The sequence below is a fragment of the Klebsiella ornithinolytica NBRC 105727 = ATCC 31898 genome (assembly GCF_001598295.1).
Classification (GTDB): Bacteria; Pseudomonadota; Gammaproteobacteria; order Enterobacterales; family Enterobacteriaceae; genus Klebsiella; species Klebsiella ornithinolytica.
This window is the reverse complement of the sequence record NZ_BCYR01000002.1, coordinates 57,672-113,953: the sequence shown is the minus strand read 5'-3', so window position 1 is coordinate 113,953 and position 56,282 is coordinate 57,672. Positions and strand designations below refer to the sequence as shown.

56 protein-coding genes and 5 tRNA genes (1 of these 61 only partly in view) are annotated in these 56,282 nt (G+C 56.3%); 31 read left to right on the top strand and 30 right to left on the bottom strand.

Annotated features, from left to right (window positions below; translation table 11 throughout):
- Positions 1 to 232: 232 nt before the first annotated feature.
- Positions 233 to 1,366, bottom strand: coding sequence for an NADH:flavorubredoxin reductase NorW (gene norW, locus ROR01S_RS04550; protein ID WP_004866860.1), 1,134 nt, complete (start codon positions 1,364 to 1,366; stop codon positions 233 to 235).
- Positions 1,363 to 2,811, bottom strand: coding sequence for an anaerobic nitric oxide reductase flavorubredoxin (gene norV / locus ROR01S_RS04545; RefSeq protein WP_064356723.1), 1,449 nt, complete (start codon positions 2,809 to 2,811; stop codon positions 1,363 to 1,365). The genes norW and norV overlap by 4 nt, the downstream gene beginning before the upstream one ends.
- Before the next feature lie 187 nt (positions 2,812 to 2,998).
- Here norV and norR point away from each other — a divergent pair, with 187 nt between their 5' ends.
- Positions 2,999 to 4,543, top strand: a complete 1,545-nt coding sequence (gene norR, locus ROR01S_RS04540; RefSeq protein ID WP_064359151.1) for a nitric oxide reductase transcriptional regulator NorR — start codon at positions 2,999 to 3,001, stop codon at positions 4,541 to 4,543.
- Here the strand turns inward: norR and gutQ are convergent.
- The 7 genes from gutQ to srlA all read right to left on the bottom strand — a co-directional run bounded on the left by gutQ (position 4,506) and on the right by srlA (position 9,443).
- Positions 4,506 to 5,471, bottom strand: a complete 966-nt coding sequence (gutQ, locus tag ROR01S_RS04535) for an arabinose-5-phosphate isomerase GutQ (RefSeq protein ID WP_015585883.1) — start codon at positions 5,469 to 5,471, stop codon at positions 4,506 to 4,508. The genes norR and gutQ overlap by 38 nt on opposite strands.
- A complete protein-coding gene (srlR, locus tag ROR01S_RS04530; RefSeq protein WP_004866853.1) occupies positions 5,464 to 6,237 on the bottom strand; it encodes a glucitol operon DNA-binding transcriptional repressor SrlR in 774 nt (257 codons plus the stop codon). Before srlR ends, gutQ begins: the two co-directional genes overlap by 8 nt.
- Before the next feature lie 71 nt (positions 6,238 to 6,308).
- Positions 6,309 to 6,668, bottom strand: a complete 360-nt coding sequence (gene gutM / locus ROR01S_RS04525; protein ID WP_015585884.1) for a transcriptional regulator GutM — start codon at positions 6,666 to 6,668, stop codon at positions 6,309 to 6,311.
- Between the two features lie 64 nt (positions 6,669 to 6,732).
- On the bottom strand, positions 6,733 to 7,512 hold the full coding sequence (srlD, locus tag ROR01S_RS04520) for a sorbitol-6-phosphate dehydrogenase (RefSeq protein WP_004866849.1): 780 nt from the start codon (positions 7,510 to 7,512) through the stop codon (positions 6,733 to 6,735).
- 17 nt (positions 7,513 to 7,529) lie between these two features.
- Complete coding sequence (gene srlB, locus ROR01S_RS04515; protein WP_004866847.1) at positions 7,530 to 7,892, bottom strand: PTS glucitol/sorbitol transporter subunit IIA; 363 nt, start codon at positions 7,890 to 7,892, stop codon at positions 7,530 to 7,532.
- A gap of 13 nt (positions 7,893 to 7,905) precedes the next feature.
- Complete coding sequence (srlE, locus tag ROR01S_RS04510; RefSeq protein WP_004866845.1) at positions 7,906 to 8,883, bottom strand: PTS glucitol/sorbitol transporter subunit IIB; 978 nt, start codon at positions 8,881 to 8,883, stop codon at positions 7,906 to 7,908.
- Positions 8,880 to 9,443, bottom strand: a complete 564-nt coding sequence (gene srlA / locus ROR01S_RS04505; protein WP_004866844.1) for a PTS glucitol/sorbitol transporter subunit IIC — start codon at positions 9,441 to 9,443, stop codon at positions 8,880 to 8,882. Before srlA ends, srlE begins: the two co-directional genes overlap by 4 nt.
- A 299-nt stretch (positions 9,444 to 9,742) precedes the next feature.
- Here srlA and mltB point away from each other — a divergent pair, with 299 nt between their 5' ends.
- The 20 genes from mltB (at position 9,743) to ROR01S_RS04405 (ending at position 25,682) form a co-directional block, all read left to right on the top strand.
- The gene (gene mltB / locus ROR01S_RS04500) at positions 9,743 to 10,816 is read left to right on the top strand and encodes a lytic murein transglycosylase B (RefSeq protein ID WP_004866842.1); all 1,074 of its coding nucleotides are present in this window, start codon (positions 9,743 to 9,745) and stop codon (positions 10,814 to 10,816) included.
- 201 nt (positions 10,817 to 11,017) lie between these two features.
- On the top strand, positions 11,018 to 11,728 hold the full coding sequence (locus ROR01S_RS04495) for a metal ABC transporter ATP-binding protein (RefSeq protein ID WP_162098167.1): 711 nt from the start codon (positions 11,018 to 11,020) through the stop codon (positions 11,726 to 11,728).
- Positions 11,725 to 12,588, top strand: a complete 864-nt coding sequence (locus ROR01S_RS04490; protein WP_064356725.1) for a metal ABC transporter permease — start codon at positions 11,725 to 11,727, stop codon at positions 12,586 to 12,588. The genes ROR01S_RS04495 and ROR01S_RS04490 overlap by 4 nt, the downstream gene beginning before the upstream one ends.
- Positions 12,589 to 12,597: 9 nt before the next feature.
- Complete coding sequence (locus ROR01S_RS04485; protein ID WP_044350817.1) at positions 12,598 to 13,476, top strand: metal ABC transporter substrate-binding protein; 879 nt, start codon at positions 12,598 to 12,600, stop codon at positions 13,474 to 13,476.
- A gap of 138 nt (positions 13,477 to 13,614) precedes the next feature.
- Positions 13,615 to 14,112 carry a nicotinamide-nucleotide amidase gene (gene pncC / locus ROR01S_RS04480; protein ID WP_004866836.1) on the top strand — a complete coding sequence of 166 codons (498 nt, stop codon included), beginning with the start codon at positions 13,615 to 13,617 and terminating at the stop codon, positions 14,110 to 14,112.
- 80 nt (positions 14,113 to 14,192) lie between these two features.
- The gene (gene recA, locus ROR01S_RS04475; RefSeq protein ID WP_004866835.1) at positions 14,193 to 15,257 is read left to right on the top strand and encodes a recombinase RecA; all 1,065 of its coding nucleotides are present in this window, start codon (positions 14,193 to 14,195) and stop codon (positions 15,255 to 15,257) included.
- Between the two features lie 68 nt (positions 15,258 to 15,325).
- The gene (recX, locus tag ROR01S_RS04470; RefSeq protein ID WP_054829428.1) at positions 15,326 to 15,826 is read left to right on the top strand and encodes a recombination regulator RecX; all 501 of its coding nucleotides are present in this window, start codon (positions 15,326 to 15,328) and stop codon (positions 15,824 to 15,826) included.
- Between the two features lie 254 nt (positions 15,827 to 16,080).
- Positions 16,081 to 18,708: an alanine--tRNA ligase gene (alaS, locus tag ROR01S_RS04465; RefSeq protein WP_004866830.1), complete on the top strand. Its 2,628-nt coding sequence runs from the start codon at positions 16,081 to 16,083 to the stop codon at positions 18,706 to 18,708.
- A 238-nt stretch (positions 18,709 to 18,946) separates the two neighbouring features.
- Positions 18,947 to 19,132, top strand: a complete 186-nt coding sequence (gene csrA, locus ROR01S_RS04460; protein WP_000906486.1) for a carbon storage regulator CsrA — start codon at positions 18,947 to 18,949, stop codon at positions 19,130 to 19,132.
- Positions 19,133 to 19,455: 323 nt separating this feature from the next.
- A tRNA-Ser gene (locus tag ROR01S_RS04455) sits at positions 19,456 to 19,548 on the top strand.
- A 4-nt stretch (positions 19,549 to 19,552) separates the two neighbouring features.
- Positions 19,553 to 19,629 (top strand) — tRNA-Arg (locus tag ROR01S_RS04450).
- Between the two features lie 198 nt (positions 19,630 to 19,827).
- A tRNA-Arg gene (locus ROR01S_RS04445) sits at positions 19,828 to 19,904 on the top strand.
- A 225-nt stretch (positions 19,905 to 20,129) separates the two neighbouring features.
- Positions 20,130 to 20,206 (top strand) — tRNA-Arg (locus ROR01S_RS04440).
- 225 nt (positions 20,207 to 20,431) lie between these two features.
- Positions 20,432 to 20,508 (top strand) — tRNA-Arg (locus ROR01S_RS04435).
- Between the two features lie 473 nt (positions 20,509 to 20,981).
- Entirely contained in the window at positions 20,982 to 21,296 is a 315-nt protein-coding gene (locus tag ROR01S_RS04430; RefSeq protein WP_004866826.1) for a BON domain-containing protein, read from the top strand.
- Positions 21,297 to 21,416: 120 nt separating this feature from the next.
- Positions 21,417 to 21,983, top strand: coding sequence for a fructose-1-phosphate/6-phosphogluconate phosphatase (gene yqaB / locus ROR01S_RS04425; protein WP_004866822.1), 567 nt, complete (start codon positions 21,417 to 21,419; stop codon positions 21,981 to 21,983).
- A complete protein-coding gene (locus ROR01S_RS04420; protein WP_004866820.1) occupies positions 21,980 to 22,408 on the top strand; it encodes a YqaA family protein in 429 nt (142 codons plus the stop codon). The genes yqaB and ROR01S_RS04420 overlap by 4 nt, the downstream gene beginning before the upstream one ends.
- Positions 22,409 to 22,606: 198 nt before the next feature.
- Complete coding sequence (gene gshA, locus ROR01S_RS04415) at positions 22,607 to 24,163, top strand: glutamate--cysteine ligase (RefSeq protein ID WP_015585888.1); 1,557 nt, start codon at positions 22,607 to 22,609, stop codon at positions 24,161 to 24,163.
- A 163-nt stretch (positions 24,164 to 24,326) separates the two neighbouring features.
- Complete coding sequence (gene luxS / locus ROR01S_RS04410) at positions 24,327 to 24,842, top strand: S-ribosylhomocysteine lyase (protein WP_004866815.1); 516 nt, start codon at positions 24,327 to 24,329, stop codon at positions 24,840 to 24,842.
- Between the two features lie 51 nt (positions 24,843 to 24,893).
- On the top strand, positions 24,894 to 25,682 hold the full coding sequence (locus tag ROR01S_RS04405) for an AraC family transcriptional regulator (protein ID WP_004866811.1): 789 nt from the start codon (positions 24,894 to 24,896) through the stop codon (positions 25,680 to 25,682).
- Here ROR01S_RS04405 and leuA read toward each other — a convergent pair.
- The 14 genes from leuA to ROR01S_RS04335 all read right to left on the bottom strand — a co-directional run bounded on the left by leuA (position 25,640) and on the right by ROR01S_RS04335 (position 40,241).
- Positions 25,640 to 27,316, bottom strand: coding sequence for a 2-isopropylmalate synthase (leuA, locus tag ROR01S_RS04400; protein ID WP_064359150.1), 1,677 nt, complete (start codon positions 27,314 to 27,316; stop codon positions 25,640 to 25,642). The two genes, ROR01S_RS04405 and leuA, sit on opposite strands and share 43 nt — an antisense overlap.
- 146 nt (positions 27,317 to 27,462) lie before the next feature.
- Complete coding sequence (emrB, locus tag ROR01S_RS04395) at positions 27,463 to 29,001, bottom strand: multidrug efflux MFS transporter permease subunit EmrB (RefSeq protein ID WP_004866805.1); 1,539 nt, start codon at positions 28,999 to 29,001, stop codon at positions 27,463 to 27,465.
- Between the two features lie 15 nt (positions 29,002 to 29,016).
- Entirely contained in the window at positions 29,017 to 30,189 is a 1,173-nt protein-coding gene (emrA, locus tag ROR01S_RS04390) for a multidrug efflux MFS transporter periplasmic adaptor subunit EmrA (protein WP_004866802.1), read from the bottom strand.
- A gap of 130 nt (positions 30,190 to 30,319) precedes the next feature.
- A complete protein-coding gene (gene mprA, locus ROR01S_RS04385; RefSeq protein ID WP_004866799.1) occupies positions 30,320 to 30,850 on the bottom strand; it encodes a transcriptional repressor MprA in 531 nt (176 codons plus the stop codon).
- Positions 30,851 to 30,934: 84 nt separating this feature from the next.
- Positions 30,935 to 31,276 carry an L-valine transporter subunit YgaH gene (ygaH, locus tag ROR01S_RS04380; RefSeq protein ID WP_004866795.1) on the bottom strand — a complete coding sequence of 114 codons (342 nt, stop codon included), beginning with the start codon at positions 31,274 to 31,276 and terminating at the stop codon, positions 30,935 to 30,937.
- Positions 31,266 to 31,994 (bottom strand): AzlC family ABC transporter permease, encoded by a 729-nt coding sequence (locus ROR01S_RS04375; RefSeq protein ID WP_048025118.1) that lies wholly within the window; start codon positions 31,992 to 31,994, stop codon positions 31,266 to 31,268. Before ROR01S_RS04375 ends, ygaH begins: the two co-directional genes overlap by 11 nt.
- Before the next feature lie 207 nt (positions 31,995 to 32,201).
- Positions 32,202 to 33,200 carry a glycine betaine/L-proline ABC transporter substrate-binding protein ProX gene (gene proX / locus ROR01S_RS04370; RefSeq protein WP_004866790.1) on the bottom strand — a complete coding sequence of 333 codons (999 nt, stop codon included), beginning with the start codon at positions 33,198 to 33,200 and terminating at the stop codon, positions 32,202 to 32,204.
- A 71-nt stretch (positions 33,201 to 33,271) separates the two neighbouring features.
- Complete coding sequence (gene proW / locus ROR01S_RS04365; RefSeq protein ID WP_004866787.1) at positions 33,272 to 34,336, bottom strand: glycine betaine/L-proline ABC transporter permease ProW; 1,065 nt, start codon at positions 34,334 to 34,336, stop codon at positions 33,272 to 33,274.
- Positions 34,329 to 35,531, bottom strand: a complete 1,203-nt coding sequence (gene proV / locus ROR01S_RS04360; protein WP_004866784.1) for a glycine betaine/L-proline ABC transporter ATP-binding protein ProV — start codon at positions 35,529 to 35,531, stop codon at positions 34,329 to 34,331. Before proV ends, proW begins: the two co-directional genes overlap by 8 nt.
- Before the next feature lie 355 nt (positions 35,532 to 35,886).
- Positions 35,887 to 36,849, bottom strand: coding sequence for a class 1b ribonucleoside-diphosphate reductase subunit beta (gene nrdF, locus ROR01S_RS04355; protein WP_004866782.1), 963 nt, complete (start codon positions 36,847 to 36,849; stop codon positions 35,887 to 35,889).
- A 10-nt stretch (positions 36,850 to 36,859) separates the two neighbouring features.
- Positions 36,860 to 39,004, bottom strand: coding sequence for a class 1b ribonucleoside-diphosphate reductase subunit alpha (gene nrdE, locus ROR01S_RS04350; RefSeq protein WP_015585891.1), 2,145 nt, complete (start codon positions 39,002 to 39,004; stop codon positions 36,860 to 36,862).
- Positions 38,977 to 39,387, bottom strand: coding sequence for a class Ib ribonucleoside-diphosphate reductase assembly flavoprotein NrdI (gene nrdI, locus ROR01S_RS04345; protein WP_004866776.1), 411 nt, complete (start codon positions 39,385 to 39,387; stop codon positions 38,977 to 38,979). The genes nrdE and nrdI overlap by 28 nt, the downstream gene beginning before the upstream one ends.
- On the bottom strand, positions 39,384 to 39,626 hold the full coding sequence (gene nrdH, locus ROR01S_RS04340) for a glutaredoxin-like protein NrdH (RefSeq protein WP_004866773.1): 243 nt from the start codon (positions 39,624 to 39,626) through the stop codon (positions 39,384 to 39,386). Before nrdH ends, nrdI begins: the two co-directional genes overlap by 4 nt.
- A gap of 183 nt (positions 39,627 to 39,809) precedes the next feature.
- Positions 39,810 to 40,241 (bottom strand): carboxymuconolactone decarboxylase family protein, encoded by a 432-nt coding sequence (locus tag ROR01S_RS04335; protein ID WP_015585892.1) that lies wholly within the window; start codon positions 40,239 to 40,241, stop codon positions 39,810 to 39,812.
- Positions 40,242 to 40,352: 111 nt separating this feature from the next.
- Here ROR01S_RS04335 and pdxR point away from each other — a divergent pair, with 111 nt between their 5' ends.
- A complete protein-coding gene (pdxR, locus tag ROR01S_RS04330; protein ID WP_015585893.1) occupies positions 40,353 to 41,714 on the top strand; it encodes a MocR-like pyridoxine biosynthesis transcription factor PdxR in 1,362 nt (453 codons plus the stop codon).
- 130 nt (positions 41,715 to 41,844) lie between these two features.
- On the opposite strand, the gene ROR01S_RS04325 is transcribed toward pdxR, so the two are convergent.
- Positions 41,845 to 42,171: a DUF883 family protein gene (locus ROR01S_RS04325; protein ID WP_004866763.1), complete on the bottom strand. Its 327-nt coding sequence runs from the start codon at positions 42,169 to 42,171 to the stop codon at positions 41,845 to 41,847.
- A gap of 150 nt (positions 42,172 to 42,321) precedes the next feature.
- Here ROR01S_RS04325 and ROR01S_RS04320 point away from each other — a divergent pair, with 150 nt between their 5' ends.
- Entirely contained in the window at positions 42,322 to 42,684 is a 363-nt protein-coding gene (locus tag ROR01S_RS04320) for a DUF2002 family protein (RefSeq protein WP_004866760.1), read from the top strand.
- An 88-nt stretch (positions 42,685 to 42,772) separates the two neighbouring features.
- Here ROR01S_RS04320 and alaE read toward each other — a convergent pair whose 3' ends face one another.
- On the bottom strand, positions 42,773 to 43,222 hold the full coding sequence (gene alaE / locus ROR01S_RS04315) for an L-alanine exporter AlaE (RefSeq protein WP_004866758.1): 450 nt from the start codon (positions 43,220 to 43,222) through the stop codon (positions 42,773 to 42,775).
- Positions 43,223 to 43,937: 715 nt separating this feature from the next.
- Between alaE and stpA the strand changes: the two genes are divergently transcribed.
- Positions 43,938 to 44,339, top strand: coding sequence for a DNA-binding protein StpA (gene stpA, locus ROR01S_RS04310; protein WP_004866755.1), 402 nt, complete (start codon positions 43,938 to 43,940; stop codon positions 44,337 to 44,339).
- 84 nt (positions 44,340 to 44,423) lie between these two features.
- Here stpA and ROR01S_RS04305 read toward each other — a convergent pair whose 3' ends face one another.
- The 4 genes from ROR01S_RS04305 to ROR01S_RS04290 all read right to left on the bottom strand — a co-directional run bounded on the left by ROR01S_RS04305 (position 44,424) and on the right by ROR01S_RS04290 (position 46,211).
- Entirely contained in the window at positions 44,424 to 44,603 is a 180-nt protein-coding gene (locus ROR01S_RS04305) for a GDFGVC terminal motif YodC-like protein (RefSeq protein ID WP_015585895.1), read from the bottom strand.
- 93 nt (positions 44,604 to 44,696) lie between these two features.
- Positions 44,697 to 45,218: a rhodanese family protein gene (locus tag ROR01S_RS04300; RefSeq protein WP_064359149.1), complete on the bottom strand. Its 522-nt coding sequence runs from the start codon at positions 45,216 to 45,218 to the stop codon at positions 44,697 to 44,699.
- Between the two features lie 9 nt (positions 45,219 to 45,227).
- On the bottom strand, positions 45,228 to 45,527 hold the full coding sequence (locus tag ROR01S_RS04295; protein ID WP_004866746.1) for an ArsR/SmtB family transcription factor: 300 nt from the start codon (positions 45,525 to 45,527) through the stop codon (positions 45,228 to 45,230).
- Positions 45,528 to 45,605: 78 nt separating this feature from the next.
- Complete coding sequence (locus ROR01S_RS04290; RefSeq protein WP_004866743.1) at positions 45,606 to 46,211, bottom strand: FMN-dependent NADH-azoreductase; 606 nt, start codon at positions 46,209 to 46,211, stop codon at positions 45,606 to 45,608.
- Positions 46,212 to 46,317: 106 nt separating this feature from the next.
- Between ROR01S_RS04290 and ROR01S_RS04285 the strand changes: the two genes are divergently transcribed.
- The gene (locus ROR01S_RS04285) at positions 46,318 to 47,238 is read left to right on the top strand and encodes a LysR family transcriptional regulator (protein ID WP_004866739.1); all 921 of its coding nucleotides are present in this window, start codon (positions 46,318 to 46,320) and stop codon (positions 47,236 to 47,238) included.
- Between the two features lie 88 nt (positions 47,239 to 47,326).
- Positions 47,327 to 47,923, top strand: coding sequence for an undecaprenyl-diphosphatase (locus ROR01S_RS04280; RefSeq protein ID WP_048025127.1), 597 nt, complete (start codon positions 47,327 to 47,329; stop codon positions 47,921 to 47,923).
- A gap of 7 nt (positions 47,924 to 47,930) precedes the next feature.
- Here the strand turns inward: ROR01S_RS04280 and ROR01S_RS04275 are convergent, their stop codons facing one another.
- Positions 47,931 to 49,727, bottom strand: a complete 1,797-nt coding sequence (locus ROR01S_RS04275; protein WP_015585898.1) for a sigma-54-dependent Fis family transcriptional regulator — start codon at positions 49,725 to 49,727, stop codon at positions 47,931 to 47,933.
- Positions 49,728 to 49,977: 250 nt separating this feature from the next.
- Here ROR01S_RS04275 and exaC point away from each other — a divergent pair, with 250 nt between their 5' ends.
- The 5 genes from exaC to ROR01S_RS04250 all read left to right on the top strand — a co-directional run.
- On the top strand, positions 49,978 to 51,498 hold the full coding sequence (gene exaC, locus ROR01S_RS04270; RefSeq protein ID WP_004866732.1) for an acetaldehyde dehydrogenase ExaC: 1,521 nt from the start codon (positions 49,978 to 49,980) through the stop codon (positions 51,496 to 51,498).
- A gap of 756 nt (positions 51,499 to 52,254) precedes the next feature.
- Positions 52,255 to 52,851, top strand: coding sequence for a fimbrial protein (locus ROR01S_RS04265; protein WP_004866728.1), 597 nt, complete (start codon positions 52,255 to 52,257; stop codon positions 52,849 to 52,851).
- Positions 52,852 to 52,947: 96 nt separating this feature from the next.
- Positions 52,948 to 53,616, top strand: a complete 669-nt coding sequence (locus ROR01S_RS04260) for a fimbrial biogenesis chaperone (protein WP_369974012.1) — start codon at positions 52,948 to 52,950, stop codon at positions 53,614 to 53,616.
- A 74-nt stretch (positions 53,617 to 53,690) separates the two neighbouring features.
- The gene (locus tag ROR01S_RS04255; RefSeq protein ID WP_064359148.1) at positions 53,691 to 56,186 is read left to right on the top strand and encodes a fimbria/pilus outer membrane usher protein; all 2,496 of its coding nucleotides are present in this window, start codon (positions 53,691 to 53,693) and stop codon (positions 56,184 to 56,186) included.
- A gap of 16 nt (positions 56,187 to 56,202) precedes the next feature.
- A protein-coding gene (locus tag ROR01S_RS04250; RefSeq protein ID WP_015585901.1) for a fimbrial protein crosses the window boundary here: on the top strand, positions 56,203 to 56,282 show its start. Its footprint extends 1,027 nt past the window's final position; the window shows 80 of its 1,107 coding nt (coding positions 1–80); it begins with the start codon at positions 56,203 to 56,205; its stop codon lies beyond the right edge, outside the window.

Genomic DNA, 56,282 nt, shown 5'->3' with positions numbered 1-56,282 from the left:
CCGGCGGCGCTGCGCTTGCGCGGGCCTACGGGGTGAAGGTCGAGCGGTATGACCACAAAAGCGTACAGCGGGTGTGCTGCCCGGCGGCGCTGCGCTTGCGCGGGCCAACGGGGTGAAGGCCGAAATGTAGGCCGGGTAAGCATCGCGCCACCCGGCAAAATAACGGCGCAGAATCGGTCGCCCGGGTAGGGCGTTTACGCCGCGACCCGGGAATAACGCCCGTTCGGGCCGCTTAACGCACCAATTGTTTGAGCAACGCAAAGGCCTCTTTCATTCGGTCCTCGCTGACCACAAAGGCGCGCAGCTGGTTGGCGGCATCCACCCCTTTCGCCACCACCCCCTCTTTGGCGGCAACCAGATTCCACGTCAGATCGTCCCGCTGTGTCTCACCGGCCAGATGCAGCGGCAGATCCGGCGTTTTAACCTTCACCAGCATCGGCGGCAGCGTCAGTTCGTTCGCCTGCGACAGCAGGTTTTTAGCGAGGCACATCGCGCTCAGTAAAATCGGCTGCAGAAACGGCAGGACGCTGCCATTGATTTCCGCGCAGTCGCCGAGGGCGTAAATTGCCGGATCGCTGGTTTGCAACCGGCTGTTCACCACCACGCCACGACGAATCATCAACCCGGCATGGCGCGCCAGCGCCGTTTCCGGGCGCAGACCGGCGGCGGCGACCACCGCATCGACGGTGACGCTGCGCTGACGGTCGAGGCTGACGCGAATGCCGTCGGCGGTTTGCTCCAGCCCTTCAAGCTGCGTTTTCAGCATCAGGTGTACGCCCATATCGGTGAGCCGATGCTGCAGACGGCTGCTGACCTCCGGCGGCATCAATGCTGAGAGCACGCTGGCGGAGTTATCGACTACCGTCACCGCCTTCCCGGCGCGGCAGAAGTCCATCGCCAGCTCGCAGCCAATCAGGCCGCCGCCGACGATCAGCACGCGTTGCGCATCGTGGAGCTGACTCTGCGCGGCGCCGTACTCGCGCTGGCTGTTGAGGGTCAGCATCAGTTCATGCCCGGGTACCGGCGGGATAAACGGTGCGGCGCCGGTGGCCAGTACCAGCTTGTCGTAGCGCCATTCGCGATCCTGACTTTTCACCACTTTCGCTGCGGCGTCGAGGTCACTGACCCAGGTGTACGGGAACAGACGCAGATGGTACTGCTCGGCGAATTCGCCCGCCGTTTGCAGGGTCAGATCGTCGGCACGTTGGCCGCGGCTGACCACATGGCTGAGGTCCGGTTTGTTGTACTCATCCATGCTGTCGGCGGCGATCAGCGTCAGCGGAATGTGGGTATCCTGCTTGCGGATATTTTTCACCAGCTGACGGGCCGCAAAGCCCGAGCCGATGATGACGATGCCATCACTCATTTTGCCTCCGTCGCCAGTACGTCAAAGACCTCTTTGCCGAGAGAGCATTCCGGGCACAGGAAGTTATCCGGGACCTCGCTCCACGGCGTCCCCGGCTGGACATCCTGGTTCGGTTCGCCTTTCGCCGGATCGTAAACCCACTGGCAGACGCTGCACTGCATCGACGGGCCGAGATCGGCTGCTGCCGCAGCGGCACAGGCGCAGTTTTCTTGTTCCGGCGCGGTTTGTACTGCGGCGACCGGCAGCGGGGAGAGCGCCCACTGGCGGGCAATTTCACGGCCGTGTTCGCGGCACAGCTCCAGCGCGTCGAGGTCCGGGCGCCATTTGGCCTTCAGGCTCAGCGACATTTCAAAACCGGCATCCTGCAAGCGGGTGGACAGGCGATCGACCGCACCGCCGCTCCAGCCGTGAGAGCCGAAGGCGCTGGCGCGCTTATTGCGAAAACGCAGGCCGGTCATCTCTTCAACCAGTCCGGCGATTTTCGGCATCATCACATTATTCATGGTCGAGGTGCCGACCAGCACCCCTTTTGAGCGGAAGACGTTGGTCAGTATTTCGTTTTTATCGCTACGGGCGACGTTGAAGATTTTCACCGCCACGCGCGGGTCCACGTCGGTAATTCCCTGGGCGATAGCATCGGCCATCATGCGGGTATTGTTCGACATGGTGTCATAGAAGAGCGTGATGCGGTCTTCCTGGTAATCGGCGGCCCATTTCAGGTACAGCTCGACGATTTGGGTCGGGTTGTCGCGCCAGACCACGCCGTGGGAGGTGGCTATCATGTCGACCGGCAGGTTGAAGCCGAGAATTTCGGTGATTTTTGGCGTCACCAGGCGGCTGAACGGGGTCAGGATGTTGGCATAGTAGCGCTGGCACTGCTCGAACAGCTCGGTCTGGTCGACTTCGTCATTAAACAGGTGTTCGTCGCAATAGTGCTGGCCGAAGGCGTCGTTGCTGAACAGGACCGCATCGCCGGTCATATAGGTCATCATGCTGTCCGGCCAGTGCAGCATGGGCGTTTCGACGAAGATCAGCTGCTTGCCGTTGCCGATGTCGAGGCTGTCTCCGGTTTTCACCACCTTAAAATTCCACTCCGGGTGATGGTGATGGCCGGTTATGGAGTCAATGGCATTGGCGGTGCAGTAAATCGGCGTATCCGGGATACTGTTCATCAATTCGGTCAGCGCGCCGGCATGGTCTTCTTCCGCGTGGTTAATCACGATGTAGTCAATATCGGCAAGATCGATCTCGCTACGCAGGTTCTGCACGAACTCGCGGCTGAATTTATGATCGACGGTATCAATCAGGACATTTTTCTCTTCCCGGATGAGATAGCTGTTATAGCTGCTGCCGCGCAGCGTTTTGTATTCGGTGCCGTGAAAATCACGCACTTCCCAGTCACGTTGGCCAACCCAATGAATGTTATTTTTAACCAGAATAGACATAGCAACCTCAATTAATTCAGCGTGTTCAAATAAGATGAGTTGCTTATATCAAGTTACGTGCCAACTTTTTAATTGATTGATTTTTAATGTTTTTAATGTTTTTCGCTAAACTAATTGATGTCAAAATGACAATGGTTAAAATAGTCGTTATGACAATTAATGGTGTCAAAATGACAATGAGGCTGCAATGAGCTTTTCCCTGCAGGTACTGGCGAAAATCGCCATTGATTTACAAAGCGATATTGGTCACGCCGACCGATTCTCGCGTCTGATCGCCACCCTACGGCAGGTGCTGGGATGCGATGCCTCGGCGCTGCTGCGCTACGACGCCCATCAGTTTGTGCCGCTGGCGATCGACGGACTGGCGCAGGATGTGCTGGGGCGACGCTTTGCGCTGGCCGGGCACCCGCGGCTGGAGGCGATTGCTCGCGCGGGGGACGTCGTGCGCTTCCCGGCGGACAGCGATCTGCCCGACCCTTATGACGGGCTGATTCCCGGCCAGGAGAGTCTCAAGGTTCACGCCTGCGTTGGGCTGCCGCTGTTTGCCGGACAAACCCTGATAGGCGCATTGACCCTGGACGGTATGGACGCCGACCGTTTCGATAGCTTTAGCGATGAGGAGCTACGGCTGATTGCCGCCCTGGTGGCAGGAGCGCTGAATAACGCGCTGCTCATTGCCCGTCTCGAAAATCAGAACGTGCTGCCGGAGGCGAGCGCGAGCTATACGCCCCCCGACCGTCAGGAGATTATCGGCCTGTCGGCGCCGATACAGCAGCTGAAAAAAGAGATTGATATCGTCGCCGCGTCGGATTTGAACGTGTTGATTAGCGGCGAAACCGGCACCGGCAAAGAACTGGTGGCGAAAGCGGTTCATCAAGGGTCGCCGCGGGCGGCCAATCCGCTGATCTATCTGAACTGTGCGGCGCTGCCGGAGAGCGTGGCGGAAAGCGAGCTGTTCGGGCATGTGAAAGGGGCGTTTACCGGGGCTATCAGCAACCGCAGCGGCAAGTTTGAAATGGCCGATAACGGGACCCTGTTTCTTGATGAGATTGGGGAGCTGTCGCTGGCGCTACAGGCTAAACTGCTGCGTGTATTGCAGTATGGCGATATCCAACGCGTGGGCGACGATCGCAGCCTGCGGGTTGATGTACGGGTACTGGCGGCCACCAACCGCGATCTGCGCCAGGAGGTGATTGCCGGCCGTTTTCGCGCCGATCTCTATCACCGCCTGAGCGTGTTTCCGCTCTCGGTGCCGGCGCTGCGCGATCGCGACGATGACGTGGTGCTGCTGGCGGGATATTTCTGCGAACAGTGCCGCCTGCGGATGGGGCTGGCGCAGGTGGTGCTGAGCGATGCCACGCGGGCAAGTCTGCGCAGCTGGCCGTGGCCTGGCAACGTGCGCGAGCTGGAACATGCGATTTATCGCGCGGTGGTGCTGGCGCGGGCGACGCAGGCTGGCGACGAGGTGCGGCTCGATCCGGCGCATTTTCAGTTTGCCGTCGACGCGCCCGGGCTGCCGGCCACGACACCGGCGCTGCCGATGCCGGCGATCAATCTGCGCGCGGCGACCGAGGCATTCCAGCGCGAGGCGATTTCCCGCGCGTTAGCGGATAACCATCGCAACTGGGCCGCTGCCGCCCGCGCGCTGGAGCTTGATGTCGCCAACCTGCACCGGCTGGCGAAGCGTCTGGGGCTTAAAGAATCCCGGCCTGATAGAAGTTCTGCAGGTTAATTGCCCCAACCAGAAGGCCGTTTTCGTCGACCACCGGGGCGGCGCTGATTTTGTGCTTCATCAGCCGTTCTTTGGCTTCGACCGCGCGGCTTTCCGCCTGCAGGGTGACGCCGTTGCGGGTCATCGCCTGGGCAACGGCATCGTTGAGCGTCCCGCCGCCGACCAGCCAGCGGCGCAGGTCGCCATCGGTGAAGACGCCCTGCACGCGGTTTTGCGCATCGCAGACCGCGACCAGACCCAGCCCGGTACGACTTAACTCCAGCATCGCGTCCATCACGCGGGTATCAAGGTCGACGCGTGGGACATCGTCATCGCGGCGCATCAGATGGTGAACCTTGTTCAGCAGCCGCGCGCCGAGGGCGCCGGCGGGGTGTGAGCGGGCGAAATCTTCTTCATTGAAACCGCGGGCCTGCATCACCGCCATTGCCAGCGCGTCGCCGAGCATCAGGGTATTGACGGTGCTGGAGGTGGGGGCCAGATGCATCGGGCAGGCTTCGCGTTCGACGGCGATATCCAGTACCGCTTTTGCCGCCAGCGCTAGCGGGGATTGCGATTTTCCGGTCATCGCCAGCAGCGGGATCCCTTTCTCTTCCAGGCGCGGGACGATGAGATCCAGCTCTTTGGCGCTGCCGGAGTAGGAGATAAATAACATCACGTCACGACCATCAAGCATCCCGAGATCGCCGTGCAGCGCCTCCGCCGGATGGACGAAAAAGGCCGGGGTGCCGGTACTGGCGAAAGTGGCCGCCAGCTTTTTGCCGATATGGCCTGATTTACCGATACCGGAGACCACCAGTTTCCCTTCGCAGTGGATGATGGTTTCCGCCGCGCGGATGAAGTCGTCGCCCAGGCGTTCAGGCAGGCGGCTGGCCTCCTGTAGCTCCAGCATCAGGGTCTGGCGTCCGGCTTCTAACAGAAAGTTACTCATGTTCTTCTCCAGTAATAATCACTTCGATGCCTTTCTCTTCCAGCGCCCGCTGGAATGTCGGGTCAATACCGGCATCGGTAATCAGCTTATCCACGCGCTCGAGGCCGCAGACGATGTTCGGGCTCTTACGGCCAAATTTTGATGAGTCGGCCATCAGGATCACTTCTCTGGCGGCATTGCACATCGCTTTACTGACGGTATAAACCTCGTTGAAGGTCGTAACGCCGGCGTTCAGGTCGATGCCGTCGGTCCCCATAAACAGTTTGTCGAAGCTGAACTGCTCGAAGGCGTTTTCCGCCAGCTGTCCGTGGAAGGAGGCCGATTTCTTACGGAAGGTGCCGCCGGGCATCAGGATCGTTTGTTCATTATCCAGCTCGGAGAGGGCGTTGACGATATGCAGGCTGTTGGTCATGACCGTGATGTTATTGAAGCGGCTGAGCAGCGGCACCATTTGCAGCACCGTGCTGCCGGCATCGAGGATGATCGAATCGCCATCGTGGATGTAGTGCACCGCGGTTTCGGCGATCAGCGCTTTTTTATGGGTGTTAATGAGCGTCTTATGATCGATAGGCGGGTCGGGCTCATCTTTGTTGAGGACCACGCCACCGTAGGTGCGAATAACGGTGCCGGCATTTTCGAGGATCACCAGATCCTTGCGGATGGTGGTGCCGGTGGTGTCGAAGTGTTGCGCCAGCTCTTCAACCGAGCATTTACCCTGCGCTTGCAGGTGCTCAACAATGGCTGCCTGGCGCTGACGTGGTTTCATAGCGGTAATATCCTATCCTGCGTTAAGTTTCGAAGTGATAATTTCGCAAGATATTTACTTTTACAACGAAATTATACATGTTTCGGTTTAAGCGCTAATGATAGAGCATTCTGACAGAGCGGATCCTGGGGAAAGATCATATCTGGCCGCAATTCCTCACGATATTGCCCTTTTATCGCGGGGATTTTTTGCGGGCGGGCGAAGACGGTCACTCCTCGCATCAGCAGCGTATCGCTGACGCGATCGTGGTCGTCAAAGGCGATGGCGACGATCGCGCGCGGTTTGAAGCGGCCCGATGAACGCCCGACGCCGACGCGGCCCTGCTGACAGAGTTTATCGAACTCGCGGTTAAAGCGGCGGATCTGCCAGCCGCCGAAGGCGAGCTGGGCGATCCAGGCGATGGCGGCGACGGTGATTAATGCGCTAACCATAAAATCTCCTTAAGGCGTGGCGTCGGGAAGAACCCGGATCGCGACGCGACCCGGGAACCGGCGGTTAAAACATCACCTGCCCGCCGGTGACGTTGATGGATTGCCCGGTGCAGTAAGAGGCCTGCGGGCTGGCGTAAAACATCAGTACGTTCAGGACATCCTGATAGTCGCAGCCGCGTTTCAGCGGCACTTTGTCGATGTAGTACTGCTCGACTTCGTCCTCGGCAATGCCCAGCTTGCTGGCATATTGCGGCAGCAGTGACTGGAACATCGGCGATTTCAACAGGTTGCCCAGCATCAATGCGTGAACGGTAATGCCGTATTCCGCCAGATCCAACGCCAGCGACTGGGTCAGCCCGACGCCGCCAAACTTCGCTGCGCTATAGCCGGAATTGTGCTTGCTGCCGACTTTGCCGGATTTGGAATTGATCTGAATAATACGCCCCTTGATCCCATCGCGAATCATCAGCCGTGAAAATTCGCGAGCGCAGAGGAAGTAGCCCACCAGATTCACCTGCAGCGAGCGGTCAAAATCACCGAGCGCGAAATCGCTGATAAAGGCCGCTTTGGCGATCCCGGCGCTATACACCAACAGATCCACCCGCGCGAATATTTCGTCCACGCCGCGGGCGAGGGCCATCACGCTGGCCTCGCTGGTGGCATCGGCGCCAAAACCGTACGCGGTTCCTTCTCCATATTCGTCGTTGATAGCCTGCGCGACGCGCGTGGCTTTATCGCTTTGGATATCCACAACGGCAACCCGATACCCCTGTGCGGCAAGGCCCCGGCTCAGAAACTCGCCTAAGGTTTGTCCACCGCCGATGACAACAGCAACCTGATTCATAGTCTTCTCCTGACAACTCATGCAACAAATTTCAATATACAGCCGGGGGCGATCGCGTCCGGCACGGGGCCAGACACGTGGACCGTCCCCGGAAACTCCGCTTCGCTATGGCCATCAAAGCGCAGCGTGATATGGCCCAGCTCGCGCAGATTTTGCTCGGCAACATCGCCGACGGCGGTCACCGGATAGCGTTGTTCGCCAAGCTGGAGCTCCGCGCCCGGCGCCAGCGCGCCGGAAAATTCGCCGTGGTTATGAATAAAGCAATACTCTTCAATGTCCGCCGGCGCGCCTTCGCGAAAGGTAATCAACATCTGTTCTTCGAGCGCCATCGTCGCGCTGGCGCCGATGCGCGTAATCGTGGTCTGGTAAATCACGGTCATCTTCAGGAACCTCTTATTGGTAAATAAATCCGGACACAAACCAGGCGATCAGCACCGTTGGCGCACCGGTCAGAAAACGTCCTACCAGCACCGAAGGAACGCCGACGCGCACCGTGTCCTGACGGGCTTCGGCAAGCGACAGCCCAACCGGAATAAAATCGCAGGCGGCCTGGGCGTTAATGGCGAACAGCGCCGGGAGCGCAAGGTGCGGGGGAATATTGCCGAGGCCAATCTGCACGCCGATTAGCACGCCAATGACCTGAGCGATAACCGCGCCAGGGCCGAGGAACGGCGACAGCAGCGGGAAGGAGCAGATCAGGGCCAGCGTGACCAGGCCAAGAGGATGGCTGGCGAGCGGGGCCAGACCGTGGGCAATCCAGTCGCCGATGCCGGAGGCCATGATGATGCCGATCAGTGCCGAGACGAAAGCCATAAACGGCAGGATCGTTTTCAGCACCGTGTCGATGGTGTCGCGTCCGGACTGGAACAGCACCGCCACCACGGAGCCCATTCCCATACCGACCTTCGCCAGCAGGCCATCGCTCTGCTCGGTTATTTTTTTGCTGGTATCGTAATCCCGCGGGGCCGACTGGCCCGGCTTGGTTTCGGGCGCCGCTGCGCCATCGTGGGTCAACAGGCGAACGTTCTCCTCTTTCACCCCGGAGACGTAAATATCTTCGACGATATATTGCGCCAGCGGGCCGGATTTGCCGGTGGCGTGGATATTGACGGTCGGGATACGACGTTTTGGGTAGAGGCCGCAGCGCAAGGTGCCGCCGCAGTCGATAATGGCAACGCCGATCTCCTCTTCCGGCGGCTCGCCTTCTTTGAACCCGTCGACGGCCTGCCAGCCGGTCAGACTGGCGATCTTGTCGACGATTGCCGGGCGGGTACCGGCGGTAATGTAGACGATCTTTTTACCGGCAACGGCGTCCAGCTCAAGGGGGCCGCCCCAGCCGCTGGCGCCTTTTTCAATACGAATACGGGTCATGAGGTTGCTCCGGAAAGATGGACTTTTTGCTCAAGCTGGATGCCCATTTTTTTCTCAAAAATCGAGGTGGTCAGATCGGTGACCCAACCGCGGAAGAAGTTGGTGACCAGTCCTACCAGCAGATAGCTCACCGCCAGCGGACCTAACGGCAGGCCAAGCGTGGTCAGGCCGCTGGCAATCCCGAGATAGACAAACAGCTCGCCGGGGTTGATATGGGGAAACAGGCCATTCATAGAGTGGCAGCTGTAAGAGGCTGCCGCGTAGTAGCTGGGCTTGTACTTCTCAGGCATAAAGCGCCCGAGGCTCAGGGTCATAGGGTTACAGAACACAAAGGTGCCGATGCAGGGCAGCAGCAGATAGCGTGAGATCGGATTGCCGGCGCAGCGTTGCGCCAGCTTTTCGATCCGCTGCTGACCGATAAAGTTGATCAGCGCGTTCATGATCACCAGCAGACTGATCAGAAGCGGCAGGATCCCGGTAACCATACCGGTAAATACCTCGCCCCCCTTCTGAAACAGGCCGATAAACCATTCGGCGCCGTGGGTAATGACTTCAATCATTGTTCTCTCCTTCAGAGTGTTATTTTTCTTGCTAACTGGCAGCTCATTTTAATCATTTTGAAAGGTTTAAAAGTGTTAAATTGATCGCAAAATGAAAGGTAAATATTTTATTTTGAAAGTTTGTGCGTGATGAAGGGGAATGCTAACCGAGGCAAAGGGGAGATGAACGGGTAGATAATGAACCGGAAAGGGCGGTGCTGGCGGGACTATTTTGTCCGCAAATACATTGCCGCTTCCTTGTTGACGGCCGCATGCTTTACCATAATTATCCTTTGCCAAATTTGTTAAACGGATGTCCCATGTTGAAGCGTCGCTATCTGGCTTTACTTCCCCTGTGTGTTCTCCTCGCTGCCTGTAGCAGCAAACCTAAAACCACCGCAGAACCCCAGACGGCGGGAGGCGGCGGTTTTTTGCTGGAGCCGCAGCACAATGTGATGGAGATGGGAGGCGATTTCGCTAACAACCCGGCGGCGGAGCAGTTCATCGATAAAATGGTGAGCAAGCATGGCTTCGACAGACAGCAGCTGCATGAGATCCTTTCCCAGGCGAAACGCCTGGATTACGTCCTGCGCCTGATGGACCGCCAGGCGCCGAGCGGACTGCCGCCGTCAGGACCTAACGGCGCCTGGCTGCGTTACAAAAAACAGTTTATTACTCCGGATAACGTGCAGAACGGCGTCGTATTCTGGAACCAGTATCAGGATGCGCTGAACCGCGCCTGGCAGGTGTACGGCGTGCCGCCGGAAATTATTGTCGGCATTATTGGCGTAGAAACCCGCTGGGGTCGCGTGATGGGCAAAACCCGCATTCTCGACGCCCTGGCGACGCTGTCGTTTAGCTACCCGCGTCGCGCCGACTATTTCTCCGGTGAGCTGGAAACCTTCCTGCTGATGGCGCGCAGCGAGCAAGATGACCCGTTAAACCTGAAAGGATCTTTCGCCGGAGCAATGGGTTACGGTCAGTTTATGCCGTCTTCTTATAAACAGTATGCGGTGGACTTTAACGGCGACGGGCACATTAATCTGTGGGATCCGGTGGACGCGATTGGCAGTGTGGCGAACTATTTCAAACAGCACGGCTGGGTGAGTGGCGATCAGGTTGCGGTACAGGCGCTGGGTCAGGCGCCGGGTCTGGAGAATGGCTTCAAAACCAACTACAGCATTTCGCAGCTTACTGCGGCAGGTTTGACGCCGACGCAACCGCTAGGCAACCATCAGCAGGCCAGCCTGCTGCGTCTGGACATCGGAACCGGTTACCAGTACTGGTATGGTCTGCCGAACTTCTACACCATTACCCGCTATAACCACAGTACCCACTACGCGATGGCCGTCTGGCAGCTGGGTCTGGCCGTTTCTCAGGCCCGCGGACAGTAACCCTTCCCTGATACTCCCCTCGTCGTGAGGGGAGTTCTGTTACATTTTGCAGCATTTCCCGCCGTTGACGCTGATTTACATTTTTCCGTCAATCCAATATTGTTACGTTATAACATATTAATTGGATAAGGCTGTGACTTCTCTTTTTATGACATCCGCAGCGGTACGCGTAGGAATAGCCTGTGTGCTGCTGGCGCTCCTGTGGCTGGCGACCTGGTGGGCGGTAACCCTGCCATGATTGAACTGGATCATCTGGTAGCCGGTTACGAAGAACTGGCTATTACGCCGGCCCTGAGCGGCGTTATTGCGGCAGGCAGCATGACGGCCATTGTCGGCCTGAACGGCTGCGGTAAATCAACGCTGTTGAAAACGCTGGCCGGCTTTATTCCTCCGGTCAGCGGCAGGCTGCGCTGGACGGTTTCGCGTCCGGTAATTGGCTGGCTGGCGCAGCGCCATGCCCTCGAATCGCAGTTTCCGCTGACGGTACAGGACGTGGTGAGTCAGGGGGCCTGGCCGCATGTCTCTTTACTGGGGGGGATCCGCAGCGAGTTCCGGCGGCGTATCGGCGCCGCGCTGGAGCGCGTGGGGCTGACATCAATGGCGAAAACGCCGATTGAGGCGCTCTCCGGCGGGCAGTTCCAGCGCATGCTGTTCGCCAGAGTTATCGTGCAGCAGGCGCCGCTGGTTATGCTGGATGAACCCTTTACCGGGATTGATGAAGCAACCAGCCGCGAGCTAATGGGGCTGATCCTTGAGATGCATCAACAGGGGCAGACGGTACTGGCGGTGCTGCATGATAACCAGCGCGTCGCTGAATATTTCCCGGAAACGCTGCTGCTGGAACCGCAGCGCGCTCGCTGGGGTAACACCGACGATGTGCTGCCCGCCTTCGGCTCTGCGAGGCTGGCATGATCTGGCATACCTTTTTTCAGCCCTTCATTGAATTCGGCTTTATGCGCCGCGCGCTGCTGGTGTGCCTCGCGCTCTCTCTGAGCACGACCATGCTTGGCGTCTTCTTACTGCTGCGACGAATGAGTCTGATGGGCGACGCGCTGTCGCACGCAATTTTACCCGGCGTGGCGGTGGGCTACCTGGTGAGCGGCATGTCGCTGCTGGCAATGACTATCGGCGGGTTTATCGCCGGAATTGCCGTGGCGCTGGTGGCGGGCTGGGTCAGCCGACGCACGCCGTTGAAAGAGGATGCCAGTTTTGCCGGGTTTTACCTCGGGTCACTGGCACTGGGAGTGACGCTGGTGTCGCTTCGCGGCTCCAGCGTTGATCTGCTGCATCTACTGTTTGGCTCGATTCTGGCGGTGGATAACGACGCTGCGCTGTTTGTCAGCGGGGTGGCCAGCCTGACGCTGCTCTGCATCGCGCTGCTTTATCGTGGACTGGTCAGCGAAGCCTTTGATAGCGCCTGGCTGCAGGTTAACCACCCGCGGCTCCCGGCGCTGCTGCACGGTCTGTTCCTGGCGCTGCTGGTGCTCAATCTGGTCGCCGGGTTCCAGGTGCTGGGGACGCTGATGGCGGTTGGCGTGATGATGCTGCCGGCGGTAGCGGCGTGCTGCTGGGTGCGAACCTTGCCCGGAACCTTGCTGCTGGCGGCGCTGATAGGCGGCTTTTGTGCCTGGATGGGGTTAAGCCTGTCGTGGACCGCGAATTTACCGGCCGGGCCGTCCATCGTACTGACCGCCAGCGGGATCTTTTTTATTTCGGTGTTTTTTGGCACGCGCAGCCGACTGGTCGTCAGCTGGCGTAAATTAATGGGGTAAGGAAATATGATGAAACGTACCGCAGTCATTCTGGCGCTGGCGTTAGGCCTCGCAACGCAGGGGGCGATGGCAAAAACGCTCAACGTGGTGAGTAGTTTTTCAGTGCTGGGCGATATGGTGCAGCAGGTGGGGGGCGAACATGTGCATGTTGATACGCTGGTGGGACCGGACGGCGATCCGCATACCTTTGAACCTTCGCCGCAGGATAGCGCTTTGCTGAGCAAAGCCGATGTGGTGGTGGTTAATGGTCTGGGACTGGAAGGCTGGGTCGACAGATTAATCAAAGCTTCGGGTTTTAAAGGTGAGCTGGTGGTGGCCTCTACCGGGGTAAAAACGCACACGCTCAATGAGGAGGGGAAAACGGTTACTGACCCTCATGCGTGGAACAGCGCCGCTAACGGCGCGATTTATGCGCAAAATATTCTCAACGGCCTGATCAAAGCCGATCCGCAGGATAAGGCTGCGCTGGAGGCATCCGGGCAGCGCTACATCGGCCAACTGACGGAGATCGACGGTTGGGCAAAAAAACAGTTTACGGCAATTCCGCTGGCAAAACGCAAAGTGCTCACCAGCCATGATGCGTTTGGCTACTTTGGCCGCGCCTATGGCGTGACCTTCCTGGCACCACAGGGGCTGTCGTCAGAAAGCGAAGCCAGCGCGGCGCAGGTGGCGGCACTGATTCAACAAATTAAGGCCGACGGCATCCACACCTGGTTTATGGAAAACCAGCTCGATCCGCGTCTGGTGAAACAAATTGCGGCCGCGACTGGCGCACAGCCGGGCGGGGAGCTCTATCCGGAAGCGCTCTCGAAACCGGGCGGCGTGGCGGATAGCTACGTGAAAATGTTACGCCATAACGTCGAGCTGATCGCCGCCAGCATGAAGTAACGCGCGCGTTAACGGTCCCGACGCCGTCGGGGCCGCTCATTTTCGGAAGCCCCCTCGTAAATTGATGACCTCATCCCCATATCTGTGCTGAAAGTGCTATCTTTGATGGCCTCTTTATCTGGCTTAAACGGGGCGCTAATGACAGATTCTGAATTAAAGCAACTGAGTGAGCAGGTCGGGCTGGCATTAAAAGCTCGCGGTGCGACGGTGACCACGGCAGAGTCCTGTACCGGCGGTTGGGTCGCGAAAGTGCTCACCGACATCGCCGGCAGTTCAGCATGGTTTGAACGCGGGTTCGTGACCTACAGCAATGAAGCCAAATCGCAGATGATCGGCGTCAGCGAGGTTACGCTCCTCGGCCATGGCGCGGTGAGCGAGCCGGTGGTGGTTGAGATGGCCGTTGGCGCGCTGCGCGCTGCGCGCGCCACCTATGCTATTTCGGTGAGCGGCATCGCCGGACCGGATGGCGGCAGCGAGGAAAAACCTGTCGGAACGGTGTGGTTTGGCGTGGCCTGTGCGAACGGGCAGGGCGTGACCCGGCGTGAATGTTTTGCCGGAGACCGGGAGGCGGTGCGTCGTCAGGCAACGGCTTATGCGCTAAATCTCCTCTGGCAACAATTTCTACAAAATACTTGATACTGTATGACTATACAGTATAATTGCCTCAACAGAACAGAATTCACCACCCGGTTTCACCCGGCATGACAGGAGTAAAAATGGCTATCGACGAAAACAAACAGAAAGCGTTGGCGGCAGCACTAGGCCAGATTGAAAAACAGTTCGGCAAAGGCTCCATCATGCGCCTGGGTGAAGACCGTTCCATGGATGTGGAAACTATCTCCACCGGTTCGCTTTCCCTGGATATCGCCCTGGGCGCCGGCGGTTTGCCGATGGGCCGTATCGTCGAAATCTACGGGCCTGAATCGTCCGGTAAAACGACACTGACCCTGCAGGTTATCGCCGCCGCGCAGCGTGAAGGTAAAACCTGTGCATTTATCGATGCAGAGCACGCGCTGGATCCTGTTTATGCGCGTAAGCTGGGCGTCGACATCGACAACCTGCTGTGCTCTCAGCCGGACACCGGCGAACAGGCGCTGGAAATCTGTGACGCGCTGGCGCGCTCGGGTGCCGTAGACGTTATCGTTGTCGACTCCGTGGCGGCGCTGACGCCGAAAGCGGAAATCGAAGGCGAAATCGGCGACTCTCACATGGGCCTCGCGGCGCGTATGATGAGCCAGGCGATGCGTAAGCTGGCCGGTAACCTGAAGCAGTCCAATACGCTGCTGATCTTCATTAACCAGATTCGTATGAAAATTGGCGTGATGTTCGGTAACCCGGAAACCACCACTGGCGGTAACGCGCTGAAATTCTACGCCTCTGTGCGTCTCGATATCCGTCGTATCGGTGCGGTAAAAGATGGCGATAACGTCATCGGCAGCGAAACCCGCGTCAAAGTCGTGAAAAACAAAATCGCCGCGCCGTTCAAACAGGCTGAGTTCCAGATTCTTTACGGCGAAGGTATTAACTTCTACGGCGAACTGGTTGACCTGGGCGTGAAAGAGAAGCTGATCGAGAAAGCGGGCGCATGGTACAGCTACAACGGCGATAAGATTGGCCAGGGTAAAGCAAATGCTATCTCCTGGCTGAAAGATAACCCGGCTGCGGCAAAAGAGATTGAGAAAAAAGTGCGTGAGCTGCTGCTGAATAACCAGGATTCCACACCGGACTTCGTGGTTGACGGTAACGGTGCGGGTGCAGAAGAAACCCACGAAGATTTCTGATAATCTCATCGAAAGATAACGAAGGGCTGCGAATGCGGCCCTTTTGCTTTTTGATTGTCGAGGTGCCCGTGACTGAACCTTCATCCCGCCGTTCCGGCTATGCCCGCCTGCTGGACCGCGCAATCCGTATCCTGGCGATGCGCGACCATAGCGAACAGGAGCTGCGGCGTAAACTCGCTGCTCCGGTACTGGGAAAAAATGGCCCGGAGACGCTGGACGTCACGCCGGAAGAGGTAGACACCGTTGTCGCCTGGTGCATTGAGAACCGCTACCTTGACGACGGTCGCTTTGTTCGCCAGTTTATTGGCAGCCGTAGCCGCAAAGGATATGGCCCGGCGCGTATCCGCCAGGAGCTCAATCAGAAAGGTATTCCCCGCGACGTTAGCGAAAGCGCGATGCGCGAGTGCAATATTGACTGGGCCGCGCTGGCGAAAGAGCAGGCGCAGCGTAAGTATGGCGAACCGCTCCCGACGACATTTGCCGATAAAGTCAAAATCCAGCGGTTTTTGCTGTACCGTGGCTACCTGATGGAAGATATTCAGGAAATCTGGCGAAATTTTGCAGATTGACCCATCGGGTATTTTACTTCCCAGTAAAGAAAACTTATCTTATTCCCACTTTATTCCGTCCGGTCGCTGGCTGTTAACAGGCAATCAGCGCCCACGACGATTATTCCTTATACACAAAATCATTCGCGCTGCGTCAAGGCGGCAGGAGAGTGAGTCACCTGGAGCGTACAGAGGTACGTGGTCGGGGTGAACGAGCGCAGCCCGCGTAGAGGCGGCGTGAAAGGTGAAGTGTATAGCTTGATTTCAGGATAATTATGAGCAAGAGCACTGCTGAGATCCGTCAGGCGTTTCTCGATTTTTTCCATAGCAAGGGACACCAGGTCGTTGCGAGCAGCTCCCTGGTGCCGCATAACGACCCGACCCTGCTGTTTACCAACGCCGGGATGAACCAGTTCAAGGATGTTTTCCTGGGTCTCGACAAACGCCATTATTCTCGCGCGACGACCGCGCAGCGTTGCGTTCGTGCGGGTGGTAAACACAACGATCTGGAAAACGTCGGTTACACCGCGCGTCACCACACTTTCTTTGAAATGCTGGGTAACTTCAGCTTCGGCGACTACTTCAAGCAGGATGCCATCAAATACGCATGGGAACTGCTGACCGGGGAAAACTGGTTCGCGCTGCCGAAAGATAAACTGTGGGTGACCGTTTACGAAACCGATGACGAAGCTTTCGATATCTGGGCGAATGAGGTCGGCGTTCCACGTGAGCGTATTATCCGCATTGGCGATAATAAAGGCGCGGCGTTCGCTTCTGACAACTTCTGGCAGATGGGCGATACCGGGCCGTGCGGTCCGTGTACCGAAATCTTCTTCGACCACGGTGACCACATCTGGGGCGGTCCTCCGGGAAGCCCGGAAGAAGACGGCGATCGCTACATTGAGATCTGGAACATCGTCTTCATGCAGTTTAACCGTCAGGCCGACGGCACCATGGAGCCGCTGCCGAAGCCGTCTGTCGACACCGGTATGGGCCTGGAGCGTATTGCTGCCGTTCTGCAGCACGTCAACTCCAACTATGATATCGACCTGTTCCGCACTCTGATTGAGAACGTCGCGAGAGTCACCGGCGCAACCGACCTGACGAACAAATCGCTGCGCGTTATCGCTGACCATATTCGTTCCTGCGCATTCCTGATTGCCGACGGCGTAATCCCGTCGAATGAAAACCGTGGCTACGTGCTGCGTCGTATCATTCGTCGTGCCGTGCGTCATGGCAACATGCTGGGTGCGAAGGAGACCTTCTTCTGGAAACTGGTTGCTCCGCTGATTGATGTCATGGGCGCCGCCGGTGAAGAGCTGAAGCAGCAGCAGGCTCAGGTTGAGCATGTGCTGAAAACCGAAGAAGAGCAGTTCGCTCGTACGCTGGAGCGCGGTCTGGCGCTGCTGGATGAAGAGCTGAGCAAGCTGAAGGGCGATACGCTGGATGGCGAAACCGCTTTCCGTCTGTATGACACCTATGGTTTCCCGGTTGACCTGACCGCCGACGTTTGCCGCGAGCGCAATATTAAAGTCGACGAAGCAGGCTTTGAGGCCGCAATGGAAGAGCAGCGTCGTCGTGCGCGTGAGTCCAGCGGCTTTGGCGCAGACTACAATGCGATGATTCGCGTTGACGGCGCTTCTGAATTTAAAGGCTACGACCACCTGGAGCTGAATGCGAAAGTGACCGCACTGTTCATCGATGGCAAAGCCGTTGATGCCGTGACTGCGGGCCAGGAAGCGGTTGTCATTCTGGATCAAACGCCGTTCTACGCAGAATCCGGTGGCCAGGTGGGCGATAAAGGCGAACTGAAAGGCGCCGGTTTCTCCTTCGCGGTCAGCGATACGCAGAAATACGGCCAGGCCATTGGTCATATTGGTAAACTGAGCCACGGCACGCTGAAAGTGGGCGATGCGCTGGAGGCTGATGTCGATCGGGCTCGCCGTCAGCGTATTCGTCTGAACCACTCGGCAACTCACCTGATGCATGCGGCATTACGTCAGGTTCTGGGTACGCATGTGGCGCAGAAAGGCTCGCTGGTGAATGACAAAGCGCTGCGTTTTGACTTCTCTCACTTCGAAGCCATGAAGCCGGAAGAGATTCGCGCGGTGGAAGATCTGGTCAATGCTCAGATCCGTCGCAACCTGCCGGTTGAAACCAACATCATGGATATCGATGCGGCGCGAGAGTCTGGTGCGATGGCGCTGTTCGGCGAGAAATATGACGATCGCGTTCGCGTACTGAGCATGGGCGATTTCTCCACCGAGCTGTGCGGCGGTACTCACGCTTCACGTACCGGTGATATTGGCCTGTTCCGTATTACCTCTGAATCCGGTACCGCTGCGGGCGTTCGCCGTATCGAGGCAGTGACCGGCGAAGGCGCAATTGCGTATCTGCATGCGCAGAGCGATCTGCTGGGCGATATCGCACAGTTGCTGAAGGGCGACAGCCATAACCTTGGCGATAAAGTGCGTGCCGCGCTGGAACGTACTCGCGTACTGGAAAAAGAGCTGCAGCAGCTGAAAGAGCAGGCGGCGGCACAGGAGAGCGCAAACCTCTCCAGCAAAGCAGAAGAGATTAACGGCGTCAAATTGCTGGTCAGCGAGCTGGCCGGCGTTGAGCCGAAAATGCTGCGTACCATGGTTGATGACCTGAAAAACCAACTCGGTTCTACGGTCGTTGTGTTAGCCACGGTGGCGGATGGTAAGGTTTCTCTGATTGCCGGTGTGTCTAAGGATGTGACAGATCGCGTGAAAGCAGGGGAGCTGGTTGGAATGGTCGCCCAGCAGGTGGGTGGCAAAGGGGGCGGTCGTCCGGATATGGCTCAGGCCGGCGGTACCGACGCGTCTGCTCTCCCTGCAGCGTTAGCCAGTGTGAAAGGCTGGGTCAGCGCAAAACTGTAATAACTATAAATGCATAGCTACCGTTATCCCTGGATAACGGTAGCTTGCGAGAGAAGCACTGATAACGATAAAGTCGGGTTGAAGTTGTGTATATCGGCTAAACTTAGGTTTAACAGAATGTGATGCCGTGACTGCTTACACCGTAAGGTGTTTGTCATCGCTTACTTTTTGGCGTTATATGATGGATAATGCCGGGATACGAGAGACCCGACTCTTTTAATCTTTCAAGGAGCAAAGAATGCTGATTCTGACTCGTCGAGTTGGTGAGACCCTCATGATTGGAGATGAGGTCACTGTGACAGTTTTAGGGGTTAAGGGTAACCAGGTACGTATTGGCGTTAATGCCCCTAAAGAAGTCTCCGTGCATCGTGAAGAGATCTACCAGCGTATCCAGGCTGAAAAATCCCAGCAGTCCAGTTACTAAGGTTTTCGCGCCTCGCGATTCCGTGAGGCGCATCCCCGCTCCCGTCCTTCTTTCTGACTTTTCTTCTTCTGCTCTCTCCCATTTTTGTTTATTGCCTATCGATCGCGACATTTATCTTTTGCCTGCCGCTGGCCGAAAGCCCTGAATTCCTGTTGATAAAACACTCTTTTTGCCGTTTTTGCAGGCTAATTGCGCGGTAAGTGTGCAAACGGAAAAAGGTATCGAAAAATTGTTTGACTTATAAGTACCAGAAAGTAATATGTGCGCCATCGCAGCGACGAAGAGCAGAAACAAGTTCTTCGAAGCACTCGTAAGAGGCGTGTGGTGAGGTGGCCGAGAGGCTGAAGGCGCTCCCCTGCTAAGGGAGTATGCGGTCAAAAGCTGCATCCGGGGTTCGAATCCCCGCCTCACCGCCATTTTGCATCCGTAGCTCAGCTGGATAGAGTACTCGGCTACGAACCGAGCGGTCGGAGGTTCGAATCCTCCCGGATGCACCATATTTTCCCATTTCTTCAGCAATGAAGAGGTGGTTGGGGTAGCGGTAATAACCGCAAGCACCAGGAAGGATAACGTTGCATTAGCAACGGCCCGCAGGGCGAGGCGAAAGCCGAGTCATCCTCCCGGATGCACCATCTTACTCAGTGTGGCAAGTGTTAGATGTGACACTGACGCGTAGTAAAGTAGTTCTCCCTGATGCATCCGTAGCTCAGCTGGATAGAGTACTCGGCTACGAACCGAGCGGTCGGAGGTTCGAATCCTCCCGGATGCACCATCTTCTCCGAAATGACAGCGGAACTGTTATTTCACGGTCTGCGAGATAATCGCCAGTACCAGGGAGGATAACGTTGCGTAAGCAACGGCCCATAGGGCGAGCGAAGTAAGTCATCCTCCCGGATGCACCATCTTCTCCGAGATAACAACGAAAGTGTTATTTCATGGTCTGCGAGATAATCGTCAGCACCAGGGAAGACAATGTAGTAAAGCAGTTCTCCCTGATGCATCCGTAGCTCAGCTGGATAGAGTACTCGGCTACGAACCGAGCGGTCGGAGGTTCGAATCCTCCCGGATGCACCATCTTCTCCGAAATGACAGCGGAACTGTTATTTCATGGTCTGCGAAATAATCGCCAGTACCAGGGAGGATAACGTTGCGTAAGCAACGGCCCACAGGGCGAGCGAAGTGAGTCATCCTCCTGGATGCACCATCTTCTCCGAGATAACAGCGAAAGTGTTATTTCACGGTCTGCGAGATAATCGTCAGCACCAGGCAAGACAATGTAGTAAAGCAGTTCTCCCTGATGCATCCGTAGCTCAGCTGGATAGAGTACTCGGCTACGAACCGAGCGGTCGGAGGTTCGAATCCTCCCGGATGCACCATCTTCTCCAGATTTACATCAAATTTATCGCTTCATGGTCTGCGAAATCATCGCCAGCACCAGGGAGGATAACGTTGCGTGAGCAACGGCCCGTAGGGTGAGTAAAACGAGTCATCCTCCCGGATGCACCATCTTCTCCAGATTCACATTAAATTTATCGCTTCATGGTCTGCGAAATTATCGCCAGTACCAGGGAGGATAACGTTGCGTGAGCAACGGCCCGTAGGGTGAGTAAAACGAGTCATCCTCCTGGATGCACCATCTTCTTCAGTTTCTCCTTTTTCTTAAAACCCCAAACCGTTTATCCGTTCTGTGCCTGCCTTTTCTGGCAAAAGCGGCCTGGACCATTCAGGCGGCGGATCTCTTTCAACGATGCTGAGCGATCTTTTTTTATTGGCAAGTGACTCTTTCCACTATAATTTACCCGTATGTATCGGCCTGATTTGGGTGAGATGAGTGCAAGGAGAGAAATCCATGAAATGGTTCAAAGCAATACCTGCGTTTTGTGCGACGCTTCTGGTAGCCGTATCGTTAGCTGGCTGTGCGGGATCGCCCACAAAGGAAAGTACCGGTGGCTATATTGACGATACCGTCGTCACCACGAAGGTTAAAACGGCGCTGTTTAACGAAAAAGATATTAAGTCTTCTGAAATTAGCGTACAGACCTTTAAAGGACGTGTTCAGTTGAGTGGTTTTGTCTCATCAGCGAAGGACGCCAGCCGCGCGGTGGAAGTCACCCGCAGAGTGCAGGGCGTTCGTTTGGTTGAGAACGATTTAAAAATCAAATAAATCATGATATGAGTCACATAAAGGCGCCCGAAGGCGCCTTTATTGCCTGAGGCGCTGGCCGCGACAACATGCGCCTTTTGCGATAAAGTAACGTTTTCTTACCCGGTTTGTGAGAACACGATGTACGAACGTTACGCAGGACTGATCTTTGATATGGATGGCACCATCCTTGATACCGAACCGACGCATCGTAAAGCGTGGCACGAGGTTCTGGGCCGTTACGGAATGCGTTTCGACGAGCAGGCGATGGTCGCGCTCAATGGTTCTCCGACCTGGCGTATAGCCCAGGCGATTATCGAACTGAATCACGCTGATTTAGATCCTCACCGTCTGGCGGAGGAAAAAACCGTGGCCGTGAAGGCCATGCTGCTGGACAGCGTGCGTCCCTTACCGTTGATAGACGTTGTGAAGGCATGGCACGGGCGTCGTCCGATGTCGGTCGGGACCGGCAGCGAAAGCGCCGTCGCTGAGGCGCTGCTGGCGCACCTCGGCCTGCGTCACTACTTTGCGGCGGTGATTGCCGCCGATCATGTCCAGAATCATAAACCCGCGCCCGATACCTTCCTGCTGTGCGCGGAGCGCATGGGCGTCGCGCCGGAAACATGCGTCGTCTTTGAAGATGCTGATTTTGGTCTGCAGGCGGCGAAGCGTGCGGGGATGGATGCCGTGGACGTTCGGTTGCTGTGAGCGACGCACTGTCGCTGATATCGCTGTTTGCCAGTAGTTTTTTGAGCGCCACATTACTTCCCGGCAATTCGGAAGTTGTGCTGGTTGCTATGCTACTTACGGGGGCAAGCCAACCGTGGGCCCTGGTATTAATAGCAACAATCGGCAATAGCCTTGGAGGGGTAACTAACGTTATTCTGGGGCGCCTGTTTCCGCTGCGCAAAACATCGCGCTGGCAGGAAAAAGCAACCGGCTGGTTAAAGCGCTACGGCGCGGTCACATTATTATTAAGCTGGGCGCCGGTCATCGGCGATTTACTGTGTCTGCTGGCGGGATGGATGCGCATCTCCTGGGGGCCGGTACTTTTTTTCTTATGCCTTGGTAAAGCGTTACGCTATATCGTCATTGCGGTGGTAACGCTTCAGGGCATGACGTGGTGGCACTAATTGTGGAACTAAGACTATCCCGACAGGCCGTGTTACCGGTTATTTTACACCTCGGCTGTGCCCGAAATCCGCACGTACTGCCAGTGCGATCCGGTTTTCGCGCGCGGAACCGGCAACAGTAACGTCTTCTGGGATAACCTGTATGGTCACCATTACAATTATGCTTATTCAAACGATTTCGACAGGCGGGAGGTCAAATTGATCCCGGATGTATCACAGGCGCTGGCCTGGCTGGAAAAAAATCCACAGGCTCTTCAGGGTATCCAACGTGGTCTTGAGCGTGAAACGCTGCGCGTCAATGCCGATGGCTCACTGGCGACGACCGGTCACCCTCAGGCCCTTGGCTCGGCGCTGACCCATAAATGGATTACTACCGACTTTGCTGAAGCGCTGCTGGAGTTTATTACGCCGGTTGATGGCGACATTCAGCATATGCTCACCTTTATGCGCGATGTTCATCGCTATACCGCTCGTCAACTGGGCGATGAGCGGATGTGGCCACTGAGCATGCCTTGCTATATTGCTCCTGGTCAGGATATCGAACTGGCGCAGTATGGCACCTCGAATATTGGCCGTCTGAAAACGCTGTACCGCGAGGGGTTGAAGAACCGCTATGGCGCGCTGATGCAAACTATCTCCGGCGTGCACTATAACTTCTCGCTGCCGATGGCTTTCTGGCAGGCGAAGTGCGGCGTTGACGATGCGGAAAGCGGCAAAGAGGCGATTTCCGCCGGCTATTTCCGTTCAATTCGTAACTATTACCGCTTCGGTTGGGTGATCCCATACCTGTTCGGCGCCTCTCCGGCTATCTGCTCTTCGTTCCTGCAGGGCAAACCGACGACGCTGCCGTTTGAGAAAGCGGAAAATGGTATGTACTACCTGCCTTATGCGACCTCGCTGCGCCTGAGCGATCTGGGTTATACCAATAAGTCGCAAAGCAATCTCGGGATTACGTTTAACGATCTCCACGAGTATGTGGCAGGATTGAAGCGGGCGATTAAAACGCCGTCGGAAGAGTATGCCCGGATTGGCCTCGAGAAAGATGGCAAGCATCTGCAAATCAACAGCAATATTCTGCAGATTGAGAACGAACTCTACGCGCCAATTCGGCCGAAGCGTGTGACCCGCAGCGGTGAGACGCCTTCCGACGCGCTGCTGCGCGGCGGTATTGAATATATCGAAGTCCGCTCGCTGGATATCAACCCGTTCTCGCCGATTGGCGTTGACGAGCAGCAGGTGCGTTTCCTCGACCTGTTTATGGTCTGGTGCGTGCTGGCCGATGCGCCGGAAATGAGCAGCGATGAGCTGCTGTGTACGCGCACCAACTGGAATCGCGTGATTCTGGAAGGCCGTAAGCCGGGGCTGACGCTGGGTATCGGCTGCGAAAGCGCGCAGTTCCCGCTGGCTCAAGTGGGTAAAGATCTGTTCCGTGATTTGCGCCGCGTGGCGCAGACGTTAGATAGCATCCACGGTGGCGAAGCCTACCAGCAGGTTTGTGATGAGCTGGTTGCCAGCTTCGACGATCCGGAATTAACTTTCTCAGCCCGCATTCTGCGTTCTATGCTTGAAGAAGGGATTGGCGGCACCGGTAGGGAGCTGGCCGATCGATATCGTACGATGCTGCGGGAAGAGCCTCTGGAAATTTTGCGTGAAGATGATTTTATCGCTGAACGTGAAGCTTCAGTGATGCGCCAGCAGAAGGTGGAAGCGGAAGATAGCGAGCCGTTTGAAGCCCTGTTAGCAAGACACGCGTAGCAAAAAGCGGTACAAAAGAAAAAGGCCACATCAATGTGGCCAAACTTTCATCTCTGATTCAGGGATGATGATGATAATAAATGCGCGTCTTTCATATACTCAGACTCGCGGGTGTAAGAAGAGTTCATTTTATTTTAAAAAAAATCACTATCGGAGGTGAAGAATGCCGTTGTTAGATAGTTTCACAGTCGACCATACCCGCATGGAAGCACCGGCGGTGCGCGTTGCGAAGAAAATGAACACGCCGCACGGCGATGAAATTACCGTTTTCGATCTGCGTTTTTGCGTACCAAACCAGGAAGTGATGCCGGAAAGAGGGATTCATACTCTTGAGCACCTGTTCGCGGGCTTTATGCGCGACCACCTGAACGGCAATGGTGTGGAAATTATCGACATCTCTCCGATGGGCTGCCGTACGGGCTTCTATATGAGCCTGATTGGTACGCCGGATGAGCAGCGTGTAGCCGACGCCTGGAAAGCGGCGATGGCCGATGTGCTGAAAGTGAAAGATCAGAAGCAGATCCCGGAACTGAACGTCTACCAGTGCGGTACCTATACCATGCACTCGCTGGAAGAAGCTCAGGAGATCGCACGCCATATCATCGAGCGCGATGTGCGCATCAACAGCAACGATGAGCTGGCCCTGCCGAAAGAAACCCTGCAAGAACTGCACATCTAGTGCTTATTGTCGGTCCGGCGATTTCCGCCGGGCCGCTATTCCTGCGCCGCTATGTCGACGACCCTCACCTTCTCGTTTCAACACCGCGCCCTGGTGCCATTTGCCCATGATTACGCTCACGGTGATAGCGAACCGTGGCATCAGCATGACTGCGCCCAGCTGCTGCATATTCTCAGCGGCGTGGTGCGGGTTGACACGCCGGTGGGCTACTGGGTTGTCCCACCCGGACGCGGCGTCTGGCTGCCGGCAGGTACGCCCCACGCGCTACGTGTCACCGGACAGGTCGCGGCCCGCACGCTGTTTATCGATCCGCTCGCCCGGGCCGATCTGCCGTCTTCGTGCCAGATCGTGCAGATCACTCCGCTGCTGCGTGAGCTGATCGTCACCTCGCTGGCCCTGGCGGAGCGCTATCAACCCGGCAGTCGCGATGAGCGCATTTATGAACTCATTCTCGATGAGATTCGCGGTATGGCGGTGCTGCCATTTGGCCTGCTGGAGCCCCGGAGCGAGGCGCTGCGCCGTTTATGTCACAAGGTGCGGGAAATGCCGGGACAAGCCTGGAGCAGCCAGCAGGCGGCGAAAGAGAGCAATATGAGCGAACGTACGCTCAACCGCCATTTTCAGCAGCAGACCACGCTCACCTGGAGTGAATGGGTGCGCCGGGCGAAGCTGATGGAAGCGCTGGTTCGCCTGGCGCAGGGACAATCGGTGCTGCGGGTGGCGCTCGATCTGGGCTATGGCAGCCATAGCGCCTTCAGCGCGATGTTTCGCCGGGTGATGGGCGTCGCCCCCAGCGATTACTTCCGTCCGCCGGCTTGCGCGTCTGCGCCGACCGCATGACACAGCGCCTGCAATGAGGCGCGCGCCACGTCATTATCGATTCCAACGCCCCAGCGGCTGTCGCCATTGGGGAAAATACAGCGAATATAGGCCACTGAACGGCTGTCGCTACGTTCACCGAGAGTATGTTCGTGGTAGTCCTTAATGACGAACGCTTGCTTCAGCAGCGCGCTGAGGCCGCTGGCGGCCGCGGAGAGCAGGCCATTACCGTGGCCCTGAAGGCGACGCGTCTCACCGTTGACCCGCAGCGTACCCCGCAACACAAGCTGGCCGTCCTGTCGGCTGTCAGTTTTATATTCCAGCAGCGCCAGCGGTGGCTGAGTAACCAGCCCGTAACGGGAACGGAACAGCTGCCAGAGGGCATTCTGCGTCATCTCTTTGCCATGCGTATCGGTCTCTTGCTGAACGTGCAGGCTGAAATCTTGCTGCAGCGCACGGGGCAGCTTCAGTCCGTGATTCTGTTCGATTAACCAGGCGCTGCCGCTCTTACCGGACTGGCTGTTGACGCGGATAACCGCTTCATAGCTACAGCCGATGTCCTGCGGGTCGACGGGCAGGTAGGGCATCTCCCAACGATCGCCGGGCTGACGGGCATCGAATCCCTTCTTAATGGCATCCTGATGAGAACCGGAAAAGGCGGTGTAGGCGAGGCTGCCGGCCCACGGATGGCGAGGATGAACCGGCAGCTGATTGCAATTCTCCACCACTTCCACGACCCGTTTCATCTCCGGGAAGCTGAGCCGCGGCGTAATCCCCTGGCTGTAGAGGTTCATGGCCAGGGTGACCAGACAGACGTTACCGGTACGCTCACCGTTGCCGAACAGACAGCCTTCTACGCGGTCGGCGCCGGCCATCACCGCCAGCTCCGCGCTGGCAACGCCGGTCCCCCGGTCATTATGCGGATGAACGCTAATGCAGACATCGGCCCGGCGGGAGAAATGGCGGCAGAAAAACTCAATCTGGTCAGCGTAAACGTTCGGGGTACTGACCTCGACGGTGGCTGGCAGGTTGATAATCATCGGTCGTTGTGCGCAGGGCTGCCAGATATCCGCTACCGCTTCGCAGATAGCCTGGGCAAATTCCGGTTCGGTAAAGCAGAAGGTTTCCGGGGAGTATTCATACTGCCAGCGGGTCTGCGGCTGCTCTTCACACTGCTGGCGAATCAGGCGAGTGGCGCGGGTTGCCAGCTCAATGACCTGCGCTTTATCCATCCCGAAAACCAGCTTGCGGAACAGCGGGGCGGTGGCGTTGTACAGATGGACGGTGGCGCGATGGGCGCCGCGCAGCGATTCAAAGGTTCGCAGGATAAGATCTTCTCGCGCCTGGGTCAGCACCTGGATGGTGACATCTTCTGGAATGCGCCGTTCCTCAATCAGCTGGCGGACGAAGTTGAAGTCGGTCTGAGATGCCGAGGGGAAGGCGACTTCAATCTCTTTAAATCCGCACTCCAGCAGCAGATCCCAGAACTGCAGCTTACGTGCGCCGTCCATCGGTTCGGCCAGCGCCTGGTTGCCATCGCGCAGGTCGGTTGAGAGCCAGCGCGGCGCGTGGGTTATCGGGTTGTCCGGCCAGCGGCGGTCGGGCAGGGAAATGGGCGGCCAGGGGCGATATTTTTCACCGGGATTTGTCAGCATAGTTCTCTCCTTGTGTCGGATCTTTATCCTGCCGAAGCGCAGAGCGGGCTGCTTTAGCAAACTGGACAGAAACTAGCGAGAACTGGACAAGGTTGGCGTAGCGCCGGCAATAAAAAAGGGATCCGCAGATCCCTTCAGGTCAAACCTTAGTGCGCACCGCCGCCGCCGCCCCCGGCGCTAAACGGCGGTCTGGCAAACCACACCAGCCCCAGCAGCAGGATAAAGATCGCCGCCGAGAACCAGAAGATTTCGTTGGCGGAGATAATCAGCCCCTGGTTAGTTATCTGCTGCGCTATCCAGCCGGACGCCTGCTGTTGAGTCATCCCTAATCCCTGCAGCTGGTCATACATCTGCTGGGCGTTGGGATTATAGGGCGTCACCGACTCGGTGAGCTGCGCATGGTGCAGCGCCTCGCGGTTAGTCCACATGGTGGTGGTAATCGAGGTGCCTATTGACCCTGCCAGCGTACGGGTGAAGTTCGACAGGCTTGATGCCGCCGCCAGCCGTTCCGGCGGCAGGCCGGACAGGGTGATGGTGGTCAGCGGCATAAAGAAGCAGGCCACCGCGAAGCCCTGGATAAACTGCGGCCACGCCGAGGCGCCGAAGTCCATGCCGGGCTCGAAAGTCCAGGCGCGCCAGTAGAAGCACACCGCGTACATGATAAAGCTGAAGGTCACCAGCCGGCGCATATCGAGCTTATGGGCAAAGCGGCCGATAATTGGCGACAGGATAACCGGGATTACCCCCACCGGTGCGGAAGCCAGACCGGCCCAGGTGGCGGTATAACCATACACCTCCTGCAGCAGCTGCGGCAGCAGCACGATAGCACCGAAGTAGAGCATGTAGGCGAGACTGATGCACAGACAGCCAATGGTGAAGTTTCGCGATTTAAAGAGCGAGAGGTCGACGATCGGGTTGTCGTCGGTCAGCTCCCAGACGATCAGGAAACTGATGGCGATCACCGCGACGATTGTCAGCACGATAATCTCGTTGGAGGCGAACCAGTCCAGCTCTTTACCGCGGTCAAGCATCACCTGCAGGCTGCCGATACCGATCACCAGCAGCGCCAGGCCGACGCCGTCAATCCGCCGCTGTTCGGTACGGGTTTCGCGACTGCGCAGGGTTTGCAGCGTCATCACCACCACCGCGATGCCAATCGGTACGTTGATGAAGAAGATCCAGCCCCAGTGGTAGTTGTCGCTGATATAGCCGCCGAGAATAGGGCCGCAAATCGGCGCGACGATCACCGTCATCGACCACAGCGCCAGCGCGATAGAACGTTTGGCGGGCGGATAGTTGCTGAGCAGCAGACTTTGCGACAGCGGAATCAACGGACCGGCGACGATCCCCTGAATCACGCGGAAGAAAATCAGCATCGTCAGGCTGTTGGACATCCCGCAGGCCCAGGAGGCGATGGCAAACGCCACCGTCGACCACAGGAACAGCTTCACTTCCCCGACGCGTTTTGCCAGCCAGCCGGTGATCGGTATAGAGATAGCATTCGCCACCCCGAAGGAGGTGATAACCCAGGTCCCCTGGCTCAACGATGAGCCAAGGTTACCGGCAATGGTCGGAATGGCCACGTTGGCGATAGTGGAGTCCAGCACCTGCATGAAGGTCGCAAGCGACAGCGCAATGGTCATGATGACCAGCTGCGCGCCTTCCAGCGGTTTTTGCGGTTGCATTACGCTCACTCCGAATTATCCCGCGTTAGCCTGGATGATACCGTCGATCAGTTTGTTCACCGGCTCAAGGGCGATTTCGCGGGCATTGCTTTCATAAACCGGGGATTTGCGCGTCTGGTTAGCCAGCATTTCGCCGTCGCGGTTGGTGGTGTTCACTTCAACCAGCGTTGAAAGACCAATACGCAGCGGATGTTCAGCCAGCTGTTTGGCATCGAGCTCAATACGTACCGGCAGACGCTGGACCACTTTGATCCAGTTACCGGTGGCGTTTTGTGCCGGCAGCAGTGAGAACGCGCTGCCGGTCCCCATGTCCAGCCCGACGACCTTGCCGGTGTACTTCACATCATCGCCGTAAATATCGCTGATGACGGTCGCTTCCTGGCCGATGCGCATATGCGCCAGCTGAGTCTCTTTAAAGTTGGCGTCGATCCACAGGTTGGTGGCCGGTACGACCGCCATCAGCGGCGTGGTGGGGCTAATCTGGGCGCCGGGCTGCACGGCACGACGGGAAACGTAGCCGCTAATCGGGCTGACGATTTGCGTACGCTGCAGCGCAAGCCAGGCGTTGCGGACATCCGTCGCCGCCTGCAGAACCGCCGGCTGTTGTTCCAGGCGGGTATTCAGCACGATAGCCTGGTTAGCGTTGAATTGCTGAATGGCGACATCCAGTTCGGCCTGGGCGCTGGCGACGGTATCGCGAGCGTGCTGCAGCTCTTCGCGGCCAATCAGGTTGGCGGCGCCCAGCGGGATACGACGATTGAGATCGGTCTGTGCCTGAGAGAGCGCCGTTTTCTTGACGTCGATATTCGCCTGCAGCTGTTTGCTGTTGATCATCTGCTGACGCGTCTGGCGAACGCTGGCGGCCAGCTGGGTTTTCGCTTTTTCAAATGCCTGCTGGGCATCGGTCTGGTCCAGGGTGACCAGCGGGTCGCCTTGCTGCACGAAATCGGTGTTGTCGGCCCAGACTTTCGTCACGCTGCCGGACACCTGCGCCATGATTTGCACCTGGTTCCCTGCCACGTAAGCGTCATCGGTCTCTTCATAATGACGCAGTACCAAAAACCAATAAACTCCGTATGCCACGGCAATAATAATAAAGAGCAATGTCAGTAGCAGAAGGGCGCCTTTGCGTTTGCCCTTCTTGCTGTCCGGTTGCTGCGGGGTTTGGCTCTCCGCATTTGCGCTCATGTTATTCTCCACGATCTTATTATTTCACATCGGCTGAGCCGACCTGTTTATCAGAAAGGCCAGCAGATGATCTGCTGGCCTGTCTGTTTTTCCTTGTCAATCCAGAAAAAGTTTTGAGCAGTTCCCGCGCTTAACGCAGCGACTCCGCCAGTACGCCATCCTCTTCCATCTGGTCAAGGCGGCTAAGCAGTTTGCGGGTGATGTGCTCGAGCTGGTCTTTCTCGCTGGTGCTCAGAGAAGACCAGAGCTGATGCAGGCAGTTGTGCTGCGGCGGTAAAACTTCGCGCAAAAACTGATGACCTTTGTCGGTGAGTTGCAGATGCAGGCAGCGGCGATCGTTGTCGCTTTCGCGACGCTCAATCCAGCCGCGTTTTTCCAGTTCATCGGCAATACGGGTTGCGTTGGTCCGTGACGATCCCAGCGCGCAGCTCAGCTCAGAAGGCTGAATACTGTGGTTTTCCTGAGACTCCAGCGTGATCAGCGCCATAAATAATGTCTCGTTAATCCCCTGCGCTTTCAGCATCTTATTGCGGTTTTCCAGTAGCTTACCTTGCATGTGCATACAGAGGCGGGTGAGCAGAATCTCCTGGAAAGGGAAATCTTCGTGACGGCTGGCGCGGAACTTGAGCATTTGCTCAATGGGAGTAAACGAACTATCCATTTGGGTATGACCTCATTAATTACAGCCGATATAATAACTATTGTGACAAATAAATCAAATCAATTATTGACTAAAATTGATACTTTAAAAGTATAAAAAAGTTGTGATTTTCCATGCTATTCCATAGGCCAACGCGCTCAGCAGCGTGGGCATAATAATGCTGCGCGTCTTCCAGAACGCCAGTCCCAACACCGTGAATCCAACCAACGTAGGCAGCAGCCGTCTGGAATCGCTGAGGATTTCCGGCACGCTGGAGACGATAAGCAGGGCGCAGATGGAGGCGATGCCGATGGTATCGAGCAGCACGCTGAGCGGACCGCGTCGCGTCGGGCGCGCGTTTCCTGCGCGCAGGCGCAGAGGCAGATAGCGAAACAGATAGTTCACGCAGCCGACCACTATCCCGATAATCAGCACGTTATTGTTCATCGGGCATCCCCTGAATGCTGGCCTGAATCAGCGCGGCCAGACAGCCGCAGACAATCCCGGCGAGAATGGCCGCTGGAATAGAAAACAGAATAATGCCGCCCAGGGCACCGGCCAGGGCGGCCGTCACGCTGAGAGACTGTTTCCGCTGGAACGAGGCCAGTAAGAAGCTCATAAACAGCGCGGGTAGCATAAAGCTCAGCGCGGCTTCCACCGCCGGAAAACCGACCAGCAGGCCGCTACCGGAGTAGGCGCCGATCAGCGTGCCGAACACCCATGATATCCAGGAGGTGAAGGCGATACCGAGCATCCAGTTTTCGCTCCAGCGGCGGTTGTCGCGAACCAGCTTTGCGGTGGCCGCCGCGAAAACTTCGTCGGTCAGGCCAAAAGCCCAGAGCGCGGTTTTTCGTTTATCCAGCGCGCGATGAATGCGGCTACGTAGCGAAGGGCCGTACAGAACGTGACGCACATCCATCGCCATCACGGTGAGGGCCGCCACCCACAGCGAGCTGCCTGCGGCGAGCATCGCGGTAATGACGAACTGGCTGGCGCCGGCGTAGATGATGCAGGAAAAGAACAGGCTTTCCAGCGGCGTGAAGCCGAGTCGGGTGGCGTTCAGGCCAAAAGCGAAGGCCACGGGAATGTAGCTAATCACAATCGGCAGGCTGTCTTTAATCCCTTCAGGCAGCGTGGCCTCACTGGCAGGGGCAGGTTTTTCCATAGCGCGTTATTTATTGATAACTCACGTGAATATCACATGATTGAACAGGTGAGATTACCTTAGCAGAGAGCGGGGCGCTTTGACACCTTGTTAAGCGGCGCTGGCGGGTGAGTGGGACCGTCTGAACGTTACCCCGGCCGCGCCGGGGTAGCGGAGTGGCGCGCTCAGGTACCCGGACTGCGCGCTGCCTCCGGGCCTGAGGGCAGGTTACTTCTGCGCGGCCAGCGCTTCTTTCACCCAGCCGTCAAACTGCTGCTGATGGGCTTTGATCCAGCCATCAACGTGACCCTGAATATCCGCTTCTGAGGCATGACCTTCATGCATCATGGCGTTTTCGGCGTTAATGTCGGCAATCGGTAGTTTCATGATGCTAAACAGTTTTGCCGCCGCCGGGTTTTTCTCTGCCCAGGCTTTGTTGGCCACGATGTGCATCGTGCTTACCGGGAAGCCATAGTTCGCGCCGTTAGCCAGTTTGGTATCGATATTTTTCTGCACTCCCGGCAGGGAGGAGAACGGAACCTGCAGCCAGACGACATCTTTGCCCGGCTTCAGCACGTCGCTGACCCAGTACGGCGTCCATGTGTAGTAGATAACCGGCTTACCTTCTTTAAAGCGGGCAATGGTATCGGCCATCATCGCCGCATAATTCCCCTGGTTGTGCACCACCGTTTTGCTCAGGCCATAGGCATCAATCTGATGATTAATGACCGCTTCGCAGCCCCAGCCCGGCGTACAACCGGTCAGATCGGCTTTACCGTCGCCGTTGGTGTCGAACAGTTTGGCAATTTTCGGGTCTTTCAGCTGATCGATGGATTTGATGTGATACTGTTCGGCGGTTTTTTTGTCAATCAGGTAGCCCTGTGCCGCGCCGTTAACAAAAACGCCTTCGCGATAGAAGCTTTTATCGCCACCGGCGGCAGCGTACATATCGTCATGCAGCGGCTGCCAGTTGACGGCGGTGAAGGTCGCGTCGCCGGAGGCAAGCGAGGTATAGCCAACGTTGTAGTCCACTTCGCTGGGCTTATCGACGGTGTAGCCCAGTTTTTCCAGCGCGCGGCTCACCAGCAGGGTCTGGAAGGTCTCTTCCGTAATGGTGCTTTGAATCGGTTTGACGGTAATGCCTTTTCCCGGTAGGTCGGCTGCCCAGGCAGCGCTGGTGGCGAGCAGAGTGGCAAACGTTGTGGCAATAATCGTGTTATGTCGCATCGTTATTCCTTATGAATGAGAAGGGAGAGCTGCGGGCCCGGCAGGTGCAGTGCCGCCGGGCGATGAGAAGACTATTTACAGAACGGGCGGGTAATCAGCCCCAGAGGACCGGTTGCGTACCAGCGACGGTTGCCGCGGCTGCGGGAATCGCGGCCGACGGCCTGGGTCAGGCGGTCGAGAATAATCGCCAGAATGACGATCCCGACGCCGCCGACGCTCGCCAGCCCCATATCGAGGCGGCCGATCCCGCGCAGCACCATCTGGCCAAGACCGCCCACGGCGATCATCGAGGCGATCACCACCATTGACAGCGCCAGCATCAGCGTCTGGTTAACCCCGGCCATGATGGTCGGCATTGCCAGCGGAAGCTGCACTTTAAAGAGCAGCTGACGCGGGCTGGCGCCGAACGAGCGCGAAGCCTCAATCAGGTCTGCGGGCACCTGGTTAATCCCGAGGATGGTCAAACGGACGATAGGCGGCAGGGCGAAGATAATAGTCACCACCACGCCTGGAACGTTACCAATCCCGAACAGCATGACAATCGGTACCAGGTAGACGAACGCCGGCGTTGTCTGCATGGCATCCAGCAGCGGGCGAATAATTTTCGCCGCTCGTGGGCTACGCGCCAGCCAGATCCCCAGCGGCAGGCCGATCAGCATACAGAACAGCAGTGCGGTCAGAACCAGCGCCAGAGTCACCATCGCCTGCGACCAGGCGCCGATGGCACCGATCGCAACCAGAGAGATCAGCGTCGCTACGCCCATCCCCACGCTGGAGATTTGCCAGGCGATAAGCGCGAACAGCACAATGGCGACCGGTGCCGGCATGCCTAATAACAGCTGCTGGAAAGCGCTGAGGATGTAGTCCACCGGCACACGGATGCCCTGGAACAGCGGGCGGAAGTGCACCACGATCCAGTCGATACCGTGCGTCACCCAGCTGTCGAGCGGGATCAGCGTTTTATGGAACGGATCCATGATGTTGAAATGTTCCGGCTGCGGCGCCGGCGCGCTGTTTAGCCAGTCGGCACCGCCGCCATCGGTCGGTGCGGATGCCGGGGTGCCCCAGGCATCGGCAGATTGTGCGGCGCTATCCGCCGCCGGTGCGGTATCCCACGGGTTAGATTGATCAGCCATTGTTTGCCCCCTCGCGATCTAAAGCCTTCAGCAGCATTCCTTTAGAAATAATGCCGATGTACTGGTGCCCTTCATCCACAACCGGAACCGCGCACGGTGCCTGGCCGACGTGGGAGAGCAGGTCGCTGAGCGACGTTTGCGCATCTACCGCCTGCGGGGATGCGAGTAACGCCGCATCAATTCCCTGACCTTCGCTCAAGGCGGATTTCAGTGAATCAATAGAGACAATACCGACAAACTTATTACCACGTTCAATCACATAACCATATTCACGGTCTTCGTCCTGCAATAATTTCAATGCTGAACGCGGACCGAAACCTGGCGTTTTACGAATTAAGCCTACCGGGCTTCGTCGGGCAATATCTTTAGCGCTGAACACCTGGCTAATATCGACACCGCGGAAGAAGGTTTTGACATAATCATTGGCGGGATTATTCAGTATTTCATCCGGGGTACCGACCTGAATGACTTCGCCATTTTGCATGATGGCGATGCGATCGCCAATGCGCATGGCTTCATCAAGATCGTGGGAAATAAATACCACGGTACGCTGATGTTTCGCCTGTAATTTTGTCAGCTCATCCTGCATTTCTGTACGAATTAATGGGTCAAGGGCCGAGAAGGCTTCGTCCATTAATAAGATATCAGGGTTGATGGCCAGCGCGCGGGCGAGGCCGACGCGCTGGCGCATTCCGCCGGAGAGCTCATCCGGGTAAGCATGCGCGTAATTCTCCAGGCCGACCTGACGCAGCGCCTCCAGGGCTTTCTGCTGGCGCTCCTGGGTCGACATGCCCGCCAGCTCCATACCAAAGGCGGCATTGTCGAGCACGGTCATATGCGGCATCAGCGCAAATGACTGAAATACCATAGCGATCTTTTTTCTGCGCACCTCACGCAGCTCGGCTTCTGAGATTTTGGCGATATCGACGCCATCTATCAGCACCTGCCCGCGGGTGGGTTCAATCAGGCGATTGAGAAGGCGAACCATGGTGGATTTTCCTGAGCCGGAAAGCCCCATGATGACGAATATCTCGCCTTCTTCAATGGTCAGACTGGCGTCTTTTACGCCAAGCGAAAGTCCCGTTTTTTCCAGTAGTTGTTCTTTAGTAAATCCTTTTTCAATATATTTGAACGCTCGCTGTGGATGCTCGCCAAATATCTTATAGAGATTCTTAATTTCTAATTTAATTGCCATGCAATAGAGAGTTTCCTGTTATTTGTATTATGTCAATATAGTACCTGGTGGAGATAATTACCTTTTTACACCCTAACATACTCAGATTCTGTGACAACCCTCAATGTCCCATCGGCGGCGAAATGAGAGGGCCGCACTTCGGCGTATTCCCCATGATAGAAGGGCTGAGCGTTGATTATTGGCAGGTGATATTTTTTACAGATGACAGGGGAATAACTGGTGAACCACGCGATTCTTGCTGAATATTACGGCAATATGTCAGGAAAATATCGCGTGGTTTTTTTGTGTGATAAAAGTTAATTATGTGAAATAGATCACCAGGAAACCGGACAATATATTCCTGGTGAAAGTAAGGTTAAAAATCCCAATCGTCGTCGGCGGTTTCTTCCGTTTTGCCCATCACATACGAGGAACCGGAGCCGGAGAAAAAGTCATGATTTTCATCGGCATTTGGCGAAAGCGCCGCCAGAATCGCCGGGTTGACCGCCGCCATCTCTGCCGGAAACAGCGCCTCGTAGCCCAGGTTCATCAGCGCTTTGTTGGCGTTGTAACACAGGAAGGCGTTCACCTCCTCAATCCAGCCGCTGTCGGCGTACAGATCCCGGGTGTAGGCCAGTTCGTTATCGTATAAATCCATCAGCAGATCGAGGGCAAAATTCTTCAGCTGCTCCCGCTCGTCGGCCGCGATGTTTTCCAGCCCCTTTTGGTACTTATAGCCGATGTAATAGCCGTGCACCGCTTCATCGCGGATAATCAAGCGAATCAGGTCGGCGGTATTGGTCATTTTGCCGCGGCTTGAAAAATACATCGGCAGCCAGAATCCGGAATAGAAGAGGAAGGATTCGAGAAACACGCTGGCGATTTTCTTCTTCAGCGGATTATCCGCCTGATAATACTCCAGCATCAGCCGGGCTTTGTGCTGGAGCGGCGCATTCTCTTCGCTCCAGGCGTAGGCGGCATCGACATCTTTGGTCTGGCACAAGGTGGAGAAAATCGAACTGTAGGAGCGGGCATGCACCGCCTCCATAAAGCTGATGTTGGAGAGCACCGCCTCTTCGTGCGCGGTCAGCGCATCCGCCATCAGCGCCGGCGCGCCGATGGTGTTCTGAATCGTATCGAGCAGCGTCAGTCCGGTGAACACGCGAATAGTAAGCTGCTGTTCCACTGGCGTCAGCGTCTGCCAGGCGGGAATGTCGTTAGACAGCGGCACTTTCTCCGGCAGCCAGAAGTTGCTGGTCAGACGGTTCCAGACCTCCAGATCCTTATCGTCCTCAATGTTGTTCCAGTTAATAGCGCGAATACGCGTTAAATGGGTCATCCTGTTCTCCTTACAGCGCGCAGGACACGCAGCCTTCGATTTCGGTACCTTCCAGCGCCAGCTGGCGCAGACGGATGTAATACAGCGTTTTGATTCCCTTCTTCCACGCGTAGATTTGCGCCTTGTTGATATCGCGGGTGGTGGCGGTATCGGGGAAAAAGAGCGTCAACGACAGCCCCTGATCGACGTGCCGCGTGGCTTCGGCATAGGTGTCGATAATTTTTTGCGGGCCGATTTCCCAGGCATCCTGATAGAGCGCCAGGTTGTCATTGGTCATAAATGGCGCGGGGTAGTAAACCCGCCCGGTTTTCCCCTCTTTGCGGATCTCTATCTTTGAGACAATCGGGTGGATACTCGAGGTCGCATGGTTGATATAGGAGATCGATCCGGTTGGCGGGATGGCCTGCAAGTTACGGTTATAGATACCGTGGCGCATGACGTCATCGCGTAGCTTCAGCCACATATCGCGGTCGGGCAGGCGGATTCCGGCGCGGGCGAATAGCGCGCGCACTGTTGCCGTTTTCGGCTGCCAGTCGCCCTGCAGATAGCGTTCGAAGTATTCGCCGCTGGCATAGCGCGATTGTTCAAATCCGGCAAAATGCTCACCGCGCTCGCGGGCTATCTGCATCGACGTATGCAGCGCGTGCCAGGTGACGGTATAAAAATAGAAGTTGGTAAAGTCCAGCCCTTCCGGGCTACCGTAGGCGATACCTTCCCGGGCCAGATAGCCGTGCAGGTTCATCTGGCCAAGACCGATGGCATGGGAGGCGGCATTGCCCGCCGCCACCGATGGCACCGAGCGTATATCACTCATGTCGGAAACCGCCGTCAGGCCGCGCACCGCCACGGCGATCGTGCGGGCAAAATCCGGCGAATCCATGGTATGCGCAATATTCAGCGACCCAAGGTTGCAGGAGATATCCTGGCCTACGCTGGCATAATCCAGATTTTCATCAAAGGTCGACGGGGTGTTGACCTGCAAAATTTCCGAGCACAGGTTACTCATGTTAATTCGCCCGGCAATCGGATTGGCGCGGTTGACGGTATCTTCAAACATGATGTAGGGATAGCCGGACTCGAACTGAATTTCTGCCAGCCGCTGGAACAGTTCCCGGGCGCGGATCCAACGTTTGCGGACCCGCTCGTCGGCGACCAGCTGCGTATACATCTCGCTGATGGCGATATCGCCAAACGGCTTGCCGTACAGGCGCTCGACGTCATAGGGTGAGAACAGCGCCATCTGCGCGTCGTCTTTTGCCAGCTGGAAGGTAATGTCCGGGATCACGACCCCAAGCGACAGGGTTTTGATGCGGATTTTCTCATCGGCGTTTTCCCGCTTGGTGTCCAGAAAACGCAGAATGTCCGGATGATGGGCGTGCAGGTAGACCGCCCCGGCTCCCTGGCGGGCGCCGAGCTGGTTGGCGTAGGAGAAGGCATCCTCGAGCATTTTCATCACCGGCACTACGCCGGAAGATTGATTTTCAATGCGCTTAATCGGTGCCCCGAACTCGCGCAAATTGGACAATAAAAACGCCACGCCGCCGCCGCGCTTAGACAGCTGCAGCGCCGAGTTCACCGCCCGGCCAATCGACTCCATATTGTCTTCAATGCGCAACAGGAAACAGGAAACCAGCTCGCCCCGCTGCTGTTTACCGGCGTTGAGGAAGGTGGGCGTCGCCGGCTGAAAGCGCCCGCTGAGGATCTCATCGGTCAACTGCCGGGCCAGAGTCTCATCTCCCTGCGCGAGGGTGAGGGCGACCATGCAGGTGCGATCGGCAAAATGCTCAAGGTAGCGTTTGCCGTCAAAGGTCTTCAGGGTATAGCTGGTATAGAATTTCCAGGCGCCGAGAAAGGTCCGAAAGCGGAACGGGTAGCCGTGCGCGTGGTCAAACAGCGTCAGCACAAAACGGCGATCGTAGCGTGCCAGCACGCTGGCATCGTAATAGCCTTCGGCGATCAGCCATTCCAGTTTTTCATTCTGCGTCGTGAAAGAGACGGTATGGGTCAGCACGTGCGTCGCCATAAAGGCGTCTACCGCCTGGTGGTCTTTTTCAAACGGAATACGGCCATTACTGTCATACAAATTCAGCATCGCATTGAGGGCGTGGAAATCCGCCGCCCCGGTGGTTAGACGTTCTGCGGTTGTCGTTGCCAAAATTCGTTTACTCCTTTACGCACGTTATCGACATCGGTTGGGGTGCCCATCAGCTCAAAGCGATACAGATACGGTACGCCACACTTTTGCGCGATGACGTCGCCGGCCCGGCCATAGGCGTCGCCGAAGTTACGGTTACCGGCAGCAATCACGCCGCGTATCCGCTGGCGGTTATGCGGGTCGTTTAAAAAGCGGATCGCCTGCCGGGGCACCGCGCCAGCCGTGCCGCCGCCGCCGTAGCTGGGGACAATGAGAATGTAGGGGGCGTCTACCTGGATGCGTTCCCGCTCGTTAAGCGGAATGCGCACCGCGGGCAGCCCCAGACGCTGGACGAACCGATGCGTATTTTCGGAACTGCTGGAGAAGTAGACGATCAGGCTCATGCGTTGGCCACCGGTTCGGGGCGCAGGCGGTTAATCATATCCGGGCGAAAACCGGACCAGCGGGTTTCACCGGCTATCACGACCGGCAGCTGACGAAAGCCCTGTTCGCGCAGCATGTCAGCGGCATCCGGATGATGCTCAACATTCACCATCTCGAAGGCAAATCCGCGGCTTTCCATGGCCCGCTTAGTGGCATGGCACTGGACGCAGTCATTTTTAGTGTAAATAGTAATGCGCATGATTCGTATTTCCATTTAAGATAACAGAACGGCGCAAAAAAGTGCGACGTCCGCTATCGGTTAACTGTTCAGGAAATACTAGATGTAGTTATCTAAAAGTTCAACCACGCAATATATAGCGTTTTTAGATAAGGGGAACCCTCACGGAAGCACGCCATGAGGGCCGGACGGGTACGCCTGAAATTACAGGCGCATGCTGACCGCAAGGCGGTTAAACGCGTTCATCAGGCTGATGGCGAAGGTCAGGTCGCTGATCTGGCGTGCGCTGAAATGCTCCAGCAGCGGCAGGTAAACATCATCTTCTGCATGGGTGCTGGCAATATGCGTCACCGATTCCGCCCACGCCAGCGCCGCCTGTTCTGCGGCGCTGAAATGCCCGCTTACCCGCCAGCCGGCCAGCGCATCCAGTTTAGTCTGCGCCACGCCGGATTTACGCAGCGCTTTACTGTGCATTTCCAGACAGAAGGCGCAGCCATTAATCTGTGATACCCGCAGGTAAACCAGTTCCAGCAGGGCGCCGTCCAGTTCGCTTTTTTCCAGCGCAATCTTGGCCTGTACCAGCGCGTTATAGACTTCCGGGCTCAGTTCGTTATAGGGCTGACGGAGTGTGCTCATGATGTTTTCCTCAATGTTGAACCGCGGGGAATGGGTTCTAAGACCGCAGCAAAATAGCACTATAATGGACTGCAAAAGATAGCCATATTTTAATGAAAAAAGCAGACCATAATGGAAATCAAAAAAGTCCCGCACTATCAGCGCATTGCCAGACAGCTCAAATCTGCGATTGAACACGGCGAACTCGCGCCGGGCAGCCGCCTGCCCGCCAGTCGGGTTTATGCGCAGGAGCTGGGCGTCTCCCGCGCAACCGTGGAGAATGCCTGGGGCGAGCTGGTGGCCCAGGGCTGGCTGGAGCGACGAGGGCAGGCGGGCACCTTTGTCAGCGAGCGTCTGAGTCCGCTGCGGGAGGAACCGGCGCGTCTGCCGTCGGGCATTGAACCGACGACGCTGCAGCCGTTTCAACTGGGTCTGCCGGCGCTGGATCTTTTCCCCCGCGGCCTGTGGGCGCGGGTGATGGGGCGGCGACTGCGAACGCAAACGCGTTTTGACCTGGCGCCCGGCGATCCGTGCGGTGAGATGATCCTGCAGCGGGCCATTGTCGATTATCTGCGGCTTTCCCGCAGTATTGAATGCCTGCCCGAACAGGTGCTGGTGACCGGCAACTATGCCGCTTCCATGAGGCTGCTCCTCCGCACTCTGGCGCAGCCAGGTCAGCATATGTGGATGGAGGATCCGGGGTTTCCGCTGATTCGACCGGTGATAACCGGGGAAGGGGTGGTCATCGATCCGGTTCCTGTCGATGAAGAGGGGATGGATGTGGCGTGGGCGCAACGCCATTACCCCGATGCGCATTTTGCACTTCTCACTCCCGCGCACCAGAGTCCGCTGGGGGTTGCGCTGTCGCTGGCCCGACGCAGGCAGCTGCTGGCATGGGCGGCCCGGCGCGACGCCTGGATTATTGAAGATGATTACGATAGCGAATTTCGCTACCGGGGTAAGCCGCTGCCGCCGCTGAAAAGTCTTGATGCCCCGCAGCGGGTAATTTACGCCGGCACCTTCAGTAAATCGCTTTTTCCGGCATTACGCGCCGCCTGGCTGGTGGTGCCCCTCCCGCAGGTGGCCGCCTTTCGCCAGCAGGCCGAATGGATGAGCTGTAGCGTACCGACGCTGTGGCAGCAGACGCTGGCTGACTTTATCCACGAAGGTCATTTCTGGCGTCATCTGAAGAAAATGCGTACCTGCTATGCGCAGCGCCGACAGTGGCTGGAGTCCGCGCTGTTGGCGCAGGGGTTCAGCGTCGTCCCTCAGTTAGGGGGGATTCAGCTGGTTATTACGGTGAACGGTGACGATCGGGCGCTGGCTCTGAAAGCCCGGCAGGCCGGCCTGTCGGTACAGGCGCTGAGCGACTGGCGGATACAAAGCCGCGGCGAAGGGGGGCTGCTGGTGAGCTTTACTAATCTGACATCGATGGCGATGGCAACGGAGGCGGTGCGTCAACTCAAAGTCGCGCTGTTTTCTGCTGATAAGTAAAGTCGCTGATTGAGGATTCGGGGGATTGAGCTTCCTGAAGTAGCGATCGTGCGTTGAGGCAACAAAAAGCCCCCGGGCCAGAGGCTCACAGGGGCAGACGCGTATTTGTTATCTTCATGTATCGTTTATATTATCGACGTAAATTCAATAATACGCCAATAAATAGTCCAACTGCGGCAGCGGCTCCGACGCTCTGCCACGGTTTATCCCGCACGTAGCTATCGGCACAGCCTGCGGCATCGCGAGCGGCCTGCTGCACACGGTTGTTCCCGTTCAGACGGGCTCGCGTCTCTTTCAGCAGCGCCTGGGCTTTTTTCCGTGCGGCATCAGCTTCATCTTTCGCATCGCTGCCCCATGATTTCAGCACCTCTTCTAGCGTATCCGCTAATTGGCTGACATCGTTATGAATATCTTCAGCGCTTTCATCGACATTGTTGCGGTTCAGACGGTTAGCCATCGATTTCTCCCTTAATTCCATTGAGTCATTAAGTGTAGAACAAGATTTTGAATTATGCTTTTGCAGTGCCGTTTCTGGAATTTTCCGAAAGCACTATCAATGATGAATAAGGTAAGGTAAAGGTGCGGTAAAAGATAAAGAGGAATGAGTATGTATTTAAGACCCGATGAGGTGGCGCGTGTTCTTGAAAAAGCCGGCTTCACCATGGATGTTGTGACGCAAAAAGCGTACGGCTATCGCCGTGGCGATAATTATGTTTATGTGAACCGCGAAGCGCGCATGGGGCGGACCGCTTTAATTATTCATCCGGCGTTAAAAGAGCGCAGTAATTCGCTGGCGGAACCCGCCTCGGATATCAAAACCTGCGATCATTATGAACAGTTTCCGCTGTATTTAGCCGGAGATGTACAGCAGCATTATGGTATTCCGCATGGCTTCAGTTCACGCATGGCGCTTGAGCGTTTTTTGCGGGGATTATATGGCGAAGCGCAGCCGAGCCTGTCTCATAACTAATCGTATGAAGACCCGTGCCTGGATGTGAAGTAGGGGAAAGCAGACGAGCAGGCGACTGACGGTGGTCAGTCGCAGGTTGCATCGGGACTCAGGCTTTAGCCTGCTGGTAAGCGCTGACGCGGAACAGACGGCGGCAGTAGTCAAGGAAATAGCCGTAAACCGCTCCCATCATCATCGATACCGCAATATTTGAGCTCACCGCCGCGGCAATTTGATGCCAGTCGGCACCGACGGAAAATAAGATAGCAACATACACCGGCGACTGGAATGTCACATAAGCCACAACATCGGCAATACTCTTCATCCAGGCGGAAGGGCTAATGTGACGTGCCAGGCGCATGGCGCGGTCGCGGTAAAATCCGTAAGGCACGGCAATAATAATGTTCACCGGAATCGCCACCAGGCGCGAGGATAACGACTGCTCAAAGGTCATTCCGGAGAGGAAAATTTCGATCAACATGTTCACAACGGTGCAGTAAACCACCATCGCAAAGGTGTCTGCTACCGCATGACGCAAGCGGGACTGCGCAGAGAACATCGGTGTGCTCCTCGAAAATGAAGTCTGATACGCCACAAAATGCGCTCTTTTACAGCGTTTTGGGTTGCCTGTTTTGATGTGCGTAGATTATCTCTCTGCGCTGAAAGAGACAACTAGCTGTAAATTTTTATTTAATGGCTTTTTGTCGATAAAATACTCTGCGAAAGGTGGTTTTGTCTTCGCTGCGCTACTTTTGTCCTGACTCTTAATTTTTTATTTATTTATCAATTGGTTATGTTTTTGGTGAGCAGGAAGGGAGGCTCACGCGAAGCCACGATTGTGCCGACTACCGCCTGAAGTCACGTTCCAATGTGATTTCTGTCACTTTTAGAATAATTTATGCCATAAATGCGATTTAAATAGCATTAGATTCTTTTTTTGTTCGTTGGTGTGTATTCGATTTTCATGCATGTTCATTCACTGGCAGAGCGTTGTGACCTTATCCTTCCGTCGGACATATCCCGCTAACCTGCTGACCATGCAGGTAATATACTGAGTGATGATATTTTTGCGGTTTTTTTACTCTATTCAGATTGTCGCTGAATTAATTTCGGGGATTAACTGGATAACCGCTGTGGTTATTTTAAATAAAATATGGACGTCGTGGTCTGAATATATTTATCACTCGCCATTAAAGGTGGTAATATATGGCTTCATATATTAAAGTACCCCGGTAGTATTGTCTTATATGTAATTTGGGAACGTTTAATAATTTATGTCTTTAATGTTACAGAAGTTGAATAATATCCGTTCACTGCGGGCGATGTCGCGTGAATTCTCCATTGACGTACTTGAAGAAATGCTGGAAAAACTCAGGGTCGTCACTGAAGAAAAACGGTCAGAGCAGCAGTCTGCCCTGCAACAGCAGGCGGAATACCAGGAAAAAATTAATACCTGGCTGGAATTGATGATTGCCGACGGTATTACACCTGATGAGCTGGTCACGCAGAATGCAGGCCCGTCGAAGGAGGCGAAAAAACGCCAGCCGCGTCCGGCAAAATACCGGTTTACCGATTTTTCCGGTGCGCAAAAAACCTGGACCGGCCAGGGACGTATGCCGAAGCCGATCGCTCGTGCGATTGAAGCCGGCGCGACGCTGGAAAGTTTTCTGATTTAAGCGTTAGTGAAAATGATATTCGGCAGGAGTTAAGGCTGCTGTCGGATAGCGAAAAAATAACGGTGGGGAATCCCACCGTGTGTATTAGCAAACGCCAAAATCACCTTCTTCTTTATAAGGTGTGACGTCTGCAGGCTTCAGAGTATATTTCTCACCCTGTTCATTACTGGCCTGTACGGCGACAATATGATCTTCACCGACGGCCACAATCTTGAGTTTTGGTCCGCCCATACGAGGCTGAACCAGATCACCTACTGAATACATCGTTTTTCTCCTCTGGCATGGATTAATGCCGCTGTTCGCCTTCACTTTAGCGTAGCTGAATATCAGCATACAACAGGCCTGATGCCGCAGGCGTCAGCGTCGGTTCCAGGGCATGATGGCCAACAGGCGCGCCATCCCGCAAAAACCGCTGATGCCGGCGAAGGTTAAGCCGGCGCCGACAAAAGCGCTCAGCAGGAAAAAGCCGCTACTGACGCCATAGCCCAGCGCCACGCCCAGCAGAATGAGCACTCCCGCGGCGATTTGCACCTGGCGCATTAACGGCAGCGGCTGGGTTTTATCCTCTTTGACGGGCAATCCTGCTGCTTTCCAGGCCTGAATACCGCCGGCCAGCAGTTTCACCTGTGCCGGAGCTGCCGCAGCCAGCAGACGAATGGCATTATTTTGTGTACGCGATCCCGCCTGACAATGAAAAATGACCGTTTCATCCGCGGCAGTGCGCAGCATTGCGCCGTTATTCAGGGCAGCCAGCGGCACCAGCTCGGCATCGAGGATGTGTTCGCGGGCGTATTCATCGGCATCGCGAATATCGATTAATCTGGCCCCTTGCGCGATTTGCGCCCGGGCCTCTTCAGGAGAAAGGGTGACGATAGTCATGACGGCTCCTTATGGGCAATAAATGGTCTTCAGCGTGGTAATGATTTGCTGAACCGCAGGGTGGGTGATGAAGTAGTGGATACGTTGCGCCTCGCGCTCACTGCCGATCAGGCCTTCATCGCGCATGCGCGCCAGATGCTGAGAGGTGGCCGAAGGGCTCAGGCCGGTGATCTGCGCCAGTTCGCCTGCGCTGGCGCGCGGCGTCTCGCACAGCATGCACAGAATCATCAGCCGGTTCGGATTGCTCATGGCTTTCAACAGGGCGGCGGCTTCCCCGGCGCTGGACTGCAGCTGTTCTGGTGTATTCATGTATTTTAGTCTTTTCTAAATTTAGATAAGTCTAAAATAAAAAACGGCGCGGTACCAGCGCAGAAAATGCCGTCGCGGTCAGGACGCTTGCGTCAGTCGGATAAGCTGTTCTGTGGCCTGGGCGATGCCAGCATCGCGGCCGTGAGGCTGGATATCCAGACCTTCGGCATAGATAAATGTCACTTCGCTGATGCCCATCAGACCCAGTACCGAACGGAGATAAGGGGTTACGGCATCGGTATCCTGCCCGCAATGTACGCCTCCGCGGGAGCTGATCACCACCGCGCGTACACCCTCGACCAACCCCTGAGGCCAGCTGTCGGTGTAGCGGAAGGTTTCGCGGGCCCTGGCGACCAGATCAAACCATTTTTTCAGATCGGTAGGGACGTTGAGATTATACATGGGGGCGCCGATCACCAGCAGATCGCTGGTTTTCAGCTCATCAATCAGCCTATCCGATAGCGCGACGCCCCGCTGGATCGCCGGAGTCGGATCCTGGGCGCCGCGCAGGGCGGCAAACAGCGGCCGATCGAGGGCCGGCAGCGCCATGGTCGTCAGATCGCGTTCTGTCACGCTATCCTGCTGGCCAGACGCTTTGCGCATCTGCATATAGTCATCTATTAACCGGTTGGTCAGCGATGCCTGACCGTTGATGCTGGATTTCAAAAGTAAAACCTGACTCATGGGACGTGGCCTCTGGTTATCGTGGTTACGCAAAGGCTAACACTGTCTTTTTGGCGCCAGTAGTGACATTATTTTTCTCAATTGTATCCTTTCAGGAACCAATCTTATGAACACCGACCTGAGCGGTATTCCGGTTTTTGTCGCCGTCGTGGAGTGCGGTAACTTTGCTAAGGCGGCGGAGAGGCTGCACGTGACCCGCTCGGCGGTCGGTAAAACGGTCGCTCGTCTCGAGGCGCGGTTGGGGGCGGCGCTTTTCCAGCGAACGACCCGCAGTCAGACCCTGACGGAAGAGGGGGAGCTGTTCTACCTGCAATGTCGTCAGGCGCTGGACAGTATTCGCGAGGCGGAGGATGAAATCCATCGCGGCAAAATGCGGGTGCAAGGGCGGCTGCGGATCAGCCTGCCGGTGCTGTTTGGCCAACGCTGCGTATCCCCGATTCTCTTTTCTCTCAGCCAGCGCTATCCGCAGCTAAAACTCGCGCTCTCTTTCAGCGACCGCCAGGTTAATCTTTTTGAAGAGGGATTCGATCTGGCGATTCGTATTGGCACGCTGGCAGATTCCACCTTCCTGAAAGCTCGTCACCTCGGCCACCATGGCATGGTACTTTGCGCCTCGCCCGCCTATTTACAGGCGCATCCGCAACCATCGACTCTCCCTGAACTGGCCGGACACCAGACCATCGGTTACCTGCGCGGCGGGCAGCTTCAGAAATGGCGGCTGCACGATCCACAAAGCGGTCCCGTGGCCTGGCAGCCGCAGGCGCATCTGGTGATGGATGATTTTACGGCGATAGCGGCGGCGGCGGTGAGCGGGCTGGGTATTGCCTGGATTCCGGACTGGCTGGCTGCCCAGGAGGTTGAACAGGGGCGGCTGCGCTGTATTCTGCCGCAAAGCGCCAGCGTCACCTTCGCGATCTCCGCCGTCTGGCCCGAGGCGCCGTGGGTGCCGCAGAAGATCCGGGTCACCATCGATGCGCTGCTCGCCGGATTGCCCCAGGCGATCCGCCAGACCGGAGGCCACCCATAAAACGCGTCATCTCTTCGGCGTGGGGTTAAGCGTAACTTAAGAGAGAATTGCGATAATGACAGTAATATGACTGGCATGGACCCTCGCAATGAATGTACTCGAAACGGTTAACCAAAGCGCTTTTCTGGCGCTGAATGCTCAGCCGGGAACGTCGGAGAGCCTTCTGGCGCTAGCCCGCTTCTGCGCAAGCGGAATGATCTTTATCGTTCCGGCTATTCTGATCGGTCTGTGGTTTTTAGGCGGCCGCCAGGGGCACCGGCAGGCGCTGTTTTGCACGCTGAATATTCTGATGGCGCTTGCGTTGGGCTATCTCTGCGGCTCGCTGTGGTTCCACCCCCGGCCGTTTATGATGCCGCTGGGCCATACCTGGATCAGCCATCCGGCGGATAATGGCTTCCCGAGCGATCACGGCCTGGTGATGTTCAGCGCGGCATTTGCGCTGCTTTCGCTGCGTCTACGCAGCCTCGGGCTGTTTGTCCTGCTCGCATCGCTGCCGGTGGCCTGGTCACGCATTTTCCTCGGGGTCCATTTTCCGCTGGATATGGCCGGCGCAGCGGCGGTGGCGGCGGTTGCCGTCTGGGTGAGCAAAGGGGTCTGGCAGGCCTTTGGGCCGGCAATGGTGCGGATTTGTGAAGCCATCAGCCAGCGCATGTTTTCCTGGCTGCCGGCCCGTTTTACGCCGTAGCTAAGGTTTAGTTTCTTGTCCGCGCGGCGCGCCGGTAGAGCGTGCTGCGCGCGACTCCCAGAGCCTGCGCCGCTTTACTGACATTACCGTTATACGTCGACAGCGTGTCGGCAATCAGCTGGGCATCGTGCTGCTGCAATCCGCGCGACGGAGCCGGAGCCGGGGCCGACCGGTACTCCGCCGGTAAATCCTCCACCTCCAGTTGCTCTCCTTCATCAGCCAGCGCCAGCAGCACCTTCAGCAGGCTTTGTAGCTGGCGCACGTTGCCCGGCCAGGGAAGGGTGGCGAGATGGGTCAGGAGCGCAGGCGAGAGCTCTACGTGTCGCGCTTCGGCACCGAGGGTTTGCCATAGCTGCTGAAGAAACGCCGGCAGCTGTGGCCACTCCCGCAGCGGCGGAATAGTGAGGGCGAATTCGCGCAGGCGATAGAGCAGGTCCTCGCGAAACGTACCGTCGGCAACATGCTGCATCAGGTTACGGTGGGTGGCGCAAATAAGCGCAAAGCTGACCGGAGCGCTCTGACTGGCGCCGAGCGGCGTAACCTCTTTTTCCTGTAGCACCCGCAGCAGCCGGGTCTGAAGCAGCATCGGCATATCGCCAATCTCATCGAGAAACAGCACGCCGCCATCCGCCTCGCGAATTTTACCGATATAGCCATTCTTACTGGCGCCGGTAAAGGCGCCAGGCTGGTAGCCAAACAGCTCCGATTCAATCAGCGATTCGGGGATCGCCGCGCAGTTGATAGCCACGAATTTACCGTGGCGCCAGCGGCTGTGCTGGTGAAGCGTGCGGCTGACAAACTCTTTGCCGCATCCGGTTTCGCCTTCAATACACAGGGCAATGCCGGCATTCAGCAGACGCACCATCTTCTCCCCCTCACGCTGACTGGCGAAAGGCAGCTCGATGGCCGGCAGCGTCGGCGCGGGGGCCGGAGCCGGTACCGCAACGTGGGTTCGGGTTGGCGCGCGCAGGCGGTAGTAATAGGTTTGTCGCTGGTGGGTCAGCGGCAGCGGAACATTCACCGCCGTTTGCGCCAGCTGAGGAAACAGCTGCTGAAAGGTGATATGGCCGAGTTGTCCGCTATCCAGACCCAGATCGCGCATCGCCAGGCGGTTGCCGGCGGTCAGCACGTTATCGGAAAAGACCAGAAGCAGCTCTTCAACGCTGTCGAGTTTGTGGGGGTGAAGGTGCAGGCTCATCAGCCACTGCTGCGGATGGAGACTCTGTTTTACCCACAGATATTCAATCTGCTTCGCGGCCTCTTTTACCCACGCCAGCGTGTGGGGGTGCGGGAAGTGGGCCGGGCCGGAAATATCCAGCACCCCGGCAATTTTTCCGTCCGGACTCTGAACCGGCATCGCGGCGCAATAGAGATCCTGATTGCGGGTAAGGAAGTGCTGGCGGCCGTCGATTTCACAGCTGTCGTCAATGGCCAGCGCGGTACCGATGGCGTTGGTACCGCGCCCGCTCTCGCTCCACAGATTTCCCGGAGCCAGCGCGAAGCTTTGTGCTTTCTGCATGGCGTGCATGTTACCGAAGGTTTGCAGCACCAGACCGCTGGCGTCAGAGAGGATCACCACCGACTGGAGATCGCTCACTTTTCGCGACAGGGTGTTCACCACCGGCTGGGTCAGCTGCTGTAACCGGGCATGGCTGGCCAGCGCATCCGCCAGTTCGCCGGAACCCAGGCGCGGGAAATCATCCGTCGCGGGATCCAGGCCGTACTGCTGGCTACGAAACCAGGAATCGCTGAGCAACGGGCTGGTTTTTACCTCGGGATCGAGAGTAAACGAATTACCTTGCACGGAGCACCTCGGGGTCGGATGGATGATGTTGCAATATTGTAGCTTTATGGTTTCTCATGTGTTGCGATTTGCGACACATAAGCAAAATTACGTCTCCATGCGATACAGGATTACATCTTATGGCATTGAATTGTTTAGCTATTTATTCCTTCAATAAATCTGGCATAACCTCTGCATAAGCTTCTGTGCAGCAGGCAACAGCAAAAAACCAATACGCCGCTGCGCCTCAACCCTACAGAAGGAGATTGCAATGCGTTATGCACATCCTGGCACCCCGGGCGCCTTAGTTTCATTCAAGTCCGCATACGGTAACTATATTGACGGTCAATTTGTCGAACCGCTCGGCGGCGAATACTTTATGAATACCTCCCCCGTGGACGGGAGTGACATTGCACAATTTCCCCGCTCCGATGCCAAAGATATCGACTTTGCTCTTGATGCCGCACACCGCGCCGCGGAAGCCTGGGGGAAAACATCGGTACAGCATCGTTCCAACCTGCTGCTTCAGGTCGCCGATCGGATTCAGGAGAACCTGGAATATCTGGCGATTGCTGAAAGCTGGGACAATGGTAAACCGGTGCGCGAAACGCTGAATGCCGATCTGCCGTTGGCGGTCGATCACTTCCGCTATTTTGCCGGCTGTCTGCGGGCACAGGAGGGGAGTACTGCGGAAATTGATGAAACTACCGTGGCCTATCACTTCCATGAACCGCTGGGCGTAGTCGGGCAAATTATTCCGTGGAACTTTCCGCTGCTGATGGCGGCCTGGAAGCTGGCGCCGGCGCTGGCGGCCGGGAACTGTGTGGTGCTCAAGCCGGCAGAGCAGACGCCGCTGAGCATCACGCTGCTGCTGGAAATTATTGGCGACCTCTTCCCGCCGGGCGTCCTGAACGTGGTGCAGGGCTTCGGTAAAGAGGCCGGTGAAGCGCTGGCAACCAGCAAGCGTATTGCCAAAATTGCCTTTACCGGCTCAACGCCCGTCGGACGGCATATTCTGGCCTGCGCGGCGGAGAACATTATTCCCGCCACCGTTGAGCTGGGCGGCAAGTCGCCAAATATCTATTTTGCCGATGTGATGGACGGAGAAGAAGAGTTTATCGAGAAGGCGGTGGAGGGGCTGGTGCTGGGCTTCTTCAACCAGGGCGAAGTATGTACCTGCCCATCGCGCGCCCTGATCCATGAATCCATCTACGAGCCGTTTATGGAGCGAGTGATGGCGAAGGTGGCCCAGATTCGCCGCGGCGATCCCTTTGATACCGACACCATGATCGGGGCACAGGCATCACGCCAGCAGTTCGATAAGATCCTGTCGTACATTAAGATTGCCCGCGAAGAGGGGGGGCAGATCCTGACCGGCGGAGAACGCGCCAGTATTACGGCTGAACTGGATAATGGTTACTACATTCAGCCAACCCTGATTAAGGGGCGCAATGATATGCGCAGCTTCCAGGAAGAGATTTTTGGCCCGGTCATCGGCGTCACGACCTTCAAAGATGAGGCAGAAGCGCTGGAAATAGCCAACCAGACTCAGTTTGGGCTCGGCGCCGGCGTCTGGACCCGCGACAGCAATCTGGCGTACCGAATGGGGCGTGGGATTAAAGCCGGTCGTGTCTGGACCAACTGTTATCACGTCTACCCGGCCCATGCCGCGTTTGGCGGCTATAAACAGTCAGGCGTCGGTCGTGAAACTCATAAAATGGCCCTTGATGCCTATCAACAGACGAAAAACCTGCTGGTGAGCTACGGTACCGCGCCGTTAGGACTGTTTTAATTGCCGGTCTGAATATCTGACCTGCTGCGGGGGGCTCAAACCCGTCACCGGTCTCTGAGGTGACGGGTTTTTTTATGCCGTCGGCTGTCCCACTGGTCGGCAATCCTTGTCACGTCTTTTAAAAACGGCGATCCGCGCCTTTGCATGATGTTTATTAAATCGATAAATATGAAATTTATTCAACTTATTCTTTCATTTGAAATATGCCACCGTGAGAAAACAAGGACAGGTATTTATTAGTGTTATTATGATTTCGGGGGTGACAAAATAAATAACATGACCCCGACTAAGAATATTCCTAATTCTGGGTTTATGCCTTGCGCCTGCACAGAAAAAATCTCACCAGAATAGCGCGGTTTTTATTAAATTTGTTAATTAATAAGTGGCGTTGTTGTGCGTTATTGTTATGATGTTTGGTTTTTTGGGTTTGATAATTAACAATTCAGGCAAAAATGATGAATTACATTTTAAATGTAAAATAAAACGTTATTTCATTAACATAACAAATTATTGTTTTTTATTTTTATCAGGAATAACATTTCTTCCAGTGTTAAATGTTTTGCTATGTCCCTCCGTTTAAAAATTATTTCACGAACGTGTTGAAATAAATTAAATGGAAGGTCCTGCTGTGCATTTAATATCCTGCAGAGGGAACGCGATTATTTTTAACATGGACAATCTGCAAGCAGAACCACTCAGGTCATCACCGCCCTGTGCGCGATCTGTTATAAATATATGTTAGAAATGAGATAAATAATGAAGACACAATTTCGTATTATGGCAATGATTGTCGGTGCTCTGGTGTCCGGCGTAGTATTAGCATCACCGTCACAACCCGCGCGTTCCGCATTGTCCGTTAACCCTGGCGCCAGCACAGGGACGCAAAGCACGGGCGGCCAGATCGAATTCTCCGGTTCAATTACCGATACCTCCTGCGATATTGATAGCAACAGCGCCAGCCAGGTAATCGATTTGGGCAAATGGGCAAGCAACTTCTTTACTGGCGCAGGTTCTGAGACCACGAAAACCGCCTTCCACATTAAAGTGAAAGATTGTCCAGCCTCCGTCACCAAAGTGGCGGTGCTGTTTGACGGCACCCGAGATAGTAACAACAGCAATCTGCTGGCGGTTAACGGTGGCGCCCAGGGCGTAGCCATTAAGCTGTATGAGGATGACCGCGCCACGCCGATTAACCTCGGAACGGTATCACGTGACCAGACGGTACTTGCGGGTGCCGGCGGAGCCAGCACCGGGACCGCGGATCTGGAGTTTTTTGCCGATTATATCTCCACCAGCGCGGTTTCCGCCGGGGCGGCAAACGGCACGGCAAACTTCAATATGGTTTACAACTAACACATCAATGAGCAGGTTTACCTGCTCATTATTATGCATTTACTGGATAGTTTCTTTTTTATTCGTTGTTTTCCAGACGCTTATCTGATGGTTGTGATTATGAAAAACATGCTGGCCGGTATCGCGGCTGCCTTTTTATTGTTAGCCGCTGCGGCCCAGGCCGGTATTATTATGGGCGGCACCCGGGTTATATATCAGGAAGGAAAACGTGAAGCCTCTATTTCAGTGAGCAATGCGGATCCGCATTCCCCCTATCTGGTGCAGTCGTGGGTAGAAAACTATGTGGAAAAAGAGCAGGGACCAGTCCCTTTTATTGTCACGCCGCCGCTGTTTCGTCTCGACCCGGATCAAGAAAACGTATTGCGAATTAATTTCATTGGCGCCGATCTTCCTCGCGATCGCGAATCCGTTTATTGGCTGAATGTAAAAAGCATAGCCCCGACGCAAAAAGGGGATGTGAATAAACTCCAGGTCAATATTAAATCTAAATTCAAGATTTTTTATCGACCGAATAGCCTTGCCGGGGATCCGATGAAAGCCTGGCAGCAATTAACCTTTAAAGTGGAGGGTAATCGACTGGTGGCGCACAACCCAACGCCTTATTTTGTCTCCTTTTTCTCCCTCTCGGTGGGCGGTAAAGAGATAGATGAACCCGGCATGATTGGACCGTTAACCCGCAAAGAGTGGCCGGTTAACGGTGCAGGGACGATTAGGTGGCGCGCCATTAATGATTTTGGCGGTATTACGGATAGCGCGCAGCAGTAATCCTTGCGCTTTGCATTGCCAGGTCAGCGATTGTGAAAAAAAAGTCCCCTGTAATTCTTCACGGCTATTCCGTGATGGCGACCCCGTTCGGGGATTCCCGATTGATCGCAAGCCTGCCGCCGCTGCTCTGTTTATTGTGTCAGAGCGCCCGGGTATCGGCGGATGATTACTTCGATCCGGCCGCCTTAGAGTTTGCCAGCCCGCAGCAAAAAATGGCGGACTTGCACTATTTTGCTAAATCCGGTGGCCAACAGCCCGGGGTTTATTCGGTCAACATCTGGGTGAACAACCAGGACGCCGGTCAGGGGGCCATCACCTTTGTGGAGGAAAATGGGGCACTGCAGCCGGTTTTAACCGTCGCGCAACTGGCCGAATTGGGTGTGAACGTCAGCGCCTTTACCGCATTTAACACGCTGCATGACGGTGAAACTTTCACCCGGATTGAACACTATATTCCCGATGCCAGCAGCCGCTTTGATTTCGCCAGCCAGCGTCTGAATATGCGTATTCCTCAGGCAGCGATGAACACGCAAAGCCGCGGCTATGTCGATCCGGTGCGCTGGGATGACGGGATCCCGGCGGCGTTTGTTAATTACAATTTGACCGGAGCGCAAACTCGCCAGTCTGATACCCGCACCCAGTCAAGCTATCTGAATTTACGCAGCGGGGCGAACCTGGGGCCCTGGCGCTTACGCAATATTTCGGCGATGCAGTACGATCGGCAGTATCGCTGGCATTCCCAAACCACCTGGTTGCAGCGAGATGTGAAATCACTCAACAGCCTGCTGCGGATTGGCGATACCTTCACAACCGGCGATGTATTCGATAGCGTGCCATTTCGCGGCGTACAGCTGATGTCTGACGATGAAATGCTGCCCGACAGCCAGCGGGGTTTTGCGCCGGTGATTCGCGGTATGGCGCACAGCAATGCCAAAGTAACGGTCTCGCAGCACGGCTACGTTATCTATGAAACCTTCGTCTCGCCGGGGGCCTTTGCCATCAAAGACCTCTACCCGACGGCACAAAGTGGCGATCTGGATGTGCAGGTGAAAGAGAGCGACGGGTCGGTTCGGACGTTTACCCAGCCTTATTCCGCCGTGCCGTTTATGCTCCGGGAGGGGCGAAGCAAATTCAGCCTTAGCGGCGGGCGCTATCACGCCGGTCAGCGTCAGGTTCGATCGCCGGAATTTGTGCAGGGAACGTTCTTTTATGGATTACCTGCGGCGTTGACTTTATACGGCGGTACTCAGCTGGCGCAGAATTATCAGGCCTGGGCGTTGGGGGCCGGGCGGGGATTTGGTGAGCTGGGATCGCTGGGCGGCGACGTCACCTGGGCCAGCACTACCGCTCCTTCCAGCACGCGCTCCGTGGGGCAGTCGTTTCGCGTGCAGTATCAGAAAGATTTTGTCCGGACCGGCACCTCTTTTAGCCTCGCCAGCTATCGTTACTCGTCGAGCGGCTATGACGACTTTAGCGAGGCCAATGCGCTCGAAAGCCCGGACGGACAGCTTGATCACAAACGTAGCCGGGAAGAGCTCTCCGTTGCCCAGGCGGTTGGTTCTCTCAGTAGTCTGGCCATTTCTGCTTACTCGCAGAACTACTGGCACAGCAGCGGCCACGATGAAACGGTGCACCTGGGGTTCTATAGCGCCTGGAAAGGGATCGCGTGGGGAGTGGGCTATTACTACACGCAATCTGCCGATCATGATCAAGCGGACAGCGCCTGGTCATTTAACCTCAATATTCCGCTGGGTGGCCCGCTGGCGGACAGCTCCCTGAGTTACAGCACGACCTCCGATAACAATGGGCACACTTCGCAGCAGGTTTCGATGTATGGCTCGGTGCCACATCGTCCTCATCTCTATTATTCCGTTCAGCAGGGGTACGCTAATGCCGGGCAGGGGAGCAACAGTAGCGCCGCTCTGGATTACCACGGTGGATACGGCAGCGCCCAGCTGGGTTATCGCCATGACCGCGTAAGTCACCAGCTGACCTGGGGAGCCGCCGGCTCGCTCGTTGCGCATCCCTACGGCGTGACATTAGGCCAACCGGTTGGCGACAGCTTTGCTATCGTTCGGGCGCCCGGCGCGGCGAATGTGGCCATTCAGAACGGGAGCAATATCCACACCGATGGGCGGGGCTATGCCGTGGTGCCGACCTTAACGGTGTACCGAAAAAATACCCTGACCCTGGATACTGAATCGATGACCAACGACACCGATGTCGATCTACAAGGGCAAACCGTGATTCCCGGCGGCGGCGCGATAGTCCTGGCGAACTACCGGACCCATATCGGTAATCGCGTGCTGTTTACCCTCCACGACAGGAACGGGGCGATTCCGTTTGGCGCCAGCGTACATTTGCACCCCGAAGGGGACGACACCGGGGCGGCAGCGGGAGGCATGGTGGCCGATAGCGGCCAGGTGTACCTCAGTGGGATACCGGAAGAGGGTACGCTCGACGCGGACTGGGTCGATAACAACATTTCGCGGAAATGCTCGCTACATTTTCATCTTTCCGACCGTCAGCAGCAGAATGTGGTGAAAACTGCGGCGGGTCTTTGTTTGTAAACCGAGGAGAAAAGCCATGTATTACGGCTTTCGTTTAGTCGCGTTGCTGTGCCTGTTATTGTCGGCAATCTATAGTCAACCCGGATGGGCCGAGAG

Excerpts from the sequence above, each read along its gene's own strand:
- srlD (WP_004866849.1), bottom strand. The coding sequence starts at position 7,512 with ATGAATCAGGTTGCTGTTGTCATCGGCGGTGGACAAACCTTAGGCGAG.
- nrdH (WP_004866773.1), bottom strand. The coding sequence starts at position 39,626 with ATGCGCATTACTATTTACACTAAAAATGACTGCGTCCAGTGCCATGCC.
- ROR01S_RS04285 (WP_004866739.1), top strand. The coding sequence starts at position 46,318 with ATGAACACCGACCTGAGCGGTATTCCGGTTTTTGTCGCCGTCGTGGAG.
- ROR01S_RS04375 (WP_048025118.1), bottom strand. The coding sequence starts at position 31,994 with ATGGAAAAACCTGCCCCTGCCAGTGAGGCCACGCTGCCTGAAGGGATT.
- alaE (WP_004866758.1), bottom strand. The coding sequence starts at position 43,222 with ATGTTCTCTGCGCAGTCCCGCTTGCGTCATGCGGTAGCAGACACCTTT.
- leuA (WP_064359150.1), bottom strand. The coding sequence starts at position 27,316 with ATGCTGACAAATCCCGGTGAAAAATATCGCCCCTGGCCGCCCATTTCC.
- ROR01S_RS04290 (WP_004866743.1), bottom strand. The coding sequence starts at position 46,211 with ATGAGTCAGGTTTTACTTTTGAAATCCAGCATCAACGGTCAGGCATCG.
- srlE (WP_004866845.1), bottom strand. The coding sequence starts at position 8,883 with ATGACCCGTATTCGTATTGAAAAAGGCGCCAGCGGCTGGGGCGGCCCC.
- nrdF (WP_004866782.1), bottom strand. The coding sequence starts at position 36,849 with ATGACCCATTTAACGCGTATTCGCGCTATTAACTGGAACAACATTGAG.
- yqaB (WP_004866822.1), top strand. The coding sequence starts at position 21,417 with ATGTACGAACGTTACGCAGGACTGATCTTTGATATGGATGGCACCATC.
- pdxR (WP_015585893.1), top strand. The coding sequence starts at position 40,353 with ATGGAAATCAAAAAAGTCCCGCACTATCAGCGCATTGCCAGACAGCTC.
- nrdI (WP_004866776.1), bottom strand. The coding sequence starts at position 39,387 with ATGAGCCTGATCGTCTACTTCTCCAGCAGTTCCGAAAATACGCATCGG.
- gutM (WP_015585884.1), bottom strand. The coding sequence starts at position 6,668 with ATGGTTAGCGCATTAATCACCGTCGCCGCCATCGCCTGGATCGCCCAG.
- ROR01S_RS04305 (WP_015585895.1), bottom strand. The coding sequence starts at position 44,603 with ATGTATTCAGTAGGTGATCTGGTTCAGCCTCGTATGGGCGGACCAAAA.
- emrA (WP_004866802.1), bottom strand. The coding sequence starts at position 30,189 with ATGAGCGCAAATGCGGAGAGCCAAACCCCGCAGCAACCGGACAGCAAG.
- mltB (WP_004866842.1), top strand. The coding sequence starts at position 9,743 with ATGTTGAAGCGTCGCTATCTGGCTTTACTTCCCCTGTGTGTTCTCCTC.
- mprA (WP_004866799.1), bottom strand. The coding sequence starts at position 30,850 with ATGGATAGTTCGTTTACTCCCATTGAGCAAATGCTCAAGTTCCGCGCC.
- ROR01S_RS04295 (WP_004866746.1), bottom strand. The coding sequence starts at position 45,527 with ATGAATACACCAGAACAGCTGCAGTCCAGCGCCGGGGAAGCCGCCGCC.
- alaS (WP_004866830.1), top strand. The coding sequence starts at position 16,081 with ATGAGCAAGAGCACTGCTGAGATCCGTCAGGCGTTTCTCGATTTTTTC.
- gutQ (WP_015585883.1), bottom strand. The coding sequence starts at position 5,471 with ATGAGTAACTTTCTGTTAGAAGCCGGACGCCAGACCCTGATGCTGGAG.
- ROR01S_RS04485 (WP_044350817.1), top strand. The coding sequence starts at position 12,598 with ATGAAACGTACCGCAGTCATTCTGGCGCTGGCGTTAGGCCTCGCAACG.
- ROR01S_RS04325 (WP_004866763.1), bottom strand. The coding sequence starts at position 42,171 with ATGGCTAACCGTCTGAACCGCAACAATGTCGATGAAAGCGCTGAAGAT.
- ygaH (WP_004866795.1), bottom strand. The coding sequence starts at position 31,276 with ATGAACAATAACGTGCTGATTATCGGGATAGTGGTCGGCTGCGTGAAC.
- ROR01S_RS04300 (WP_064359149.1), bottom strand. The coding sequence starts at position 45,218 with ATGACTATCGTCACCCTTTCTCCTGAAGAGGCCCGGGCGCAAATCGCG.
- ROR01S_RS04280 (WP_048025127.1), top strand. The coding sequence starts at position 47,327 with ATGAATGTACTCGAAACGGTTAACCAAAGCGCTTTTCTGGCGCTGAAT.
- proW (WP_004866787.1), bottom strand. The coding sequence starts at position 34,336 with ATGGCTGATCAATCTAACCCGTGGGATACCGCACCGGCGGCGGATAGC.
- luxS (WP_004866815.1), top strand. The coding sequence starts at position 24,327 with ATGCCGTTGTTAGATAGTTTCACAGTCGACCATACCCGCATGGAAGCA.
- ROR01S_RS04430 (WP_004866826.1), top strand. The coding sequence starts at position 20,982 with ATGAAATGGTTCAAAGCAATACCTGCGTTTTGTGCGACGCTTCTGGTA.
- norV (WP_064356723.1), bottom strand. The coding sequence starts at position 2,811 with ATGTCTATTCTGGTTAAAAATAACATTCATTGGGTTGGCCAACGTGAC.
- recA (WP_004866835.1), top strand. The coding sequence starts at position 14,193 with ATGGCTATCGACGAAAACAAACAGAAAGCGTTGGCGGCAGCACTAGGC.
- proX (WP_004866790.1), bottom strand. The coding sequence starts at position 33,200 with ATGCGACATAACACGATTATTGCCACAACGTTTGCCACTCTGCTCGCC.
- ROR01S_RS04255 (WP_064359148.1), top strand. The coding sequence starts at position 53,691 with ATGGCGACCCCGTTCGGGGATTCCCGATTGATCGCAAGCCTGCCGCCG.
- ROR01S_RS04335 (WP_015585892.1), bottom strand. The coding sequence starts at position 40,241 with ATGAGCACACTCCGTCAGCCCTATAACGAACTGAGCCCGGAAGTCTAT.
- srlR (WP_004866853.1), bottom strand. The coding sequence starts at position 6,237 with ATGAAACCACGTCAGCGCCAGGCAGCCATTGTTGAGCACCTGCAAGCG.
- pncC (WP_004866836.1), top strand. The coding sequence starts at position 13,615 with ATGACAGATTCTGAATTAAAGCAACTGAGTGAGCAGGTCGGGCTGGCA.
- proV (WP_004866784.1), bottom strand. The coding sequence starts at position 35,531 with ATGGCAATTAAATTAGAAATTAAGAATCTCTATAAGATATTTGGCGAG.
- exaC (WP_004866732.1), top strand. The coding sequence starts at position 49,978 with ATGCGTTATGCACATCCTGGCACCCCGGGCGCCTTAGTTTCATTCAAG.
- srlB (WP_004866847.1), bottom strand. The coding sequence starts at position 7,892 with ATGACCGTGATTTACCAGACCACGATTACGCGCATCGGCGCCAGCGCG.
- srlA (WP_004866844.1), bottom strand. The coding sequence starts at position 9,443 with ATGATTGAAGTCATTACCCACGGCGCCGAATGGTTTATCGGCCTGTTT.
- stpA (WP_004866755.1), top strand. The coding sequence starts at position 43,938 with ATGTCTTTAATGTTACAGAAGTTGAATAATATCCGTTCACTGCGGGCG.
- csrA (WP_000906486.1), top strand. The coding sequence starts at position 18,947 with ATGCTGATTCTGACTCGTCGAGTTGGTGAGACCCTCATGATTGGAGAT.
- ROR01S_RS04320 (WP_004866760.1), top strand. The coding sequence starts at position 42,322 with ATGTATTTAAGACCCGATGAGGTGGCGCGTGTTCTTGAAAAAGCCGGC.
- ROR01S_RS04265 (WP_004866728.1), top strand. The coding sequence starts at position 52,255 with ATGAAGACACAATTTCGTATTATGGCAATGATTGTCGGTGCTCTGGTG.
- ROR01S_RS04405 (WP_004866811.1), top strand. The coding sequence starts at position 24,894 with ATGTCGACGACCCTCACCTTCTCGTTTCAACACCGCGCCCTGGTGCCA.
- norW (WP_004866860.1), bottom strand. The coding sequence starts at position 1,366 with ATGAGTGATGGCATCGTCATCATCGGCTCGGGCTTTGCGGCCCGTCAG.
- emrB (WP_004866805.1), bottom strand. The coding sequence starts at position 29,001 with ATGCAACCGCAAAAACCGCTGGAAGGCGCGCAGCTGGTCATCATGACC.
- norR (WP_064359151.1), top strand. The coding sequence starts at position 2,999 with ATGAGCTTTTCCCTGCAGGTACTGGCGAAAATCGCCATTGATTTACAA.
- ROR01S_RS04490 (WP_064356725.1), top strand. The coding sequence starts at position 11,725 with ATGATCTGGCATACCTTTTTTCAGCCCTTCATTGAATTCGGCTTTATG.